52 protein-coding genes, 3 tRNA genes and 1 riboswitch (2 of these 56 cut by a window edge) are annotated in these 56,657 nt (G+C 63.7%); of the genes, 29 read left to right on the top strand and 26 right to left on the bottom strand.

Going from position 1 to position 56,657, the window contains the following annotated elements; genetic code table 11:
* The 3 genes in view from NJH59_RS03200 to NJH59_RS03190 are tightly spaced (at most 55 nt apart) and all read right to left on the bottom strand, a layout consistent with a single transcriptional unit that may run on beyond the window.
* A protein-coding gene (locus tag NJH59_RS03200) for an HD domain-containing protein (protein WP_043860821.1) crosses the window boundary here: on the bottom strand, positions 1-109 show its 5' end (the start). 317 nt of this gene lie to the left of the window's left edge; 109 of the gene's 426 nt are visible here — the first part of the coding sequence; the start codon lies at positions 107-109; its stop codon lies beyond the left edge, outside the window.
* Positions 110-121: 12 nt separating this feature from the next.
* A complete protein-coding gene (locus NJH59_RS03195) occupies positions 122-637 on the bottom strand; it encodes a GNAT family N-acetyltransferase (RefSeq protein ID WP_043860822.1) in 516 nt (171 codons plus the stop codon).
* Positions 638-692: 55 nt separating this feature from the next.
* Complete coding sequence (locus NJH59_RS03190) at positions 693-1,262, bottom strand: SPOR domain-containing protein (protein ID WP_054915273.1); 570 nt, start codon at positions 1,260-1,262, stop codon at positions 693-695.
* A gap of 93 nt (positions 1,263-1,355) precedes the next feature.
* On the opposite strand from NJH59_RS03190, the gene NJH59_RS03185 reads away from it, so the two are divergent.
* Complete coding sequence (locus NJH59_RS03185; RefSeq protein ID WP_043859730.1) at positions 1,356-1,820, top strand: cysteine hydrolase family protein; 465 nt, start codon at positions 1,356-1,358, stop codon at positions 1,818-1,820.
* Between the two features lie 46 nt (positions 1,821-1,866).
* Here the strand turns inward: NJH59_RS03185 and NJH59_RS03180 are convergent, their stop codons facing one another.
* The 4 genes from NJH59_RS03180 to NJH59_RS03165 form a co-directional block, all read right to left on the bottom strand.
* Positions 1,867-4,113 carry an Orn/Lys/Arg decarboxylase N-terminal domain-containing protein gene (locus NJH59_RS03180; protein WP_043859729.1) on the bottom strand — a complete coding sequence of 749 codons (2,247 nt, stop codon included), beginning with the start codon at positions 4,111-4,113 and terminating at the stop codon, positions 1,867-1,869.
* An 86-nt stretch (positions 4,114-4,199) separates the two neighbouring features.
* Positions 4,200-4,952 (bottom strand): DNA polymerase III subunit epsilon, encoded by a 753-nt coding sequence (gene dnaQ, locus NJH59_RS03175; protein WP_229589435.1) that lies wholly within the window; start codon positions 4,950-4,952, stop codon positions 4,200-4,202.
* A gap of 86 nt (positions 4,953-5,038) precedes the next feature.
* Positions 5,039-5,494 (bottom strand): ribonuclease HI, encoded by a 456-nt coding sequence (gene rnhA / locus NJH59_RS03170; protein ID WP_043859728.1) that lies wholly within the window; start codon positions 5,492-5,494, stop codon positions 5,039-5,041.
* Between the two features lie 9 nt (positions 5,495-5,503).
* On the bottom strand, positions 5,504-6,286 hold the full coding sequence (locus NJH59_RS03165) for a class I SAM-dependent methyltransferase (RefSeq protein WP_043859727.1): 783 nt from the start codon (positions 6,284-6,286) through the stop codon (positions 5,504-5,506).
* 80 nt (positions 6,287-6,366) lie between these two features.
* Between NJH59_RS03165 and gloB the strand changes: the two genes are divergently transcribed.
* From gloB to fabI, 8 genes are all read left to right on the top strand, one after another.
* Positions 6,367-7,146, top strand: coding sequence for a hydroxyacylglutathione hydrolase (gene gloB / locus NJH59_RS03160; protein WP_253086373.1), 780 nt, complete (start codon positions 6,367-6,369; stop codon positions 7,144-7,146).
* A 99-nt stretch (positions 7,147-7,245) separates the two neighbouring features.
* On the top strand, positions 7,246-8,667 hold the full coding sequence (locus NJH59_RS03155; protein ID WP_043859725.1) for a LysM peptidoglycan-binding domain-containing protein: 1,422 nt from the start codon (positions 7,246-7,248) through the stop codon (positions 8,665-8,667).
* Between the two features lie 119 nt (positions 8,668-8,786).
* Positions 8,787-10,619, top strand: a complete 1,833-nt coding sequence (locus NJH59_RS03150) for an extracellular solute-binding protein (protein ID WP_054915278.1) — start codon at positions 8,787-8,789, stop codon at positions 10,617-10,619.
* The gene (locus NJH59_RS03145; RefSeq protein ID WP_088515226.1) at positions 10,616-12,478 is read left to right on the top strand and encodes an extracellular solute-binding protein; all 1,863 of its coding nucleotides are present in this window, start codon (positions 10,616-10,618) and stop codon (positions 12,476-12,478) included. Before NJH59_RS03150 ends, NJH59_RS03145 begins: the two co-directional genes overlap by 4 nt.
* Position 12,479: 1 nt before the next feature.
* On the top strand, positions 12,480-13,553 hold the full coding sequence (locus NJH59_RS03140) for a microcin C ABC transporter permease YejB (protein ID WP_253086372.1): 1,074 nt from the start codon (positions 12,480-12,482) through the stop codon (positions 13,551-13,553).
* A gap of 1 nt (position 13,554) precedes the next feature.
* On the top strand, positions 13,555-14,574 hold the full coding sequence (locus NJH59_RS03135) for an ABC transporter permease (RefSeq protein WP_253086371.1): 1,020 nt from the start codon (positions 13,555-13,557) through the stop codon (positions 14,572-14,574).
* A 1-nt stretch (position 14,575) separates the two neighbouring features.
* Positions 14,576-16,186, top strand: coding sequence for an ABC transporter ATP-binding protein (locus tag NJH59_RS03130; protein ID WP_253086370.1), 1,611 nt, complete (start codon positions 14,576-14,578; stop codon positions 16,184-16,186).
* Positions 16,187-16,204: 18 nt separating this feature from the next.
* Entirely contained in the window at positions 16,205-16,999 is a 795-nt protein-coding gene (gene fabI / locus NJH59_RS03125; protein WP_043864489.1) for an enoyl-ACP reductase FabI, read from the top strand.
* A gap of 195 nt (positions 17,000-17,194) precedes the next feature.
* On the opposite strand, the gene NJH59_RS03120 is transcribed toward fabI, so the two are convergent.
* The 7 genes from NJH59_RS03120 to NJH59_RS03090 all read right to left on the bottom strand — a co-directional run bounded on the left by NJH59_RS03120 (position 17,195) and on the right by NJH59_RS03090 (position 26,226).
* A complete protein-coding gene (locus tag NJH59_RS03120) occupies positions 17,195-19,066 on the bottom strand; it encodes a SurA N-terminal domain-containing protein (protein WP_054915281.1) in 1,872 nt (623 codons plus the stop codon).
* Positions 19,067-19,262: 196 nt separating this feature from the next.
* Positions 19,263-19,535, bottom strand: coding sequence for an HU family DNA-binding protein (locus NJH59_RS03115; protein WP_003183171.1), 273 nt, complete (start codon positions 19,533-19,535; stop codon positions 19,263-19,265).
* Between the two features lie 146 nt (positions 19,536-19,681).
* Positions 19,682-22,078, bottom strand: coding sequence for an endopeptidase La (lon, locus tag NJH59_RS03110; RefSeq protein WP_043864491.1), 2,397 nt, complete (start codon positions 22,076-22,078; stop codon positions 19,682-19,684).
* A 152-nt stretch (positions 22,079-22,230) separates the two neighbouring features.
* Positions 22,231-23,514, bottom strand: a complete 1,284-nt coding sequence (gene clpX, locus NJH59_RS03105) for an ATP-dependent Clp protease ATP-binding subunit ClpX (RefSeq protein WP_043864492.1) — start codon at positions 23,512-23,514, stop codon at positions 22,231-22,233.
* 105 nt (positions 23,515-23,619) lie between these two features.
* Positions 23,620-24,255, bottom strand: coding sequence for an ATP-dependent Clp endopeptidase proteolytic subunit ClpP (gene clpP, locus NJH59_RS03100; RefSeq protein WP_043864493.1), 636 nt, complete (start codon positions 24,253-24,255; stop codon positions 23,620-23,622).
* Positions 24,256-24,346: 91 nt separating this feature from the next.
* Positions 24,347-25,657, bottom strand: a complete 1,311-nt coding sequence (gene tig / locus NJH59_RS03095) for a trigger factor (protein WP_253086369.1) — start codon at positions 25,655-25,657, stop codon at positions 24,347-24,349.
* A 263-nt stretch (positions 25,658-25,920) separates the two neighbouring features.
* Complete coding sequence (locus NJH59_RS03090; RefSeq protein ID WP_229589432.1) at positions 25,921-26,226, bottom strand: DUF6388 family protein; 306 nt, start codon at positions 26,224-26,226, stop codon at positions 25,921-25,923.
* Between the two features lie 226 nt (positions 26,227-26,452).
* On the opposite strand from NJH59_RS03090, the gene NJH59_RS03085 reads away from it, so the two are divergent.
* From NJH59_RS03085 to NJH59_RS03075, 3 genes are all read left to right on the top strand, one after another.
* Complete coding sequence (locus NJH59_RS03085; protein WP_100633184.1) at positions 26,453-28,282, top strand: SLC13 family permease; 1,830 nt, start codon at positions 26,453-26,455, stop codon at positions 28,280-28,282.
* A gap of 143 nt (positions 28,283-28,425) precedes the next feature.
* The gene (locus NJH59_RS03080) at positions 28,426-28,944 is read left to right on the top strand and encodes a sigma-70 family RNA polymerase sigma factor (protein ID WP_043864497.1); all 519 of its coding nucleotides are present in this window, start codon (positions 28,426-28,428) and stop codon (positions 28,942-28,944) included.
* Complete coding sequence (locus NJH59_RS03075; RefSeq protein ID WP_058541307.1) at positions 28,941-29,888, top strand: FecR domain-containing protein; 948 nt, start codon at positions 28,941-28,943, stop codon at positions 29,886-29,888. Before NJH59_RS03080 ends, NJH59_RS03075 begins: the two co-directional genes overlap by 4 nt.
* A gap of 13 nt (positions 29,889-29,901) precedes the next feature.
* Here the strand turns inward: NJH59_RS03075 and NJH59_RS03070 are convergent, their stop codons facing one another.
* From NJH59_RS03070 to NJH59_RS03045, 6 genes are read right to left on the bottom strand one after another with little or no spacing between them, the layout of a single operon-like run.
* Entirely contained in the window at positions 29,902-30,666 is a 765-nt protein-coding gene (locus NJH59_RS03070; RefSeq protein WP_043864499.1) for an ATP-binding cassette domain-containing protein, read from the bottom strand.
* Positions 30,667-31,677 carry an iron ABC transporter permease gene (locus NJH59_RS03065; RefSeq protein WP_054915286.1) on the bottom strand — a complete coding sequence of 337 codons (1,011 nt, stop codon included), beginning with the start codon at positions 31,675-31,677 and terminating at the stop codon, positions 30,667-30,669. It abuts the gene before it with no gap.
* The gene (locus tag NJH59_RS03060) at positions 31,674-32,456 is read right to left on the bottom strand and encodes a hemin ABC transporter substrate-binding protein (protein ID WP_168186855.1); all 783 of its coding nucleotides are present in this window, start codon (positions 32,454-32,456) and stop codon (positions 31,674-31,676) included. The genes NJH59_RS03065 and NJH59_RS03060 overlap by 4 nt, the downstream gene beginning before the upstream one ends.
* Before the next feature lie 50 nt (positions 32,457-32,506).
* On the bottom strand, positions 32,507-33,451 hold the full coding sequence (locus NJH59_RS03055) for a ChuX/HutX family heme-like substrate-binding protein (protein ID WP_088515232.1): 945 nt from the start codon (positions 33,449-33,451) through the stop codon (positions 32,507-32,509).
* A 28-nt stretch (positions 33,452-33,479) separates the two neighbouring features.
* Positions 33,480-34,412, bottom strand: coding sequence for a ChaN family lipoprotein (locus tag NJH59_RS03050; RefSeq protein ID WP_253086368.1), 933 nt, complete (start codon positions 34,410-34,412; stop codon positions 33,480-33,482).
* A 17-nt stretch (positions 34,413-34,429) separates the two neighbouring features.
* On the bottom strand, positions 34,430-36,838 hold the full coding sequence (locus tag NJH59_RS03045; RefSeq protein WP_253086367.1) for a TonB-dependent receptor: 2,409 nt from the start codon (positions 36,836-36,838) through the stop codon (positions 34,430-34,432).
* A gap of 554 nt (positions 36,839-37,392) precedes the next feature.
* On the opposite strand from NJH59_RS03045, the gene NJH59_RS03040 reads away from it, so the two are divergent.
* Positions 37,393-37,785 carry a RidA family protein gene (locus NJH59_RS03040; RefSeq protein ID WP_058541313.1) on the top strand — a complete coding sequence of 131 codons (393 nt, stop codon included), beginning with the start codon at positions 37,393-37,395 and terminating at the stop codon, positions 37,783-37,785.
* Positions 37,786-37,884: 99 nt separating this feature from the next.
* Here NJH59_RS03040 and NJH59_RS03035 read toward each other — a convergent pair.
* The 3 genes from NJH59_RS03035 to NJH59_RS03025 all read right to left on the bottom strand — a co-directional run bounded on the left by NJH59_RS03035 (position 37,885) and on the right by NJH59_RS03025 (position 38,216).
* Positions 37,885-37,969 (bottom strand) — tRNA-Leu (locus NJH59_RS03035).
* A gap of 53 nt (positions 37,970-38,022) precedes the next feature.
* Positions 38,023-38,098 (bottom strand) — tRNA-His (locus tag NJH59_RS03030).
* Between the two features lie 41 nt (positions 38,099-38,139).
* A tRNA-Arg gene (locus tag NJH59_RS03025) sits at positions 38,140-38,216 on the bottom strand.
* 285 nt (positions 38,217-38,501) lie between these two features.
* Between NJH59_RS03025 and folD the strand changes: the two genes are divergently transcribed.
* From folD to NJH59_RS02970, 11 genes are all read left to right on the top strand, one after another.
* Complete coding sequence (gene folD / locus NJH59_RS03020; protein ID WP_054915292.1) at positions 38,502-39,356, top strand: bifunctional methylenetetrahydrofolate dehydrogenase/methenyltetrahydrofolate cyclohydrolase FolD; 855 nt, start codon at positions 38,502-38,504, stop codon at positions 39,354-39,356.
* Positions 39,357-39,493: 137 nt separating this feature from the next.
* Positions 39,494-39,697: riboswitch (cobalamin riboswitch) on the top strand.
* Between the two features lie 120 nt (positions 39,698-39,817).
* Positions 39,818-41,752: a TonB-dependent receptor gene (locus NJH59_RS03015; protein ID WP_054915293.1), complete on the top strand. Its 1,935-nt coding sequence runs from the start codon at positions 39,818-39,820 to the stop codon at positions 41,750-41,752.
* Between the two features lie 98 nt (positions 41,753-41,850).
* Positions 41,851-42,192, top strand: coding sequence for a (2Fe-2S) ferredoxin domain-containing protein (locus tag NJH59_RS03010; protein WP_043864507.1), 342 nt, complete (start codon positions 41,851-41,853; stop codon positions 42,190-42,192).
* Positions 42,189-43,115: an ABC transporter substrate-binding protein gene (locus NJH59_RS03005; RefSeq protein ID WP_253086366.1), complete on the top strand. Its 927-nt coding sequence runs from the start codon at positions 42,189-42,191 to the stop codon at positions 43,113-43,115. The genes NJH59_RS03010 and NJH59_RS03005 overlap by 4 nt, the downstream gene beginning before the upstream one ends.
* A 133-nt stretch (positions 43,116-43,248) precedes the next feature.
* On the top strand, positions 43,249-44,166 hold the full coding sequence (gene ctlX, locus NJH59_RS03000; protein WP_054915323.1) for a citrulline utilization hydrolase CtlX: 918 nt from the start codon (positions 43,249-43,251) through the stop codon (positions 44,164-44,166).
* 23 nt (positions 44,167-44,189) lie between these two features.
* The gene (locus tag NJH59_RS02995; protein ID WP_043864509.1) at positions 44,190-45,236 is read left to right on the top strand and encodes an ornithine cyclodeaminase; all 1,047 of its coding nucleotides are present in this window, start codon (positions 44,190-44,192) and stop codon (positions 45,234-45,236) included.
* Between the two features lie 274 nt (positions 45,237-45,510).
* Positions 45,511-46,290, top strand: coding sequence for an ABC transporter substrate-binding protein (locus NJH59_RS02990; protein WP_088515235.1), 780 nt, complete (start codon positions 45,511-45,513; stop codon positions 46,288-46,290).
* Positions 46,291-46,364: 74 nt separating this feature from the next.
* Entirely contained in the window at positions 46,365-47,090 is a 726-nt protein-coding gene (locus NJH59_RS02985) for an ABC transporter permease (RefSeq protein WP_043864511.1), read from the top strand.
* A complete protein-coding gene (locus tag NJH59_RS02980; RefSeq protein WP_043864512.1) occupies positions 47,087-47,800 on the top strand; it encodes an ABC transporter permease in 714 nt (237 codons plus the stop codon). The genes NJH59_RS02985 and NJH59_RS02980 overlap by 4 nt, the downstream gene beginning before the upstream one ends.
* Positions 47,801-47,803: 3 nt before the next feature.
* On the top strand, positions 47,804-48,646 hold the full coding sequence (locus NJH59_RS02975) for an ABC transporter ATP-binding protein (RefSeq protein ID WP_229589384.1): 843 nt from the start codon (positions 47,804-47,806) through the stop codon (positions 48,644-48,646).
* A gap of 12 nt (positions 48,647-48,658) precedes the next feature.
* Positions 48,659-49,153, top strand: coding sequence for an Lrp/AsnC family transcriptional regulator (locus NJH59_RS02970; protein ID WP_043864513.1), 495 nt, complete (start codon positions 48,659-48,661; stop codon positions 49,151-49,153).
* 49 nt (positions 49,154-49,202) lie between these two features.
* On the opposite strand, the gene NJH59_RS02965 is transcribed toward NJH59_RS02970, so the two are convergent.
* The gene (locus NJH59_RS02965) at positions 49,203-50,900 is read right to left on the bottom strand and encodes a bifunctional diguanylate cyclase/phosphodiesterase (protein ID WP_043864514.1); all 1,698 of its coding nucleotides are present in this window, start codon (positions 50,898-50,900) and stop codon (positions 49,203-49,205) included.
* 21 nt (positions 50,901-50,921) lie between these two features.
* Complete coding sequence (locus tag NJH59_RS02960) at positions 50,922-52,487, bottom strand: PAS domain-containing methyl-accepting chemotaxis protein (RefSeq protein ID WP_116055014.1); 1,566 nt, start codon at positions 52,485-52,487, stop codon at positions 50,922-50,924.
* A gap of 186 nt (positions 52,488-52,673) precedes the next feature.
* Here NJH59_RS02960 and NJH59_RS02955 point away from each other — a divergent pair, with 186 nt between their 5' ends.
* The 5 genes from NJH59_RS02955 (at position 52,674) to NJH59_RS02935 (ending at position 56,507) form a co-directional block, all read left to right on the top strand.
* The gene (locus tag NJH59_RS02955; RefSeq protein WP_043864657.1) at positions 52,674-52,988 is read left to right on the top strand and encodes a helix-turn-helix domain-containing protein; all 315 of its coding nucleotides are present in this window, start codon (positions 52,674-52,676) and stop codon (positions 52,986-52,988) included.
* A 251-nt stretch (positions 52,989-53,239) separates the two neighbouring features.
* Positions 53,240-54,553: a C4-dicarboxylate transporter DctA gene (locus tag NJH59_RS02950; protein WP_043864516.1), complete on the top strand. Its 1,314-nt coding sequence runs from the start codon at positions 53,240-53,242 to the stop codon at positions 54,551-54,553.
* 36 nt (positions 54,554-54,589) lie between these two features.
* Positions 54,590-55,294, top strand: coding sequence for a FadR/GntR family transcriptional regulator (locus NJH59_RS02945; protein WP_043864517.1), 705 nt, complete (start codon positions 54,590-54,592; stop codon positions 55,292-55,294).
* A gap of 14 nt (positions 55,295-55,308) precedes the next feature.
* Positions 55,309-55,995, top strand: a complete 687-nt coding sequence (locus NJH59_RS02940) for a GntR family transcriptional regulator (protein WP_043864518.1) — start codon at positions 55,309-55,311, stop codon at positions 55,993-55,995.
* Positions 55,996-56,141: 146 nt separating this feature from the next.
* Positions 56,142-56,507, top strand: coding sequence for a hypothetical protein (locus tag NJH59_RS02935; protein ID WP_063612014.1), 366 nt, complete (start codon positions 56,142-56,144; stop codon positions 56,505-56,507).
* A gap of 18 nt (positions 56,508-56,525) precedes the next feature.
* Here NJH59_RS02935 and NJH59_RS02930 read toward each other — a convergent pair whose 3' ends face one another.
* On the bottom strand, positions 56,526-56,657 hold the 3' end of the coding sequence (locus NJH59_RS02930; protein WP_253086401.1) for a TonB-dependent siderophore receptor. Its footprint extends 2,220 nt past the window's final position; the window shows 132 of its 2,352 coding nt (coding positions 2,221-2,352); its start codon lies beyond the right edge, outside the window; the stop codon is at positions 56,526-56,528.

Genomic DNA, 56,657 nt, shown 5'->3' with positions numbered 1-56,657 from the left:
CCCTCAGCATCACCCGCAACGGGTGCAGGATATACGCAGTGCCGCCCTTGTCCTGCTGCCCTTCATGGGCCCTGGCGGCAACCGCAATGGCTCGCTCCAGTGTGGACATAAGCCCCCTCCTCTAACCCTCGCGCCGTCGCAGGCGCGCCATGCTGCAGGCATCGGTGAACACACCGTCACGTAAAGCATAGTCGCGCAAATGCCCTTCCACCTCGAAGCCGTGGCGCCGGTACAGCGCCAGTGCCGGCTGGTTATCGGCGTAAACAGTGAGTTCGACGCGCTGCAGGCCCATCCAGTTGTCCGCCACCTCGAGCACCGCCGACAACAGCCGTGTGCCCACCCCCTGCCCTTGCCAGGCCGGGGCGACGCCCATGCCGATGCCGCCGCAGTGGCCGCGACGTACACGAATGAACTGCTCGAGCGTACAGCTGCCGATCACCTCGCCTTGATGTAAGGCCACCAGAAACACCATTCGTTCGTTGTCGGTGGCGATGCGTTTGCGCCACAGGTCGGCGCTCTGATACGGCATCTGCAGCACCTGCCGCGCCACCTGTGGGTGGTTGTACAGGGCCGTGAGCCCCTCGACGTGCTGTTCGGTACAACGTTGAAGGGTAATGGCGAAGGGCGAATCACTCATGACGGCTCATCCTTGAAGACAAGCCGTGAGTGTAAGAGGCGCCGCCGCGTGCTGGCTAGCGCTCGGCGCCGTGCTGGATGACCACCGAATCGGTACCCAGGCGCGCCATCACATCGTTCTTGCTGGCCAGGGCCTCCTCTTTGGTCGGGTAAGGGCCCAGGAGTACCACCGGCTTGCCGTCGCGGTACACCACCGAGGATGGAATCTGTTTTTCGATCAGGCGCGCGGTCATGTCGCTGAGGGCGCCCATGTTCGGGCCCTGGATGATCTCGACGTCCCAGCCTTCGGGCGCGGGCTGGTCGGCCAGCGCATCGGCGCGGCGCTGCAGGTCGGCACCACCGCAGATTTCGCGGATGCGCAGGTCGCCGCCGGTTTCGTCGATGATGATCTGGTAGTCGTCGCCCTGCTTGATGGCCACGTAGCTGCGGTAAGGCTGGAACACACCGGCCGCGTCCTTGCCACGGAACTGGCCGCAGATATCGCCCTGCTTGTTGAATCGCACGTTGGCGAACTTGGCCGTCTTCGGGTTATCCAGATGCTCGGCAACCTGCTTGTGTACCCGTTCCGCATCGTTGTCACAGCCGGCCAGGGCCAGCACTGCCATTACCACCGCCACTTTGCGCACGCGTCTATCTCCAGGTTTCAAGCGGCGGATTTTAGCATCTGTGCAAGGCCGGGGGTTACAATCGCCCGGCCTTGAACTTCCATAGGGCATTCCATGCGCCAGGTACTGCTGATTATCGACGTACAACCCTCGTTCAACCCGCCGCAATGGCTGGTAGACGGCATAGCATCACTGATCGGCCGCATGCCGTCGGTGGCGAGCGTGGAGCGCCATGATGAATCGGTGACCCCGTTTCAACGTCAGCTGGGCTGGCAACCGGCGGCGCACGACCAGAGCCTGGTGGCGGCAGATCGTATCTTCATCAAGCATGGCTACGCCCCTACGGCCGAGATGCTGGATTACCTCAGGCAATTGAACCCCGAGCGCGTGCTGGTGTGCGGCATACAGACCGACACCTGCGTGCTGGCGGCGGGGTTCGCGCTGTTTGATGCGGGGCTGCAGCCGACCCTGATCAGCGACCTCACGGTAGGGTCGTCGCTGGATCGCTCGGGGCAGTTGGGGGTGAGCCTGTGGCGGCATCATTTCGGGCACGTGGTGAGTACGCAACAGTTGCGGTGAAGGCTTCGCCGGCAAGGCCGGCGAAGCGGCCAGCACAAACCATCCCTCATTCGCGGATGCAATCCACCGTATACACGTCCCCCACCTCATGCTGCAGCCCGTGCACATCGGCCACAAACCCGGGGAACCCACGGTCGAACGCCCGTGCAAAGCCCAGGTAGTCGATGATCGAGCGCGTCGACTCGGTAAAGCGCTCCCCGGGCATGATCAACGGAATCCCCGGCGGGTACGGCACCAGCATCACCGCCGCCACCCGCCCGATCAGGCGCTCGATCGGCACCGCCTCGACCTCGCCGCGCACCAGCTTGTCATACGCATCCCCCGGCTTCATCACCACCTCGGGCAAACGCGTGTACAAGCGCTTGAGCTGCTTGGCCGTGGCGTTGGCGCGGTAGCATTCGTGCAACTGCTCGCACAGGTCGCGCAGGCCCATGCCGTGGTAGCGCAACGGGTCCAGTTGCGCCACGCACGGCAGGCTCTGCAGCAGCGCGGTATTGGCGTCGTAGTTGCGCTTGAACTCCAGCAGTTCGGTGAGCAAGGTGCTCCACTTGCCCTTGGTGATCCCCATCGAGAACAGCACCAGAAACGAATACAGGCCGGTCTTCTCCACCACCAGCCCGCGCTCCCACAGGAACTTGCTGACCACTGCCGCAGGAATACCATGCTCGCCCAGGCTGCCGCCCGCATCCAGCCCCGGCATCACCAGCGTGACCTTGATCGGGTCGAGCAGCACGTAGTCTTCGCTCACATCGCCAAAGCCGTGCCATTCGGCCTGGGGTTGCAGCAGCCAGTCCTCGGTCGCCACCCGGTGAATGCCACCCACCTGCGGCGGTTGCCAGATACTGAACCACCAGTCGTCGTCGGCCAGGTGCTCGCGCAGGTTGGCCAGCGCACGCCGAAAGCTCAGCGCCTCGTCGAACATTTCCTGCAGCAGCGAGCGCCCAGCCGGGCCTTCCATCATCGCCGACGACACGTCCAGCGAGGCCAGGATGCTGTACTGCGGCGAGGTGGAGATATGCATCATGAACGCCTCGTTGAATCGATCACGGTCGAGCTGGCGTGCACCGCCGTCCTGCACGTGGATCATCGAGGCCTGGCTGAACGCGGCCAGCAGCTTGTGGGTGGAATGGGTGCTGAACACCAACGGGCTGTCGGCACTGCGCGAAGTACCCATGGCGTAACGCCCGGCAAAGAATTCGTGAAACGCCGCGTAGGCGTACCAGGCCTCGTCGAAATGCAGCACCTCGACACTGTTGCCCAGCACCTGCTTGATCATCTCGGCGTTGTAGCACAGCCCGTCATAGGTGGAGTTGGTCACCACCGCCATCTTCACCCGCGGCTCGCGCCCTGCGGCCAGCGGGTTGGCCTCGATCTTGGCCTGGATCGCCTCGCGGCTGAACTCGCTCAGCGGGATGGGGCCGATGATGCCCAGTTCGTTGCGCTCCGGACACAGGTACAGGGGGATTGCGCCGGTCATGATGATTGCGTGCAGCACCGACTTGTGACAGTTGCGATCCACCAGCACCAGGTCGTCACGCCCGACCATCGAGTGCCAGACGATCTTGTTGGCGGTGGAGGTGCCGTTGATCACGAAGAAGGTGTGGTCGGCGCCGAAGTTGCGCGCCGCACGCGCTTCGGCCGCCGCCAGGGGGCCGGTATGGTCGAGCAGCGAACCCAGCTCCGGCACCGACACCGACAGGTCCGAACGCAGGGTGTTCTCGCCGAAGAACTGGTGAAACGCCTGGCCCACCGGGCTCTTGCGATACGCCACGCCACCGCCATGGCCCGGCGTGTGCCACGAGTAGTTCGATTGCGCGGTGTGCTGCACCAGGGCCTTGAAGAACGGCGGCAGCAGGCCGTCCAGGTAGTTGTGCGCCGCCCGCGCCACTTGTCGGGCCAGAAACGGCACGGTGTCTTCGAACAGGTAAAGGATGCCGCGCAACTGGTTCAGTTCGCTCATGGCGTCGGCCGGGGCGTTCTCCAGGGTCACCTGCTCGCCCAGTGCGAAGATCGGCAAGTGCGGTGCGCGCACCCGCGCCAGGCGAATCAGCTCGACCATGTTCTGCAGCAGATGGGTGTTTTCCCCCGCGCCTTCGGCCGCAATCAGCATGCAGGCCAGGCCGTGGTGGGTGGCCGCTACCAGGCGGCCCTCGGCGTAGTCCACCGCCGGCAGAATGGTAAAGCCGTCCTGGGCCAGTTCCTGGGCAATGCCGCGCACGCGATCACCGGCCACGCTGTCGGCCTTGATATCGCGGTGCACGATGAGTATCGGAAACTTGAGGTCCTTGTACATGGGCGCCGGCACCTTCTGAGCGACAGACCGTGAGGCCGTTCATTTCAGGGTAGAAGGTCGGCGCCAGGTACGCGGCGGGATTTGCTTCAGCGGGCCTCGAGCAGTTGCTGCCACAAGGCCGGGCCACCGGTGGATTTTGCCACTGCTTCAAGGCGCGCCATGTGCGCTTGCAGCTCTGCCTCGGTGGCCGGGATGATGCGCCCCGGCTGACGCCCCACCAGCCGACGGATCTCGCTGCCCTGGCTGGACTGGCCTTCGCCCTCGCTGTCGCTGCCGGCCAGTGACAGGCTGGTCTGGCCGCCGGTCATGGCCAGGAACACGTCCGCCAGCAACTCGGAGTCGAGCAACGCGCCGTGCAGTTCGCGGCCGGAGTTGTCTACGCCATAGCGTTTGCACAAGGCATCGAGGCTGTTGCGCTGGCCGGGGTGACGCTCGCGGGCCATCAGCAGGGTGTCGAGCACCTCGCAGTGCTGTGCGATATCGGCGCGATCGTGCTGGCCGAGCATGGCGAATTCGTTGTTGATGAAACCAACGTCGAACGCCGCGTTGTGGATGATCAGCCGCGCGCCCTTGATGTACTCGAAGAACTCGTCGGCGATTTCGGCGAAACGCGGCTTGCCCACCAGGAATTCGTCGGTGATGCCGTGCACCCCGATCGCGCCCTCGTCGCTTTCGCGGTCGGGCTGCAGGTACACGTGGAAATTGCGTCCGGTCATGCGCCGGCCGACCAGCTCGATACAGCCGATCTCGATGATGCGGTGACCATCGGCCACCGGCATACCGGTGGTTTCGGTGTCGAGCACTACCGACCTGTTGTTCTGCATCTCCACGTCGGTCATCTCCTGCCGCGTACTGCCTGAATATTGAAAGCGGCGAATTTTACCTCACCCGGGGCAGGATGTGGCGAATTCGCTAAAGGGAGGGTTCAGCGTTGCTTGCGCAGATCGTCGACGCCGCGGTTGGCCAACTGGTCGGCACGCTCGTTGCCCGCGTGGCCGACATGCCCGCGCACCCACTGCCATTTCACGTTGTGGCGGTTGACCTGTTCGTCGAGCTGCTGCCACAGGTCGGCGTTCTTGACCGGCTCCTTGGCGGCGGTCTTCCAGCCACGCTTCTTCCAGTTGACCATCCACTCGGTGATGCCTTTCATCACGTACTGCGAGTCGGTCACCAGCAGCACATCACACTGGCGCTTGAGCGCCTCGAGGCCCTTGATGGCGGCCATCAGCTCCATGCGGTTGTTGGTGGTTTCGCGCTCGCCGCCCCACAGCTCCTTTTCGACGCCCTTGCAGACCAGCAGCGCGCCCCAGCCGCCCAGGCCAGGATTGCCCTTGCAGGCACCATCGGTGTAGATCTCGACGCTTTCGACGCTTTCGCTCATGTACAGCCTTTATTCATCATTGAAGGTGCGGCCCTCGGGGTGAGGCGTGCGCCGGTTGACCTTGGCCATCGGCAACGGCAGCAGCTTGCCCATCGGCTCGCGGCGCACCTGGCGCAGCGGGCGCAGGCCCACCACCATCTTGCGCGCCACCAGCACGTACACACCGCCACCGGATATCTGCCAGCGCCCGGCAGCACGCTCCCAGCCAGACAACCGTGCCTGCCAGGCCGGCGAGGCAAGCGGCGGACGATAGCACCCGAAGCGGCGTTTCTCCAGCGCGAAGCCCAGCAGGTTGAGCCAGTCGCCCACCCGCGACGGCGAGATGCAGCGCGCCTTGCGCAACGCATCATGGGCAAACACCCGGCGCAGGCCCCAGGTGCTCCAGGGGTTGATCCCGACGATCAGCAGGTGCCCGCCAGGGCGCACGCTGCTGGCCGCCTCGCGCAGCAGGCCGTGGGGCGAGAGGCTGAAGTCCAGCCCGTGCTGCAGCACCACCACGTCGGCGGCGTGCTCGCTCAGGGGCCAGGCCTGTTCTTCGCACACGATCTCGACGCCCGGCAGCGGCGCCCCCAGGCGCACGTTGCGTTGCACCTGCGGGGCATTGGGCGGTGCCTCGGCGCAAGGGCCGTAATGCACCAGGTAGCCACCGAAGAAGCGCCCCAGCTCCTCTTCGAGCAGGCGCTGTTCCCCGGCGAGCAGCTGCTGGCCCAGCGGGCCGGCGAACCACTCGCGCGCCTGGCTGATCAGCTCGAGCCACTGCGGGTCGGCCTGGGCAAAGGCTTGATCGGTCATTGCTGTCTCCCTTGGAAGGTTCTCGACAACGCACATAGCTACTAAGATGCACCCATGTCCACCGTTTGGCGAATCGCACGATGATACAGATACAGGCCCTGCCCGCTTTCAGTGATAACTACATCTGGTTGTTACAAGATGCCGTGAACCAGCGCTGTGCGGTGGTCGACCCGGGCGATGCCGCCCCCGTGCTGGCCTGGCTGCAGGCGCATGCCGACTGGCAACTGACCGACATTCTGATCACCCATCACCACCACGATCATGTGGGCGGCGTTGAGCAGCTCAAGGCGCACACCGGCGCCCGCGTCAGCGGCCCGGCCAACGAACGCATACCCGCCCGCGACCAGGCCCTGAACGACAATGACCGCCTCGAGGTGCTGGGGCTTGAGTTCCAGGTGTTCGCCGTACCCGGCCACACCCTGGGGCACATCGCCTATTACTGTGCCCAGCCGCAGTTGCCGATGCTGTTCTGTGGCGACACGCTGTTCGCCGCCGGCTGCGGGCGCCTGTTCGAGGGCACGCCGGAGCAGATGCACCACTCGCTGGAGTGCCTGGCAGCGCTGCCGGCGGCCACCCAGGTGTATTGCGCCCACGAATACACCCTGAGCAACCTGCGCTTTGCCTGTGCGGTCGAGCCGCAGAACCCGCACGTTATCCAACGCTTCGAAGACGTTACCGCACTGCGCGCGCAAGATCGCATCACTTTGCCCTCCACCATCGCGCTGGAGAAGCTGACCAACCCGTTTTTGCGGGTAGCAGAAACATCCGTTAAACAAAAAATAGACGAACGGGTGGGCCGCATAAACCCTACGCCCAGTGCTATTTTTGCGGGGTTGCGGGCCTGGAAAGACACGTTCTAAACAGGCGCTGTGAAGGTCGGAAAATTCTCAAAGGTTGACCGATGGGGGGTGCCTTTCTAGAATCGCCCGACATTTTTGCCCGGAACTTTCCCCCAGCCAATGTCGTCCCCTAGCCGCAGAACCTTCAATTCCGTTGCCCTGACGCGCCTGGCCCAAGCCAGTGCGCTGGCCCTGGCCGCCACCCTCGTGGGCTGCCAGAGCACGCGCCAGGTCGATGAATCCGATAGCGTTCGCGCGCACAACTTCCAGGCGCGGATCAAGCAGAAACCGATCTTCGTGCATGACAAGAAGCCGGTCGAGCCAGCCGTGGCCCAGGACGTCTGGGAACGCATGCGCCAGGGCTTCCAGTTGCAGGACGGCATTGCGGTGAACCCGCGCATCGAGCAGCAGCGCCTGTGGTTCGCCAGCAACCCTTCGTTCCTGGAAGGCGCCGGCGACCGCGGCAGCCTGTACATCCACTACATCGTCGAGCGTCTTGAAGAGCGCGACATGCCGCTGGAGCTGGCCCTGCTGCCTGCAATCGAAAGTGCCTACAACCCGATGGCCTATTCCCGCGCCCACGCGGTGGGCCTGTGGCAGTTCATCCCGTCGACCGGGCGCTACTTCAACCTGCGCCAGACGCGCTTCTACGATGGCCGTCGCGACATCACCGCCTCGACCAACGCGGCGCTGGACTACCTGACCCGCCTGCACGACATGTTCAACGGCGACTGGCTGCTGGCGCTGGCGGCCTACAACGCCGGTGAAGGCACGGTCAGCCGCGCCATCGAGCGCAACGAGAAGCTCGGCCTGCCAACCGACTACTGGAACCTGCCGCTGCCCAAGGAAACCCGTGACTACGTGCCAAAGCTGCTGGCCCTGTCGCAGGTGGTACTGACACCGCAGGCGTATGGCGTGAACCTCAACCCGATTGCCAACGAACCCTACTTCGAAGCCGTGGCGATCAAGGACCGGCTCGACCTGTCGCGGGTCGCCGCACTGGCCGAGATCGACGAAGACGAACTGTTCCAGCTCAACCCGGCCTTCAAGAAACGCATGACCGTGGACGGCCCGCAGCAGTTGCTGGTACCCACCGCCAAGGCGCAACTGCTGACCACCAGCCTGTCGAACATGAAGCCCGAAGAGCTGCTCAGCCTGCAGCCGAAGAAGGCGGTATTCGAGGCAGCCCTGGCCGAAGCCTCGACGCCGGTGCGCAACAGCCGCTACCGGGTCAAGCGTGGCGACAACCTGGGCAGCATCGCCCGGGCCAACAAGGTCAGCGTCAAGGATCTGCAGCGCTGGAACAAGCTGCGCGGCAACAACCTCAAGGTCGGCCAGACCCTGGTGATGCAAGGTGCGCAGCCTGCCAGCGCGGCCGGCAACCAGAAGAAGCCTACCCAGTACAAGGTGCGCAAAGGCGATTCGCTGTACATGGTGGCCAAGCGTTTCAACGTTGAAATGCAGCACCTCAAGCGTTGGAATCCGCGCAGCGGCCACGCCCTCAAGCCCGGCCAGACCCTCACCGTCTACCTGCCGCACTGAGACCCGGGCCAGGCCTGCCTGGCCGCGGCCCCGGCGATCTCCGGGGCTGCTCTTTTTCCTGCCGATACAAGCTGTTACTGTAGCCGGAATAAAGCCCAAGCCCGGATCGGATCGCCGACTTGATACGTCCCCTCCTGTTGCTGTCATTCAGCCTGGCCTTGAGCTTTCCCGCGGGCGCGACCATCAGCGAAAGTCACGGTTACGCCCAGTTCGGCACGCTCAAGTACCCAGCCAAATTCACCCATTTCGATTGGGTAAATCCGCAAGCGCCCAAAGGCGGCACCTTGCGCGCCATGGCATTCGGCACGTTCGATACCCTCAACCCCTATACCTTCAAGGGCTCAAGCCCGGTCACCACGCCCAACTTCCTGCAGTACGGGGTGAACGAGCTGAACGAGACCCTGATGGTGGGCACCGGCCAGCGCGACCCCTCGGGCGATGAAGCCACCTCCAGCTACGGGCTGATCGCCCGTTCGGTGGAGTACAGCGAAGACCGCAGCTGGGTGGTGTTCAACCTGCGTCCCGAGGCACGCTTTCACGATGGCCGGCCGATCACCGCCGCCGACGTGGCGTTCTCCTACCGCACCCTGCTCAAGGAAGGCCACCCGCTCTACCGCACCAACCTGCAGGAAGTGCAGCGGGTCGACATCCTCAACCCCAAGCGCATCCGCTTCGTGTTCAAGCGTGCCGGCAACCCGCTGCTGATCTTGCGCCTGGGCGAAATGCCGGTGCTGCCCCAGCATTACTGGAAAGGCCGCGACTTCAAGGCCACCACCTTCGAACCGCCACTGGGCAGCGGCCCGTACCGCATCACCCAGGTACAGCCAGGTCGAAGCCTGGTGTTCGAGCGGGTCAAGGACTACTGGGGCAAGGACCTGGCAGTCAACCGCGGCAAGTACAACTTCGACCGCGTCGAGTTCGAGTTCTACCGCGACAGCGATGTGGCCTTCGAGGCCTTCAAGGCGGGTGAGTTCGATGTCTACATCGAGCACCAGGCCAAGAACTGGGCCACCGGCTACAACTTCCCCGCTGTGCGTCGTGGCCAGGTGATCCAGGCGCAGATCGCCCACCAGATCCCGACCCAGACTCAGGGGTTGTTCATGAACAGCCGGCGCGCCGCCTTCAGCGACGACCGCGTGCGCCAGGCGCTGGGCCTGATGCTGGACTTCGAATGGACCAACCGCACCCTGTTCAGCAGCGCCTACAAGCGCGCCAGCAGTTACTACCCCAACAGCGAGTTCAGCGCCACCGGCCTGCCGGTGGGCAAGGAGTGGCTGCTGCTGGCGCCGTACCGCGACCAACTGCCTGCCGCCCTGTTCACCCAGCCCTACAGCGTGGGCAAGACCAACGGGCGCGGTATCGACCGCGATACCCTGCGCCAGGCCCTCAACCTGCTCGGCCAGGCAGGCTGGAAGCTCAGCGGCCAGCGCCTGCTCAACAGCAACGGGCAGCCGCTGAAGCTGGAAATTCTGCTGGTGAACCCGAACCTGGAGCGGATCCTGCAACCTTATGTCGAAAATCTTGCCAGCATCGGTATCGACGCGCGCTTGCGCACGGTAGACCGGGCCCAGTACAAACAACGGCTGGACCAATTTGATTTCGACATGATTCTGATGACCCTGAACCAGACCCTGAGCCCGGGCCTTGAGCAGTGGCTGTATTTTCATTCCAGCCAGGCCGCCACCAAAGGCAGCAAGAATTACGCGGGTGTGAAGAGCCCCGTGGTCGACCACCTGCTAGAGTCCCTGCTCAATGCACAGAGCCGCGACGACCAGGTGGCTGCGGCGCGCGCCCTCGATCGAGTGCTGCTATGGCAGCACTACATGGTTCCCAACTGGTATCTCGACTATCACCGCCTGGCCTACCGCAACCGGTTTGCCTTTGTCGCCACGCCGCCCTACACCCTGGGGCTGAACAGCTGGTGGCTCAAGCCCACGGAGAACGCCCAATGATGCCATTGCCGTGCCTGCGCCTGATCGCAGGCGGCCTGCTGCTGGCCAGCCTGAGCCTTCAGGCCCTGGCCGCCCCGCAACATGCAGTGACCCTCTACGACGAAGCGCCCAAGTACCCGGCCAACTTCAAGCATTTCGACTATGTGAACCCCGACGCGCCCAAGGGCGGCACCTTTCGCGTCAACGGCTCCGGCAGCTTCGACAGCCTCAACCCCTTCATCAACAAGGGCGTGCCGGCCGACAACATCGATCTGGTGTACGACACCCTGGCGCGCAACAGCCTTGATGAGCCATTCACCGAATACGGGCTGCTGGCCAGGCAGATCGAAAAAGCCCCCGACAACAGCTGGGTGCGCTTCTACCTGCGCCCCGAGGCGCGCTTTCAGGATGGCCATCCGGTTCGTGCCGAAGACGTCGTGTTCACCTTCAACACCCTGGTCACCAGCGGCGCACCGCTGTACCGCGCCTACTATGCCGACGTCGACGAAGTGATCGCCGAAGACCCGCTGCGTGTGCTGTTCAAGTTCAAGCACAAGGGCAACCGTGAACTGCCGCTGATCCTCGGCCAGTTGCCGGTGCTGCCCAAGCACTGGTGGGCCAACCGCGACTTCACCAAAGGCAACCTGGAGATCCCCCTGGGCAGCGGGCCGTACAAGGTCGCCGAGGTCAAGGCCGGGCGCTCGGTCCGCTACGTGCGCGACCCCGACTACTGGGGCAAGGACCTGCCGATCAACCGCGGCTTCTACAATTTCGACACCATTCGCGTCGACTACTACCGCGACAACACCGTGGCGCTCGAGGCACTCAAGGCCGGCCAGTTCGACTACTGGCTGGAGGTCAGCGCCAAGAACTGGGCCACCGCCTACAACATCCCGGCAGTTCGCCAGAACCGCCTGATCCGCGAAGAGATCGCCAACGGCAACCCGACCGGCATGCAGGGCTTCGTGTTCAACCTGCGCCGCCCGATCTTCCAGGACGTGCGCGTGCGTGAGGCACTGAGCCTGCTGCTGGACTTCGAGTGGACCAACAAGCAGCTGTTCAACGGCGCCTACACCCGCACCACCAGCTACTTCGAAAATTCCGACATGGCGGCCAGCGGCCTGCCGGATGCGGCCGAACTGAAACTGCTGGAACCGCTGCGCGGGCAGATCCCCGACAAGGTGTTCACCGAAGCGTTCAAGAACCCGGTCACCGATGGCAGCGGCATGATCCGCGAGCAGCAACGCCAGGCCTACAAGCTGCTGCAGGAAGCCGGCTGGCGCATCCAGGATGACAAGATGGTGGATGCCCAGGGCAAGCCGGTGGTGATCGAGTTTCTGCTCGCCCAGACCGAGTTCGAGCGCATCCTGCTGCCCTACAAGCGCAACCTGGCCGACCTGGGCATCGAGCTGAACATTCGCCGGGTGGACGTATCGGAATACATCAACCGCCTGCGCTCGCGCGACTTCGACATGATCGTGGGCGGCTTCCCGCAATCCAACTCGCCGGGCAACGAGCAACGCGAGTTCTGGCAGAGCGCGAGCGCCGACAAGCCCGGCAGCCGCAACTTCATGGGCCTCAAGGACCCGGCCGTGGACACCCTGGTGGACGGCCTGATCAATGCCGACTCGCGCCAGAGCCTGATCGAACACACCCGTGCCCTGGACCGCGTGCTGCAGTGGGGCTACTACGTGGTACCCAACTGGCACATCAAGACCTGGCGCGTGGCGTACTGGAACCATATCGGCCACCCGGCCACGCCGCCCAAGTACGACATCGGCATCAACACCTGGTGGATCAAGCCGGATGTGAAACCGGTGGTGCCGGGGGCCGCAGACGCCGCCCCAGCCGATGCTGCCCCAGCGGGCGAGGCACCTTGACATGCTGGCCTATATCTTTCGCCGCCTGTTGCTGATCATCCCCACCCTGCTGGGTATCCTGATCATCAACTTCGTGATCATCCAGGCCGCGCCCGGCGGCCCGGTGGAACAGATGATCGCCAAGCTCGAGGGCTTCGACGGCGCCACCAGCCGCATCGCCGGTGGCGGCTCGGAAGTATCCGTGGCCGGCTCCAACTACCGTGGCGCCCAGGGCCTGGACCCTGCCCTGGTCAAGGAAATCGAGCGCATGTACGGCTTCGACAAGCCGGCGCCGGAACGCCTGTGGATCATGATCAAGAACTACGCCCGGCTGGATTTCGGCGACAGCTTCTTCCGCGACGCCAAGGTCATCGACCTGATTGCCGAGAAGATGCCGGTGTCGATCTCGCTGGGGCTGTGGAGCACGCTGATCATGTACCTGGTGTCGATCCCCCTGGGCATCGCCAAGGCTACCCGGCACGGCAGCCACTTCGACGTGTGGACCAGCTCGGCCATCATCGTCGGCTATGCGATCCCGGCATTCCTGTTCGCCATCCTGCTGATCGTGCTGTTTGCCGGCGGCAGCTACCTGGACTGGTTCCCCTCGCGCGGGCTCACCTCGAACAACTTCGATGAACTGAGCACCACGGGCAAGATCCTCGATTACTTCTGGCACCTGACCCTGCCGGTGACCGCGCTGGTGATCGGCAACTTCGCCACCATGACCCTGCTGACCAAGAACAGCTTCCTCGACGAGATCAACAAGCAGTATGTGATCACCGCCAAGGCCAAGGGCCTGAGCCCCAACCGGGTGCTCTACGGGCACGTGTTTCGCAACGCGATGCTGCTGGTGATCGCGGGCTTCCCCTCGGCATTCATCGGCATCTTCTTCACCGGCTCGCTGCTGGTGGAGGTGATCTTCTCCCTCGACGGCCTGGGCCTGATGAGCTTCGAGGCGGCCATCAACCGCGACTACCCGGTGGTGTTCGGCACGCTGTTCATCTTCACCCTGCTGGGCCTGGTGGTGAAGCTGATCGGTGACCTGACCTACACCCTTGTCGATCCGCGTATCGACTTCGACAGCCGGGAGCACTGAGATGACCCTATCCCCTCTCAACCGCCGCCGCTTCGAACGCTTCAAGGCCAACCGCCGAGGCTGGTGGTCGCTGTGGCTGTTCCTGATCCTGTTCGGGCTGAGCCTGGGCGCCGAGCTGATCGCCAACGACAAGCCGCTGGCGGTGCGTTACGACGGCGAATGGTACTTCCCCGCCCTCAAGCGCTACCCCGAGACCACCTTCGGCGGCGAGTTCCCGCTGGAGGCCAACTACAAGAGCCCGTACATCCGCGAGTTGCTGGCAGTCAAGGACAGCTGGGTGCTGTGGGCACCGATCCCGTTCAGCTACCAGAGCATCAACTACGACTTGAAGGTGCCCGCCCCGGCCCCGCCCTCGGCGCAGAACCTGCTGGGCACCGACGACCAGGGCCGCGACGTGCTGGCGCGGGTGATCTACGGCTTTCGCATCTCGGTGCTGTTCGCCCTGACGCTGACGGTGTTCAGCTCCATCATCGGGGTGATCGCAGGCGCCCTGCAGGGCTTCTATGGCGGCTGGGTCGACCTGGCCGGGCAGCGCTTTCTGGAGATCTGGTCGGGGTTGCCGGTGCTGTACCTGCTGATCATCCTGGCCAGTTTCGTGCAGCCCAACTTCTGGTGGCTGCTGGGCATCATGCTGCTGTTCTCGTGGATGAGCCTGGTGGACGTGGTGCGCGCCGAGTTCCTGCGCGGGCGCAACCTGGAATACGTGCGCGCGGCGCGGGCGCTGGGCATGCAGAACGGCGCGATCATGTACCGGCACATCCTGCCCAACGCGATGGTCTCGACCATGACCTTTTTGCCGTTCATCCTGACCGGCGCCATCGGCACCCTCACGGCGCTGGACTTTCTCGGCTTCGGCCTGCCACCGGGCGCGCCGTCGCTGGGCGAGCTGGTGGCCCAGGGCAAGTCCAACCTGCAGGCGCCGTGGCTGGGCATGAGCGCCTTCGCGGTACTGGCACTGATGCTCAGCCTGCTGGTGTTCATCGGCGAGTCCGCCCGCGATGCCTTCGACCCGAGGAAATGAGATGAGCAACGACACCTTGATCGAAGTGCGCGACCTGTCGGTGGAGTTCGTCACCGGGGCGCAGCAGCAACGCGTGGTCGAAGGCATCAGCTTCGACATCCGTCGTGGCGAGACATTGGCACTGGTGGGCGAAAGCGGCTCGGGCAAGTCGGTGACCGCGCACTCCATCCTGCGCCTGCTGCCCTACCCGCTGGCCCGCCACCCCAGCGGCAGCATCACCTACGAAGGCCAGGACCTGCTCAAGCTGGAAGAAAAACAGATGCGGCGCATTCGCGGCAACCGCATCGCGATGATCTTCCAGGAGCCGATGACCTCGCTCAACCCGCTGCACAACATCGAGAAACAGATCAACGAGATTCTCATGCTGCACAAGGGCCTGCGCGGCAAGGCGGCCACCGAGCGCACCCTGGAGCTGCTGGAACTGGTGGGCATTCCCGACCCGGTCAAGCGCCTCAAGGCCCTGCCCCACGAGCTGTCGGGCGGTCAACGCCAGCGGGTGATGATCGCCATGGCCCTGGCCAACGAGCCGGAGCTGCTGATCGCCGACGAACCGACCACCGCGCTGGACGTCACCGTGCAGCTGAAAATCCTCGAATTGCTCAAGGACCTGCAGGCGCGCCTGGGCATGGCACTGCTACTGATCAGTCACGATTTGAACCTGGTGAAAAGAATTGCCCACCGCGTATGTGTCATGCAGCGCGGTTGCATCGTCGAACAGGCGTCGTGTGACGAATTGTTCCGTGCCCCGCAGCATCCGTATACGCAAATGCTGCTCGGTGCCGAGCCCAGCGGCAAGCCTGCCGACAACCCGGTGGGCCCGCCGCTGCTCGAGGTCGAGGACCTGCGCGTGTGGTTCCCGATCAAGAAGGGCCTGCTGCGCAAGACCGTGGACCACGTCAAGGCGGTGGACGGCATCAACTTCAGCCTGTCCCAGGGCCAGACCCTGGGCATCGTGGGCGAGAGTGGTTCCGGCAAGTCTACCCTGGGCCTGGCGATCCTGCGGTTGATCGGCAGCCAGGGCGCGATACGCTTTGAAGGCCAGGCGCTGGACGGCCTGACCCAGCAACAGGTGCGGCCGTTGCGCCGCCAGATGCAGGTGGTGTTCCAGGACCCCTTCGGCAGCCTGAGCCCGCGCATGAGCGTGAGCGATATCGTCGGAGAGGGCCTGCGCATTCATCGGATTGGCACGGAGGCAGAGCAGGAACAGGCGATCATGGAGGCGCTCGAGGAAGTAGGACTGGATCCGCAAACCCGGCACCGCTACCCTCACGAGTTCTCCGGTGGCCAGCGACAACGTATTGCCATTGCCCGGGCACTGGTATTGAAACCGGCGCTGATACTGCTGGACGAGCCCACTTCGGCGCTCGACCGGACCGTTCAGCGCCAGGTGGTGGAACTGCTGCGTACGCTGCAGACCAAGTACAACCTGACCTACTTGTTCATCAGCCATGACCTGGCGGTGGTCAAGGCGCTCAGCCACCAGTTGATGGTGGTCAAGCAGGGCAAGGTGGTGGAACAAGGTCCGGCTACGGGTATTTTCAGCGCCCCGCAACATCCCTATACACAGCAGCTGCTGGAAGCCGCCTTTTTGGCCCCCACAGCTGTCGATTAACCTGAAGAGGAACAACACATGGGTTTTCTCGCCGGTAAGCGCGTACTGATCGTCGGTGTCGCAAGCAAACTGTCCATCGCATCCGGCATCGCTGCCGCCATGCATCGCGAGGGTGCAGAACTTGCCTTCACCTACCAGAACGAAAAGCTCAAGGGCCGCGTCGAAGAGTTCGCCGCTGGCTGGGGCTCCAGCCCTGAGCTGTGCTTCCCCTGTGACGTTGCCAGCGATGAAGAAATCGCCAAGGTCTTCGAAGAACTGAGCAAGAAGTGGGACGGCCTGGACTGCATCGTGCACTCCGTAGGCTTCGCACCGGGCGACCAGCTCGACGGCGACTTCACCCAGGCCACCACCCGTGATGGCTTCCGCATTGCCCACGACATCAGCGCCTACAGCTTCGTGGCCCTGGCCAAGGCCGGTCGCGACATGATGAAGGGCCGCAATGGCAGCCTGCTGACCCTGTCGTACCTGGGCGCCGAGCGCACCATGCCCAACTACAACGTGATGGGCATGGCCAAGGCCAGCCTGGAAGCCGGCGTGCGCTACCTGGCGCGCAGCCTGGGCCCGGAAGGCACTCGTGTGAACGCCGTTTCGGCCGGCCCGATCCGTACCCTGGCAGCCTCGGGTATCAAGAACTTCCGCAAGATGCTGGACGCCAACGAAGCGCAGACCCCGCTGCGTCGCAACGTCACCATCGACGAAGTCGGCAACGCCGGCGCGTTCCTCTGCTCGGACCTGGCGTCGGGCGTGAGCGGTGAAATCATGTACGTGGACGGTGGCTTCAACACTACCGCCATGGGCGACCTTACCGAGTAAGGTTGGCAGGATGGGAAAAGGCCGCTGATGCGGCCTTTTCTTTTGTCCGGGATCTGGCCATTCGCCGGCAAGGCCGGCTCCTGAAGAGGTTGTGATCCCTGTAGGAGCCGGCCTTGCCGGCGAACGCCCCCGTACAACCAACACAAAAACAGAAAGGGCCGCATCAGCGGCCCTTTCCGTTTACAGCAGCATCACTCAGTAACGGGTGATGTCCGCCTTCTCTTCCAACTGCTTGCGGTATGCAGCGAAGTCCTGCTGGCCAGCACGCGACGCCAGGAAGCGACGGTAGGCCGCCTTCTCTTCGTCACTTGCCGCAGCACCTTCGTTGACGCCGTTCAGGCGCAGGACCACAAAGCTGCCGTCGTTCAGGGTGACGCTACCGAAGGTCGGCTTGTCCTTGGCTTGCGGCTTGCTCATGCGGAACACCGCCTGCAGCTCGGCCGGGTCGATGGCCTCCTGGTTGCGTGTGACCGCTTCCTGGACTTTCCAGCTCTGACCTTCCTGGCTGGCTGCCAGTTCGACCTTGCCGTCGCGCAGGCCGGCGATCAGCGCCTCGCCCTTGGCCTTGGCCGCCGCACTGGCGTGCTCCCTGGCCAGGTGCTTGCGAATGCTGTCGCTCACCACTTCCAGCGGCAGTTGCTCAGGCTTGCGGTGCTCCTTGACACGGATGACCACGACCGTCTCCGGGTCCAGCTCGATGGCGGTGCTGTTGGCACCCTCTTCCAGCACTTCCGGGCTGAACGCCGCCTGGATCACTGCACGGTTGGCCGTGATGCCATCGCCACCTTCACGACCGAACGGCGCCGAGGTGTTCAGCTTCAGGCCAAGCTCCTGGGCCGGCTGGGCCAGGTCGGAGGCTTCGAACGCCGAGTCCTCCAGCTGCTTGGTCACTTCGACGAAGCGCTGTTCGACCTGCTGGGTCTTGAGCTCGCGGGTCAGCTTGTCTTTCAGGCTGGCGAAGGTCGGCACTTCAGGTGCCTGCACATCCAGCAGCTTGATCAGGTGCCAACCGAAGTCGGTACGCACCGGCGCCGATACCTGGCCCTTGTTCAGCGCATACAGCGCCTCTTCGAAGGCCGGGTCGTAGACGCCCTGGCCGGCATAGCCCAGGTCACCACCCGTGGCGGCAGAGCCCGGGTCCTGGGAGAACTCCTTGGCCAGCTTGGCAAAGTCTTCGCCTTTGTCCAGACGCTGCTTGATCTCTTCGATGCGGGCCTTGGCCTGGGCATCGTCAAGCTTGTCGTTGACTTCGATGAGGATGTGCGCGGCATGGCGCTGCTCGGCCAGGTTGGCGATTTCCTTCTGGTACAGCGCCTGGAGCGCCTCGTCGTCGACCTTGACCTGGTCGAAGAACGCGGCCTTCTTCAGCTCGATGTAGTCGATGACCACCTGATCGGGGCTCATGAACTCCTTGGCGTGCTCGTCGTAGTGCGCCTTGATCTCTTCGTCGGTGACCTTGACCGCGGCCGGGTCGGCCTTGAAGGTCAGCGAAGCGAAATCACGGGTCTGCTTCTCCAGGCGGGCAAATGCCTCGACCTGCGAATCGGTAACAAAACCGCTGCCGGCCAGGCCAGCACGCAGTTGGCCGATCAGCATTTCCTGCGCCAGCATGTCGCGGAACTGCAGGCGACCGTAGCCCAGCTGACGAATCACCTGGTCGAAACGCTCGGGGCTGAACTTGCCGTCAACCTGGAACTCCGGCGTTTGCAGGATGACCTGGTCAAGCGCGGCTTCGGAGAAGCTGAACTTGGCATCCTTGGCGCCCTGGAGCAGCAGCTTGCGCTCGATGAGGCCCTTGAGTGCTGCTTCACGCAGCATTTTTTCATCCAGCAGGGAGGCGTCGAAATCCTTGCCCAGCTGTTGCATCAGTTGCCGACGTTGCATGTCGACAGCCTGGCTCAGCTCATTCTGGCTGATGGTGTCGCCATTGACCTTGGCAGCGTCCTGGCTATGGGTGGTGGCCTGGAAGATGGCATCGAAGCCGGTCAGCGCCATCAAGGCCACGATGACACCGATGATGGTCTTGGCAATCCAACCTTGTGAATTGTCCCTGATATTTTGAAGCATGCGTCCCCCAGAAACGGCCGTACTAAATAAACAACCGCGGAGCGTGGGTAGAGTCCTGATAGAAGAAAGGCGCATCCGAGGATGCGCCTTCTCGTAACTGGCGAAGCACACGGGAATCTGTTTTTGCGATTCCCCGTGCTGCGCTACCAGGCCAGGCGAAACCCGACCCGGTTAGGCGAAGCCTGAAAGAGACGCCTTAGTTGACGGCTTCTTTCAGTGCTTTGCCGGCCTTGAAGCCTGGCTTCTTGGCAGCAGGAATTTCCAGAGTCTTGCCGGTTTGCGGGTTGCGACCGGTACGGGCAGGACGATCGGTTACCGAGAAGGTACCGAAACCGACCAGCACCACGGAATCACCGGCTTTCAGGGCGCCGGTGACGGATTCGATGACTGCGTCCAGCGCACGGCCGGCAGCAGCTTTCGGGATATCAGCAGATGCGGCAATAGCGTCAATCAGTTCCGACTTGTTCACTCTAAGTCCCCTTATCTCTATTTGAGTTTGTTTCTAAGTATGTAATGAAAAGCAAAACGATTGCCGGGTGGCCCACCGACAAGTGGGCGCCGCTTTATAACAAGGGCCCGAATTAACGTCGTGGAGGCCCCCCAGCCAAATACGTACTAATGGGTACTGATTCGTTCCTTGGAATCGCTGTCGCGCTTTTCATCCTTGGCGACAATCTCGGGAGCCACATCTGGCAAGGGCTCCGGGGCGTATTGCAGCGCAATTTGGAGGACTTCGTCAATCCATTTGACAGGTTTAATCTGAAGATCCTGTTTAATATTGTCAGGAATTTCCTTCAGGTCGCGCACATTCTCTTCTGGAATGATCACGGTCTTGATCCCACCGCGGTGTGCTGCCAGCAGTTTTTCCTTCAAACCGCCAATGGCCAGCACCTGGCCACGCAGGGTGATTTCCCCGGTCATGGCCACATCGGCGCGCACCGGAATCCCGGTCAGGGCCGACACCAGTGCAGTGCACATGCCGATGCCAGCGCTCGGGCCGTCCTTGGGGGTAGCCCCTTCCGGCATGTGAATGTGGGTGTCGCGCTTCTCGTGGAAGTCGGCCGGGATCCCCAGGCTGCGTGCACGGCTGCGCACCACGGTCTGCGCGGCAGTGATCGACTCGACCATCACATCGCCCAGCGAACCGGTCTTGATCAGTTGACCCTTGCCCGGAATCACCGCGGCCTCGATGGTCAGCAGCTCGCCGCCCACCTGGGTCCACGCCAGGCCGGTTACCTGCCCTACCTGGTCCTGCTGCTCGGCCAGGCCGTAGCGGAACTTGCGAACGCCCAGGTAATGCTCGAGGTTGTCACCATCGACCTTGACGGCCACCTGCTTGAGCCCGGCATGTTCCTTGACGACCTTGCGGCAGATCTTGGCGATCTGGCGCTCCAGGCCCCGCACACCGGCTTCGCGAGTGTAGTAGCGGATGATGTCGCGGATGGCGGCAGTGTCGATCTCCAGCTCGCCCTTCTTCAGGCCGTTGGCCTTGATCTGCTTGGGCGAGAGGTACTTGACCGCAATGTTGATCTTCTCGTCTTCGGTGTACCCCGGCAGACGAATCACTTCCATCCGGTCGAGCAGCGCCGGCGGGATGTTCATCGAGTTGGAGGTGCACAGGAACATCACGTCCGACAGGTCGTAATCGACCTCCAGATAGTGATCGTTGAAGTTGTGGTTCTGCTCGGGGTCGAGCACTTCGAGCAGTGCCGAGGCCGGGTCGCCACGCATGTCGCTGCCCATCTTGTCGATTTCATCGAGCAGGAACAGCGGGTTGCGCACACCCACCTTGGTCATCTTCTGGATCAGGCGACCGGGCATCGAACCGATGTAGGTACGACGGTGGCCGCGAATCTCTGCCTCGTCACGCACGCCACCCAGGGCCATGCGCACGAACTTGCGATTGGTGGCGCTGGCAATGGACTCGGCCAGGGAGGTCTTGCCCACACCCGGCGGGCCGACCAAGCACAGTACCGGGCCGCGGATCTTCTTCACGCGCTTTTGCACGGCGAGGTATTCGAGGATGCGTTCCTTGACCTCGTCCAGGCCGTAGTGGTCGGCATCCAGGATCTCTTCGGCCTTGGCCAGGTCAAGGCGCACCTTGCTCTGCGCCTTCCACGGCACCTGCACCAGCCAGTCGAGGTACGAGCGCACCACGGTGGCTTCAGCCGACATCGGCGACATCTGCTTGAGCTTGTTCAGCTCGGCCTGGGCCTTGGCGTAGGCATCCTTGGGCAGGCCGGCAGCGTCGAGGCGCTTTTTCAGCTCTTCGACTTCGTTGTGGCCTTCGTCGCTGTCGCCGAGCTCTTTCTGAATGGCCTTCATCTGCTCATTCAGGTAGTACTCGCGCTGACTGCGCTCCATCTGCTTCTTGACCCGACCACGGATGCGCTTCTCGACCTGCAACAGGTCGATTTCGGCATCCAGCAAGGCCAGGACGTGCTCGACCCGGGCGCCCAGGTCGATGATTTCGAGAATTTCCTGCTTCTGCTCGATCTTCAGGGCCATGTGGGCGGCCATGGTGTCGACCAGGCGCCCCGGCTCGTCGATGCTGTTGAGCGACGAGAGGACTTCAGCGGGGACCTTCTTGCCCAACTGCACATACTGTTCGAATTGCGACAGCAGGCTGCGCACGAAGACTTCGGACTCGCGATCGGCGGCCTCGACTTCGTCGATCAGCGCCACATCGGCGCGAATATGCCCGTCGACTTCGACAAAGCGCTCAACCGCACCGCGCTGCTCGCCCTCGACCAGCACCTTGACGGTGCCATCGGGCAGTTTGAGCAGTTGCAGTACGGTTGCGATGGTGCCGACACGGTACAGGGCATCTTCACCTGGATCGTCATCAGCTGGATTCTTCTGGGCCAGCAGGAGGATCTGCTTCTCGCCCGTCATCGCGGCCTCGAGGGCCTCGATGGACTTTTCACGCCCCACGAACAGCGGGATGACCATGTGCGGGTAAACGACGACATCGCGCAATGGCAAAAGAGGCAAGTCGAGGGTTGTCTTCATGATTTCGCCTCTACAGCGGCCTTATGGCCGTAATCCGATGGAAATTTGAGCATGGAGTTAATGTGGGGGCAGGCCCGCAAAAAAACAAGCTCTGCGACAGGAAAAGCAAAGGGGCCCGTAGGCCCCTTGCTGGTTTGCTGCCGTCACCCGACTCAGGCGTCGGGTGCAGCCTTGGCTTGCGGCTCGCTGTTCTCGTAGATCAACAGCGGCTTGGACGAGCCATCGATGACGCTCTCGTCGATCACCACCTTGCTGACATCCTTCTGCGAAGGAATCTCGTACATGGTGTCGAGCAGGATGCCTTCGAGAATCGAACGCAGGCCACGGGCACCGGTCTTGCGCTCCAGTGCCTTGCGGGCCACCGACTTGAGCGCATCGCTGCGGAACTCCAGGTCGACGCCTTCCATCTCGAACAGCTTGCCGTATTGCTTGGTCAAGGCGTTCTTCGGCTCGGTGAGGATCTGCATCAGTGCAGCCTCGTCGAGCTCGTCGAGGGTTGCCAGCACCGGCAGGCGGCCGACGAACTCGGGAATCAGGCCAAACTTGACCAGATCGTCCGGCTCGACTTCACGCAGCGACTCGCCAACCTTCTTGCCTTCTTCCTTGCTGCGAACTTCCGCACCAAAGCCGATGCCACCGCGGGTGGAACGGTTCTGGATGACCTTTTCGAGGCCCGAGAACGCACCGCCGCAAATGAACAGGATGTTGCGCGTATCGACCTGCAGGAACTCCTGCTGCGGGTGCTTGCGGCCACCTTGCGGTGGTACCGAGGCAACCGTGCCCTCGATCAGCTTGAGCAATGCCTGCTGCACGCCTTCGCCCGAAACGTCACGGGTGATGGACGGGTTGTCCGACTTGCGCGAGATCTTGTCGATTTCGTCGATGTAGACAATGCCCATCTGGGCCTTTTCCACGTCGTAGTCGCACTTCTGCAGCAGTTTCTGAATGATGTTCTCGACATCTTCACCGACATAACCCGCTTCGGTCAGCGTGGTGGCATCGGCAATGGTGAACGGCACATTCAACAGACGCGCGAGGGTTTCGGCGAGCAGGGTCTTACCCGAGCCCGTCGGTCCGATCAGCAGGATGTTGCTCTTGCCGAGCTCGACATCGTCGTTCTTCTTGTCACGTTGGTTCAGGCGCTTGTAGTGGTTGTACACCGCTACGGCCAAGACTTTTTTCGCGCGCTCCTGACCAATGACGTACTGGTCCAGGATGCCGCTGATTTCTTTCGGCGAAGGCAATTTATGCGCGCTGCTCTCGGCCTGGGCTTCCTGCACCTCCTCACGGATGATGTCGTTGCACAGGTCGACGCACTCGTCGCAGATAAAGACCGAGGGGCCGGCAATCAACTTGCGTACTTCATGCTGGCTTTTGCCGCAGAAGGAGCAATAGAGCAATTTGCCGTTGTCCTCGCCGTTACGGGTGTCAGTCATTCGATCGATCCAATCCGGTAGGCTTGCAACACAAGATGAAGGCAATTGCGGGCTTTTTCAAGTCCACAGGTGGCGGGAGGGCCCGCCCACCCGCTTGGCTGCCTATCAAACAGGCCGCTTGTGGAGCACCGAGTCGATCAGGCCGTATTCGGCAGCACGCTCGGCGCTCATGAAGTTGTCGCGGTTGGTGTCACGCTCGATGGTTTCGAGGTCCTGCCCGGTGTGATGGGCCAGCAGCTCGTTCAGACGCGAACGGATCTGCAGGATTTCCTTGGCGTGGATCTCGATATCCGAGGCCTGGCCCTGGAAGCCACCCAGCGGCTGGTGAATCATCACCCGCGAGTTCGGCAGGCAGAAACGCTTGCCATGGGCACCGGCAGCCAGCAGGAACGCGCCCATGGAGCACGCCTGACCGATGCAGGTGGTGGAAACGTCGGGCTTGATGAACTGCATGGTGTCGTAGATCGACATGCCTGCTGTCACCGAACCACCCGGCGAGTTGATGTAGAGATGGATGTCCTTGTCCGGGTTTTCCGCTTCAAGGAACAGCAATTGCGCTGCGATCAGGTTGGCCATGTAGTCCTCTACCGGGCCGACCAGAAAGATCACCCGCTCCTTCAACAGGCGCGAGTAGATGTCATAGGCGCGTTCGCCACGAGCGGATTGCTCGATAACCATCGGGACCAGGCCGCCTGCGGCCTGGATGTCAGAGCTCTGCTGATAATAAGAATTGCGGGACATGTCCTGCACTCACTCCCAAATAGTCATGTCTTGAATACGCACAAGCCAGCTCGAAGGCTGGCTTGTGGTGTTTTCCTACAAGAGAAGGAAATCAGTCAGCGGCAGGTGCCTGCACCGGCTTGACAGCTTCTTCGTAAGAGACCGATTTGTCGGTCACAGTCGCTTTCTGCAGAACAGTATCCACAACTTGTTCTTCCAGCACAACCGAACGGACTTCGTTCAGCTGCTGGTCGTTCTTGTAGTACCAGGCCACGACTTGCTCAGGCTCCTGGTAGGCCGAGGCCATTTCCTGGATCATTTCGCGAACGCGGTCTTCGTCTGGCTTGAGGTCGAACTGCTTGACCACTTCGGCGACGATCAGGCCCAGCACGACGCGGCGCTTGGCTTGCTCTTCGAACAGCTCGGCCGGCAGTTGCTCAGGCTTGATGTTGCCACCGAACTGCTGAACGGCCTGCACGCGCAGACGGTTCACTTCGTTTTCCAGCAGGGCCTTTGGCACTTCGATCGGGTTGGCAGCCAGCAGGCCGTCCATTACCTGGTTCTTGACCTTGGTCTTGATGGCCTGGCGCAGTTCACGCTCCATGTTCTTGCGAACTTCGGTGCGGAAGCCTTCGATGCCGGTTTCCTTGATGCCGAACTGGGCGAAGAACTCTTCGGTCAGCTCAGGCAGTTTTGGCTCGGAAACGCTGTTGACGGTAACGGTGAACTCGGCGGCTTTGCCAGCCAGGTCCAGGTTCTGATAGTCCTCGGGGAAGGTCAGGCTCAGAACGCGCTCTTCACCGGCCTTGGCGCCGACCAGACCTTCTTCGAAGCCTGGGATCATGCGGCCGGAACCCAGCACCAGCTGGGTGCCCTGGGCCGAACCACCGGCGAACACTTCACCGTCGACCTTGCCGACGAAATCGATGTTCAGCTGGTCTTCGTTCTGGGCAGCACGGTCGGTCGCTTCAAAGCGAACGTTCTGCTTGCGCAGCACTTCCAGCATGTTGTCCAGGTCGGCGTCAGCCACTTCGGCGCTCAGGCGCTCGACGTTGATCGACTCGAAACCGGCAACGGTGAACTCAGGGAACACTTCGAAGACGGCAACGTATTCCAGGTCCTTGCCCGCTTCGAGCGACTTCGGCTCGATCGACGGCGAACCGGCCGGGTTCAGCTTCTGCTCGACCACGGCTTCGTAGAAGGAGGACTGGATCACATCGCCTACTGCTTCCTGGCGAGCGTCAGCACCGAAACGGCGCTTGATTTCGCTCATTGGAACTTTGCCTGGACGGAAGCCAGCGATCTTGGCCTTTTGGGCGGTCTGCTGCAGACGCTTGTTGACCTGGCTCTCGATACGCTCAGCCGGCACGGTGACGCTCATGCGGCGCTCGAGAGCGGAAGTATTTTCAACAGAAACTTGCATGGATATTCCTCGTTGCACAGACGTTAGCCGGCGATACCGACTCCAGAATCAAGGGCAAGCATTCTAGTGACTCAAACACCAGAAGTCACCCCGTTCAAATCAAGGAGAACAGGCCGCGGCACATTTGAATTTCGCACAACTGCCCCGAAGCCTCTTGCCTGGGCGCCGGAACCCGCCGTTGAAGGCGTTGCGGCCTGACCGGCGGGCATCCCGATGCCCAGAGGAGGCTATGGAACAGAAACTTTTCAACACACTACCGCGCCTCAGGGCGCAGCATCTTCAATTTCGTTGAACTCGCAGTATTCCTGCCAGCTCAGGCCCAATGTCTCGGCCACTTCGCGGTGCACTTCAAGACGCATCTCGCGCAGTTGTTCGGGCGACTCGGCAATCAACTCCAGGGTCAATTCCCAGGATTGAAGGCCACGCTCCTGCGCCTGGTCATCGAACGCCCACTGGATCTGCTGCTGTTGCTCGTGGGCATTGAGCCCGGCTATCTCTTCGAGCAACTGCGGGTTTGCCTGGGCAAATCGCTCTAGCGCGACCGCCTGGCGTGATTCTTTTGCAATCATGGTGCATTCCTTCCTGCGGCCGATAACCCGGCCACTGCTTCAACCGCCTGAAATCTATCAGCTTTGGCTTATTTGTCACTAGCCAGGGTGACATCGGCGACAGGTGAACAGCAGAATGCCGCGCACCTTAACATCTGGCCCTGTGCCACCCAAGCGCTGCAGCAAATCAACAAACGGCCGCCCGGTTTCTGCCAGACTCACCGGCGTCTTCTTTTCGGATACCTGCATGAATCACGAATTGTTCTGGGTCCTTGGCCTGCTGTTCAGCGCCGTCGCGCTGTTTGTCATCAATCGCCCGCGCATGGACGTGGTGGCGCTGCTGGTGATCGTCGCCCTGCCCCTGCTCGGCATCCTGAGCGTGCAGGAAGCCCTGGCCGGCTTCAGCGACCCCAACGTGGTGCTGATTGCCGCGCTGTTCGTGATCGGCGAAGGGCTGGTGCGCACCGGCATCGCCTACCGCATCGGCGAGTGGATGGCCGAACGCGCCGGCAACAGCGAAACTCGCCTGATCGTGCTGCTGATGGTGTCGGTGGCAGGCCTGGGCTCGGTGATGAGTTCGACCGGCGTGGTGGCGATCTTCATCCCGGTAGTACTGAGCATCGCCGCACGCATGAAGGTGTCGCCCAGCCGCCTGATGATGCCACTGGCCTTCGCCGGGCTGATCAGCGGCATGCTCAGCCTGGTGGCCACGCCTCCCAACGTGGTGGTGCACAGCGAGCTGGTACGCCACGGGGAAACCGGTTTCAGCTTTTTCAGCTTCACCCCTTTCGGCCTGGTGATCCTGGTGCTGGGGGTGGGCTACATGCTGCTGACGCGCAACTGGCTGGGCAGCGCGACGCGCAAGGACGGCAGCACCGAAACCCGCCGCACCCTGCTCGACCTGATCATCGACTACAAGCTGGCCGGGCGTGAACGACGCCTGCGGGTCAGGCCCCATTCGCCGCTGATTGGCCACAGCCTGAGCGAGCTGAAGCTGCGCACCGAGCACGGTGCCAACGTGGTCGGCATCGAGCGCCAGCACAAGTTCAGCACCCGCGTGATCAGCCCCGACTCCAGTACCCTGGTGCACGAAGGCGACGTGCTGCTGCTTGACCTGTTCTCGCCCAAGGACGACCTGCGCAGCCTGTGCCAGACCATGCGCCTGGAGCCTCTGCACTTCAAGGCCGCCTACTTCATCGACCAGTCGCGCGAAGTGGGCATGGCCGAAGTGGCGCTGCCACCGGGCTCGCAGTTGATCGGCAAGAACCTGCTGGAGCTGACGTTCCGCAGCCGCTGGGGGCTGAACGTGGTGGGCCTGCGTCGCGACCAGGCGGCCATCGACGAGCAACTGGTGGAAGAAAAGCTCAAGCTGGGCGACACCCTGCTGGTGATCGGCACCTGGAAGGCGATTCGCCAGCTGCAAACGCAACCGCGGGACTTTCTGGTGCTGAGCCTGCCGGCGGAAGTGGACAACGTGGCCCCGGCTCTGAATCAGGCGCCTTATGCGCTGATCAGCCTGGCGGTGATGGTGGGCCTGATGATCAGCGGCCTGGTGCCCAACGTGATCGCCGCGCTGATCGGCTGCCTGCTGATGGGCGCCAGCCGCTGCATCGACATGGAGAGCGCCTACCGGGCGATCCACTGGCAGAGCCTGATACTGATCGTGGGCATGCTGCCCTTTGCCCTGGCGTTGCAGAAAACCGGAGGCATCGCCCTGGCAGTGGACGGCCTGGTGGGCGTGCTGGGCGGTGCCGGGCCCTACGTGATCCTCGCCACGCTGTTTGCGATCACGGCGCTGATCGGGCTGTTCATTTCCAACACCGCAACAGCGGTACTGATGGCGCCGGTTGCGATCACCACCGCACAGCAACTGGGCGCATCGCCCTACCCGTTCGCCATGATCGTGGCGCTGGCCGCATCCGCCGCGTTCATGACGCCGGTGTCGTCGCCGGTGAACACCCTGGTGCTGGGGCCGGGGCAGTATCGCTTCGCCGACTTTGTGAAGGTGGGGGTACCGTTCACGATCCTGGTGATGATTGTGAGCGTGGTGATGGTGCCGTGGATTTTTGCTCTGTAGACGGCGGTGCTGCCTTCGCCGGCCATGCCGGCTCCTGCAGGAGCCGGTTTGGCGGCCACAACCCACTAACAATAACAATTATCATTTGAGAAATAATCTCGTTATACTCCGCAGCCTCATCAGCCCTGCACCGATCGCACTCGATGGAATCCAGCCCACACGCCCCTGCCAGCGCCCATGCGTACCTGCAGACGCTGTACACCGATCACCATCGCTGGCTACGCCAATGGCTGCGCAACCGAATGGGTTGCCCGGAGTCGGCGGCTGACCTGGCCCAGGACACGTTCCTGAGCATCCTGGCCTCCAAGGACCTGTTCAGCATCCGCGAGCCGCGCTCGTTCCTGTCCACCGTGGCGCGGCGCCTGATGGCGAACGTACACCGGCGCCGACTGGTGGAGCAGGCCTATCTCGAAGCCCTGGCCAACCTGCCCGAAGCCGTGGAGCCCTCGCCCGAGGTGCGCACCCTGGCCCTTGAAGCCCTGACCCTGCTGGACAGGCTGCTCGACGAACTGCCGGCCAAGGTCCGCGAAGCGTTTCTGCTGTCGCACCTGCAGGGTCTGAAAATCGCCGAGATCGCCGAGCGCCTGCAAGTCAGCACTCGCTCGGTGAAGCTGTACCTGGTGCGCGCCAACCAGCACTGTTTTTTTGCGCAACTGCCATGAGCACACCGCAACCGGCCTTCAAGCCCCGCACCACCCGTGAGGCTGCCCACTGGCTGACCCTGTGGATGGACGGCGACCTGCCGCCCGAGCAGGCCCAGGCCTTTGCACGCTGGCGCGCCGCCGACCCGGACAACGAACGCGCCTGGCTGCATATAGAAAGCCTGCGCGGTCGCCTGGCCGGGCTGGAGCCCACCGCCGGCTACCGCAGCCTCAGTCACGGCGGCAGCAGTCGCCGGCGGGTGGTCAAGGCATTGCTGCTGCTTGCCCTGGCCGGCGGCACCGGCGGCCTGGCCTACCGCGAGCCCTGGCGCAGCGGTGCGGGCCTGGCCTACCACAATGGCGCCAGCGCCCCTCGACACATCACCCTGGCCGATGGCAGCCAACTGACCCTGGACGCCGACAGCACGGTGGAGGTGGACTTCACCCCCACCCAGCGCACCCTGCACCTGCGCAGTGGGCGGCTGCTGATCAGTACCGGGCATGATGACGCGCAGCGCCCCTTCAGCGTGAAGACCGCCCAGGGCAGCGTCCTCGCGCTGGGCACCCGGTTCGTGGTGCAGGTGCAGCCCGAGCGCACCGATGTGCAACTGTTCGAAGGCGCGCTGAAACTCAGCCCGCTGCACACCACGCCACAGCGGCTCAGTGCCGGTGAGCGCACACGCTTTACTGCCATGCGCATCGACGACAGCACCCGGGTGGGCCGCGAGCCTTCATGGGGCGTAGGTGCACTGGAGGCCGACGACATGCGCCTGGGGCACTTCATTGCCGAACTGTCGCGCTATCGCCCCGGCCTGTTGCGCTGCACCAGTGAAGTGGCCGACCTGCGCATCTCGGGGGTCTACCCGCTGGCCGACAGCGATGCGGTACTCGACGCGCTGACCCAGTCGCTGCCGGTCAGCATCAACCGGCGCTCACGCTACTGGGTCACGGTCAGCGCCCGCTGAGGGAACTGGCCACTCAGCACGCCAGCTCGATGCCCACCGCGTGGCCGGGCCCCGCCGTTACACTGACCTGAGCCCCGAACACCGTCTCGATGGTATGTGCATTCAGTACCTGCGCGGGGGTCCCGCTGGCGCACAACCGGCCCTTTTCCATCAGCCACAGCCGGTCGCAGTAGCGCGCCGCTAGGTTGAGGTCATGCAGCACGCACACCACCGCGATATGTGGCAGACGGGCCAGCCGGCGCAACAGGCGCATCAGATTCTGCTGCTGGCCGATATCCAGCGCGCTGGTGGGCTCGTCGAGCAGCAGCAGGCGCGGCGCCTGGCCCTCGGTGGGGCCCGCAGGGCTGATGGCCAACTGGTTCAGCGCGCGGGCGATGGTCACCCGCTGCAACTCGCCGCCCGACAGCGACAGCACACCGCGGTCGAGCAGATGAGTGATGTCCATGGCCTCGACGATGCCGGCGCACGGCAACCCCGCATGCCCCTGGCCCAGCTGGATGAATTCGCCGACCTGCCAGTCGAACGCACTGTCCATGTGCTGGGTGACCAGGGCGCGGTTGCGCGCCAGCTGGCGCGGCGAATAGGCGCTCAACGGCTGATCGAGCAGCCGCACTTCGCCGCAGTCGGGCGTGATATAGCCGGAGATCAGCGACAACAATGTGCTTTTGCCTGCGCCGTTGGGGCCGATCAGCCCCAGTAGCTGGCCGCCCTGTATGGCCTCGGTGACCGGGCTGAGGGCAAATGGCCGATGCAGGCCGACAGCGAGAAGATCGAGCATTCAGAACTCCCGGACCTTGCGGCCCAGCAACAACCAGAGAAAGTACGGCCCGCCGATCACGCTGGTGACCAGGCCGACCGGAATCTCGGCAGGGCTGACCAGGCTGCGCGCCAGGGTGTCGGCAAGCAGCAGCAGAATCGCCCCGCACAGCATCGAGGCCGGAATCAGCAGACGGTGGCCCGGCCCGAAGTACAGGCGCAGGCAGTGCGGCACCAGCAGGCCGATGAAGCCGATGATGCCGGTGAGTGCGACGCACAGGCCCACGCCCAGCGAGGAGGCCAGCACAATGCGATTTTTCAGGCGCTCGGCATTGAGCCCCGCCGCATGGGCAGACACCTCACCCAACTGGAACAGGTCCAGGTCGGCGGCGCTGCGCACCAGCACCAGCAAGGTCAACGGCAACACCACCAGCGCTACGCTCAGGGTCGACCACTCGGCACTGCCCAGGCTGCCCATGCCCCACAGGCTCAATTGGCGCAACTGTTCTTCGCTGGCCATAAAGGTCAGCATGCCGCCCACCGCGCCGGTCAGGGTATTGATCACCAGGCCGGCCAACAGCAGGGTGATAGTCGATTCACGACCCTTGTAGCCGCGCCCGATGCGGAAGATCACCAGCGTTACCAGCAACGCCCCGACAAACCCGGCCAGAAACTGCCCATACAGCTCCAGGCCGGCAAAACGCCCATTGAACAGCACGATCCAGATCGACACCGCCAACCCCGCACCGCTGGCCTGGCCCAGCAGCGTGGGGTCGGCCAGCGGGTTGCGAAACAGCCCCTGCATGGCGGTGCCGCCTGCTGCCAGGGTCGAGCCCACCAGCACCGCCAGCAGCAGCCGCGGCAGGCGTACCTCGCTCCACACTTGCCATTCCAGCGGCGCGGGCAGATGGCCCAGCAGGATGCGCGGCGACAGGCCGATGCTGCCCACCAGCGAGCACAGCGCCAGCAAGGCGCACAGGCCGGCCAGCATCAGCAACAGCGTGGGCAATGAGCGGGTGTGCGAGCGCGTCATGGGAACAGCGCCCCGGCATCACGGCGCAGTTGCAGCATGGCTGCCACGGTGCGTGGGCCCAGGTTGAGCAGCGCCTGATCGTCCACCTGCACCAGGCGCCGGTGCTGACCGGCCGGGGTCAGCGCCAGGCCGCCGAGCTTCCACAGGTTGTCCTCGCCGCCCAGGGCCTGCAACCCGGCGCGGCTGATGATCACGAAATCCGGTGCAAGCGACACCATCGCTTCGGCCGCCACCTGCTTGTAGGCACTGAACGGCGCGCAGTTCTCGATGCCCGCCTGCTCCAGTGCGGCATGGGCTTCGGTGCCGCGCCCCATGATCAGCGGGATCATGCCCGCTCGATTGAAGATGAACAGCGCCCTGGGGCCCTTGAGCGGCGCCAGTGCAGCCAGCTCGGCGGCCAGACGTTGCTGCTCTGCAACCAGCGGCTGGCTCAGGGTTTCACGGTCGAAGGCCTTGGCCACCTGTTCTATCTTGCGTGGGATATCGGCGATGCGCTTGCCCCTGGGCACTTCGATGACCTCGACGCCCACGGTATCCAGCTGGCGCAGCACCACGGCCGGACGCGCCGCATCGCTGAGCACCACCCGCCGCGGATGCAGGCTCAGGATGCCTTCGGACGACAACTGGCGCAGATAGCCCACCGACGGCAAGCGAGCCACTTCGGGTGGGTAGTGACTGGAATCGTCACGCCCCACCAACCGCGAAGTGGCCTGCAACTGCGCGGCAATCTCGGCCAGGTCGTTGCCGATGACCAATGTGTCGGCCTGATCGGCATGCACGGGCGCTGTACCTATTAAAAGAAGCAGGCACACACTCAGCAGCCGAGCGCTCATTGCCCCGCCTCCAACCGATCGAGCAACTCGCGCCAGGCTGGCTGTTCGGGCTGCCCGGCAGGGCGACGCCCGAACAGTTGCACGATCAGGCGCTGCTCGGCATCGAAGATCTCCAGGCTGTTGACCCCGCCTACGGCATTGGGTTTGTACACGCGCCAGGCTTCGGCTTCGACGGTGTCACGTATGCCGAAACGGGTTGGTGCGGCGTCACCGTCACCCGGCATGTCGAACACCAGGCTGTCGCCCTGCCGCGTGGCGCTGTCGAGCTTGCCGGTGTAGATCTGCGTGGAGCCGGGGCTATAGATGAAGACCATCAGTTCCAGCCCGCTGTCGGCCAGTTGCCCGAGCAGCGCCGCAGTGCCCGCGCTGCCGATACGCCGGGCAAACTGCGGGGCCACGCCCTGGTTGCCCTGATAGCGGGTCAGGCCATGACGCTTGAGCAGCGCGAAGTGGTCATGCACATCCCCCATCGCCGCCCAGTCGTCGACCAGCCCGGCGACCTGTACATCTTGTTTGACCAGCGCCTCGCGCGGTGTGAAGTGCGGCTGCTCCAGGCTGCCCTGGGCATACAGCTCGGCCCACGCCTGCAGGTTCGAGCCGGGTAGCGACGCCAGGCGCAACAGCGGCGCGGCATGCCGGTCGAACACCCGCAGCTCGAAATCACCAGCGGCCTGGCCACGGGTGAGGCACAGCCAGTGCCAGGCGCGCAGGTTCAGGCGCAGGTCCAGGCCATCTTCGCCAAGCACCAGACCGACCTGGGCAACATCGTCCGACCGTGGGAAGCGCCCCACCTGGTCGAGGAATGCATGACTGGCCTGGGTCATGACCCTCAGCGGGCCAAGGTGATACAGACGGGCCGCCACTTCGGCGGCAGGCAGGGCGAGGCTGAGGCAGTCTTGCCCAAGGCGTTGGCGGAGATCGCTGGCAGTAATAGCAGGCATGTGGGGATTCCTTGTGAGCAGAAAAGGTTCAGTGAAGGGCTGGCTGCAAGGGTGCGTCGCAGCTGGCAGCCGCCGGGGCAAGCGCAACACCGTCGCCGTCCTGGCTGGGCAGCAGCCACACGAAGTCGGCATCCTGCACGGCTGGGGCCTGGCCCTCCTCCCCCAGCACCAGCACCTTCAAACCGGGATCGCGCGCGCCATGCCTGAGGTACTGGGGCGCGCCCTGGGACTTGAGGGTGTGCAGCACACCGGCGAACAACAGGCGCGGGGCCGGCGCGGCGTCGAGCACCTGGGCCATGCGCCGGTCGCGACCGTGCTGAATGGCGAGCATGGCGTTCAGTCGCGGCAGGTCGATCTCGCCACAGTGCATCTGCACGATGCGCTGACGTTGCACCTCGGCGATTGCCGCTTGCGGAAACAGGCTGGCCGCATCCGCAGGCGCGTCGGCTGCCACCTGCTTGCGTTCGCGGGGAGACAGGTTGCCGGCCAGCACTGGGGCCGGGGCCTGCATCAGTGCCTGCATCAACGGGCCGTATTGCTCCCAGCTCCAGCGCTCATCCCACTGCATGATCTTGCGCAGACGCGCCAGCCGCACGCGGTTGCCTGCGCCCAGCCACGCCTGCACATCGCCAACCGGGCGCTGCTGATCGCTATCGAGCATCTCGAGCACCACGGCGCCTTGCTTGCGCCGCTCGGCCAGGCCGGTGGCCAGCCACTGCTCGATCAGGTGATGAGCCACGTTGTCGTGGGTCTCCCCCACCATCACCGTGGGGGCTTGCGCCAGTACGTCGAGCAATTGCCCGGCATCGATCTGCTGGCCGCTGCGCACATCAACGATCGCGCCCCAGCCGGGGATGTTGGCTTCGACACGGGCATAGGCGGTCTGGGCCGGCGGCGCATTGACCGTGGCGCAGCCGACGAGCAGGGCAAGGCACGCCCCAAGCAGGCAGTTCGTGTACATGAGAGGGTCCTGTGGGGTCAGTATTCGAACGTGACGCCGAACGAGGTGGTACGCCCACGCCCGGTACCGCGGTCCAGTGAGGCGGACATGATCGAGTCCACCGAGGCGTTGTAGCTGTAGGTCTTGTTCTCCACGTTCTCGACGTTGAAGAACAGGCTGACGTTCTGCTGCACCTGCCAGCTGCCGTAAAGGTCCCAGATCACGCCGGTAGACTGTGTCTTCCTGGTTTCGTACCAGTCCCAGCTTTCTTCGGCAGGGCCGGAGTACTCGCCGCGGGCGCCGAGCACCACGCGCTCGTCGAACCAGCGCGTGCCCAGGTCGAGGGTCCAGTAGCGGTCGGGCTGGCTGTTGATGTCTTCGAGTTCGATGCCCGAGGTGGTCGGCGCCTTGGTGGTGGCGCGGGTCCAGGAGAGGTTGGCGTAGACGAAGCCTGCGTCGTAGCGGCCCTCGATCTCGTAGCCGCTCATGCGCACCTGCTCGGGCCAGTTGACCCAGTTGGCCTTGGCCGAGTATTCGCCGTCGTCATCGACGATGTCGAACGACTGCGGGGTGATATAGCCGTCGATCTTGCTGATGAAGCGGTTGACCTTGAGCTGGGCGTAGTCGTTGCTGCTGAACAGCCCGGCGCGACTGAGATTGAAGCCGAACTCGTAGTTGGTGGAGCGCTCCTGGCGCAGGTAGGGGTTGGCCCCCACGCCGTCGGCATCGCTGGCGTCGGCGGTCATCGGTACCTTCTCGAAGAACATCTCCTGCACCCGCGGTGCACGCGAGGTGCGCGACCAGCTGGTGTAGAGCTGCATCCAGTCATAGGGCTTTACGGCAAAGCCGATACGCGGGTTGAAGCTGTGCTCGCGGCGGGTGATGTCCACATCGCCCCCGCCGATACCCGCGCACTCGCGCAAAATCGAGCACTTGGGCACGTGGCCGCTGACCTTGTAGCCGTCGTAGTGCATGCCCAGGGTCATGGCATAAATGTCGTAGTCCAGCTCCAGGGTACTGAACAGGCTTTCGGTCTGCTGCTTGCCTTCGGGGTTGGCCCCGCGTTTTTCCGGCGTGTCGGCAACGAAGTCGTCGGTGTAGTAGCGCATGCCGTTGCTCCAGCTCGCTTCCACCGGGCCGAGGTTGAAACGGCTGAGGTTGGTGAAGTCGAAACCGTGGGCATCGTCGTGGGTCTTGCGGCCGATGAAGGTGGATTCCTCCACCGGCGGGTAATCGAGCTGGGTCTTGTTCTGGTAGGCGTTGACCGTCAGGTTCACCCATTCGTTGTAGGGCGTGTAGGCGTACTTGGCGCGGTAGGTTTCGTTGCGCAGTTCCCATGGGTAGTTGTGGTAGAACTCGTTGCGGTACTGCACGCCGCTGAGGTCCAGGCGGTGCAGGTCGTTGGGCTGCAGGCGCACCTTGAGCAGGCCCGAGCGCGGGCTCTGCTTGGTGGTGTCGTAGTGGTTTTCCTGGCCGGAGCTGGTCTTGTATTCGCCGGTTTGCGAACTGCTGGCGGCGGCGACGATGCCGTACACGCCCTCGCTATCCTCGGGACGGGTTCGTGCGCCAGCGGCGAGCATGCGCGTGTTGCCGTAACCGTTGTTGCCGGTGCGGTAGGTGCTGCGCACACCCACGCGGTGGTCGGGCTTGACGATGTCGTCGATATCGAAGGTGCGGAAGTTGGCGGTGCCCCCCAGGGTATTGGCCCCTTCGGCGCCGTCCACCGCGCCGCGCTGCACATCGACACCGGCCAGCAGGTTGGGGTCGACGAAGGCCATCGGCCCGCCCGAACCGTGACCGGCGTTGTTGCGGAAGGTCTGGGTCACGCCGTCGATCATGGTGTTGACCCGCCCCAGGCCCGACAGCCCGCGGATGTTCACCGAAACCCCGGGCTGGCTGCGTGAATGCAGGGTGTAGGTACCGGGCATGGAACGCACCAGGCTGTTGAGGTCCTGGCGTTCGGCGTGCACTTCGCGGCTGCTGCGGATCACGCCCGGGCGCTCGCCCAGTGCGTTGACCAGCGTGGGGCCCACCTCCAGCGCGCTGCGGCTCTGTTCATCGGCGCGCAGCACGAAGCTCTTGTCCTTGAGCTGCACGATGCGCAGCCCGGTACCCATCAGCAGCAGGTCGAAGGCTTCCTTGCGGTTGTACTCGCCATCCAGGCCCTGGGTCTGGCGCTTGTCGGTCAGCTCCGGGGAAAAGGTCAGCATCACGCCGGTGGCGCCCGCCAACTGATTGAGTGCGGGCGCCAGCGGGCCTGCCGCAATCTGGTAATGCTTGCGTACAGCTGCGTGCTGAGCGGTGGGCGCCTCCATGGGCGCCGCCATTGCAACGCTGGCACCACTGACGGCAAGCGCCAGCACAGTAAGCGCGCCCTGCGCCGCCTTGAAAACACGGTGCCTGTCGGGCTGCTGGCCTGGATTTACGGTCGGCGCGATGCGTTTCACGTGAAGCTCCCTGGAACGTTGCAATGGTCTTGCAATAGAGGTCACGTGAGGCAGGCAAAAAGGGAAATGAAAATCAGTATTATTTTTAAAATCATTCATCAGCATGCGCGCGGATAAATGTTGGAACAGTTCTGCCCGTGGTGTTCACGCGCCTACGGCGCAAAGGACGCTATGCTTGCAGGGCCTTCCGTTGACGAACGGTGCCACAGCACCCGCACACGGAACGGCCGACTCGAGTGGCAGGGAGGCCGTGATAAAGGAACCGCACATGGAAAAATACCGATTGGCCGCTGCGCAGCTCGACGAGAGCCTCAGCAGAATTCGCGAACAACGCGATCACCTCCTCGCACTGGGGGAGGCGGAGCAAGCCGCTCCACTCACCAGAATCCTCAACATCGTTCGACTGGAGCTTGAGCTGTCACCGGTAGGTGGGCCCAAGGCGACCAGGCATTGACGCGAGGGCAATGAAACGCGAAAGCCACCTTGATAGGTGGCTTTTCTGTTCTATAGAGTGGCGCGTCGCTTGATAGCCCTACTCCCCTGGACCCTGCCCCATGACTGATCGCCAGATTATCGTCCCCGACGAGATGAAATTGCTTTGCGAGCGTGCTGGTTATGCCCCCGCGGTAAAGGTGGGCAGAACCCTGTACTGCGCCGGGCAGGTGGGTCGAACGCCGGAGCTGGAGGTGATTGAAGACCCGGAGCAGCAGTTTCTGGCGGCCTGGGAAAACCTTCGCCTCGTGCTCGCGGCGGGCGGTTGCGGGTTTGACGACGTGGTCGAAATGACGACCTATCACATCGACATGCAACGCCATATGCCGCTGTTCAGGAGCGTGAAGGACAAGGTCTTTCCAAGGGGCACCTGTGCATGGACCTGCATAGGCGTCAGCGAACTCGCCCGACCAGGGTTGCTGGTGGAGATCAAGTGCATTGCGGTGCAGCGGTAGGTGCGGGTAAGGAGTAGAAGCCCAGAAACGAAAAAAGCCGCTCAAGGCGGCTTGTTCCGGGCTTCAACGCACTTCAGCGAAGGGCGGTGAAAGCATCTATGGTGCGGACGAAGAGACTCGAACTCTTACAGCTTGCGCCGCTGGAACCTAAATCCAGTGTGTCTACCAATTTCACCACGTCCGCGTGAAGCTTTTAAAGCAAAGGCGCCGGATTTTCATCGGGCGCCTTTTAGAATATGGGGTGGACGATGGGGATCGAACCCACGACAACAGGAGTCACAATCCTGTGCTCTACCAACTGAGCTACGCCCACCATATTGCTTTACTGCTTTTACTTGTGCCAGCTGCCTGTATTGGCGCACCCGGCAGGACTCGAACCTGCGACCATCCGCTTAGAAGGCGGATGCTCTATCCAGCTGAGCTACGGGCGCATATTTAATCTGCTTTCTGTTAGGATTACAAATTAACTTTTAGTCATACCGAACAAGCTATCAAAACCACTTATTCTGCCTGACCTTGCTAACCAGTGCTAGGCTCTGCCCGACAAGTGCGATGAATGTTATAGACGAGCGGCAAAGTCGTCAACACCTTTTTGAAAAAAATTCATTTTATTTAAGGGGTTAGGGGAATTGCCAGACCAAGCGCCTTTGCCCTGCGCCCCGGTCATGCGAGAATGCGCGCTCTTTTTATTCCCTCTCGATGGTTAATCACGCGTCATGACTGCACAACTTATCGACGGCAAGGCGATCGCCGCCAGCCTGCGCCAGCAGATCGCCCAACGTGTCGCGCAACGTCGCGAGCAAGGCCTGCGCACCCCCGGCCTGGCAGTGATCCTGGTAGGCAGCGACCCCGCCTCCCAAGTCTATGTTTCGCACAAGCGTAAAGACTGTGAAGAGGTCGGCTTCAACTCCCAGGCCTATGACCTGCCCAGCGACACCACCCAGCAGGCGCTGACCGACCTGATCGACCGCCTCAATGAAGACGCCGACATCGACGGCATCCTGCTGCAGCTGCCACTGCCGGCGCACCTGGATGCCTCGCTGCTGCTCGAGCGCATTCGCCCCGACAAGGACGTGGACGGTTTCCACCCTTATAACGTAGGTCGTCTGGCCCAGCGCATCCCGCTGCTGCGCCCGTGCACCCCCAAAGGCATCATGACCCTGCTGCACAGCACCGGTCAGGACCTGTACGGCATGAATGCGGTGGTAGTGGGCGCCTCGAACATCGTCGGCCGCCCCATGGCCATGGAGCTGCTGCTGGCCGGCTGCACCGTGACCGTGACCCACCGCTTCACCAAGGACCTGGCCGGCCACGTCGGCCGCGCCGACCTGGTGGTGGTGGCTGCCGGCAAGCCGGGGCTGGTCAAGGGTGAATGGATCAAGGAAGGCGCCATCGTCATCGACGTGGGCATCAACCGCCAGGAAGACGGCAAGCTGGTGGGCGACGTGGTCTACGAGACCGCCCTGCCCCGCGCCGGCTGGATCACTCCGGTGCCAGGCGGCGTCGGGCCGATGACCCGGGCGTGCCTGCTGGAGAACACCTTGTATGCGGCCGAAGAGCTGCACGGTTGACCCCGCTGGATTTAAGTTCCAGCGGCGCTAGCCACTAAAGGAACGGCACCTGAGAAGGTGCCGTTTTTTTTGGCCTGAAACAAACGCACGCTCGTCAGCAAAGGCCGTCAGGTTGACGAACGGTCATGACAATGGTCAGATGCGGCCCAGTTTCAGGTGCCTGCTGCCGCCGTGCAGCAGGTGAAACGGGAAGCCGGTGCGTCTTGCATGACTAGTCCGGCGCTGCCCCCGCAACGGTAAGCGAGTGAAGCATCCAACAGGCCACTGTGCGCAACGCATGGGAAGGCGGATGACTTCGAGCCTCGCAAGCCCGGAGACCGGCCTGCAAACCCACGACTGTTGAAAGGATGCGTTCAGTCATTTTGGCAAACCTGCGGTGGGCGGGCACGAGCCGGTATTCTGGCGCGCGTTCGCCGGAACCCTCCTGTGCGCTTCCCGAAAAATCCTTTTTCGAGAAGTAGATGAAGACACGTCGTTTTACCCTGATCGGTTGCCTGATCGGCAGCCCGGCCCTGGCGGCCAGCGAACCCCTGACCCTCGACCAGCAGATCGTTTCCGCACCCTCGGTGGAGTCCACCACGGTGGCCGAGATGGCGCGCTATGGCAGCAAGGTGGAGGTCGTGGACCGCGAGCAGATCGAGCGCGCCGGCCCCAGCGCGGACATCACCCGCGTGCTGCAGATGTTCGTGCCCGGCCTGTATGTGGCGCCCAAGCAGGGGCCGTTCGACTATGGCACCTATTCGCTGCTGGGCGGGCGCAACGACGACACGCTGATCATGCTCGACGGGGTGCGCCTGAACAACCGCCTCTACGGCGGCATCTATATAGACACCCTGCCCGCCGCCGCCATCGAGCGCATCGAGGTACTCAAGGGCGGCCAGAGCCTGCTGTTCGGCACCCAGGCCGTGGCCGGGGTCATCAACATCGTCACCCGTTCGGCCCATAGCCGCGACCCCTCGGGCCAGGTCAACCTGGGCGTCGACAGCTTCATGGGGCGCAACGGCGATGCCCGTATCGAGCGCATCTTCAGCAACGGCCTGGGCGACCTGGGGCTGCTGGCCTACGTCAGCCACAACGTGTCCGAGGGCTACCAGCCCTACCACAGCAGCCAGATCACCTCGACGGTCAGCGACAAGAAGCGCAGCTACGAGGTCAACACCTTCGGCGCCAAGGCCGCACAAAGCCTGGGCGATGACAGCCGCCTGGAGCTGTTCTACCAGTACAGCGCCGCCAACCTGGACTTCCTGCGCCCGGACGCCAACCGCCGTACCACCAACGACCGCGTGCAGCAGATCGCCACGGCCACCTTCGAGCAGCGCCTGAACCCCGACTTCAGCTACTTCGTCAAAGGCCACATGAACGATTGGGATACGCGCTACACCCGCATCTACAACAACACCGACGGCAGCACCCGTACCCTCAACCACGACGACTACTGGGGCTTCAGCGACTGGGGCATGCAGGCAGAAGGCAAGGCCGTGCTCCCCGGCGAGCACACCCTGGTGTTCGGTACCGACAACCAGTGGTTCAAGGGCAAGGACGACGTGCTCAAGATCGATAACAACCAGGCCGAGGCCCATGCGCTGTATGTGCAGCTGCGCCCTGTCATCGACGCCCTGCCTGACTGGCACCCCAGCATCGGCGTGCGCCGCGAGCACCTGAGCGGTGGTGACAGTGCCACGGTGGGCATGCTCACCTCGCTCTACGACCTGACCGACCAGCTCAAGCTGCGCGGCCAGTTCGGCACCGCCTACAAGCTGCCCAACGCCGAGCAACTGTACGTCAACGAACCGGGCGACGAGATGGGCAACCCCAACCTCAAGCCGGAGAAGAGCCGCAATGCCGAACTGGGCCTGGACTACACCGGCCTGATCCAGGGCCAGCCTTACAGCCTGAGCGGTACGCTGTTCACCCGGCGCATCGAGGACCTGATCACCATCGTGGATGCACAATGGGTCAACGGCGATGGCGAGATCCAGGTGCGCGGCGTCGAGGTCAACGGGCAGTTCCAGCTCAGTGACCGCTGGCAGCTGGCGGCAGACATGACGCGCAACCTGAGCGAGTCGCGCAACGGCGCCACCCTCAACAACATTCCCGGGTTCTTTGCACGCAGCCGGCTGGGGTACGAGTCGGGTGACCGGATGTGGGGCGCAGGCGCGGCGGTGCGCTACATCGGCACGGTGAAAAGCCCGCGGGATGTGGACTACGGGCATTACACCGTGGTGGACGCCGATGCCTACCGCTACCTGGACGGCGCCCGCCAGCATCGCCTGAGCCTGCTGCTGGAAAACCTGCTGGACCGCGACTACACCACCAGCATGGACAGCGGCGCGCGCAAGGTGCAGAACCTGGGAAGGCCGTTCACCAGCGAAGTGCGTTACACCTACAGCTTCTAGAAGCAGCGCGGGTCAAGCCCGCTCCCACAGGCTCATCCGTCACCTGTGGGAGCGGGCTTGACCCGCGAAAGCCGCACCACGGACTCAAGGACAAGCCCATGCCCATCCCCAGCAAACCCGAGTGGTCGCACATTCCCGCCCACGCCCGCCACGTGATGCTGTGCACCGGCCCGCGCTGCACCCAGCGCGGCGCGCAGCAGGTGTGGAAAGTGGTGCGCAACGAACTGCTCGCCGCCCAGCGCATGGAAACCGCCGACGGCGTGCTGCTGACCCGTACCCACTGCCAGTTCCCGTGCAACCTGGGCCCGGTCGCCACCGTCTACCCCGAGCGCTGCTGGTACCGCATCGCCAGCGCCGACGATGCCCGCCGCCTGGTGCGCGAGCACCTGGTCGCAGGTACCCCGGTCAGCGCACTGCTGCTCAATGGTGATACCCCATGACGCGCCTGCTCTGCCTGCTGTTGTGCCTGCTCGGCACCACGGCCCACGCCCAGACCTACCGTAACTGCGGCCAGGACTGGACCCTGCCGCACGCCCCGCCGCAGCGCATCCTGGCGCTCAACCAGCATGCCGCCGACCTGCTGCTGGCCCTGCAGGTCGGCCCGTCGCTGGTTGCGGTGAGCTACGTCGATGACGACCCCGAGGCGCTGGCCTCCCGGCGCTACCGCGGCGTGCCACTGCTATCGCGGCTGTATCCCTCGCCGGAGGTGTTCTATGCCCAGCGCTACGACCTGGTGGTCGGCGGTTTCGCCAGCGCCTTTCGCGATGGCGTGGGCGCACGCACCCACCTGACCCGCAATGGCATCGGCAGCTACCTGCTGGAGAACGCCTGCGACCCGCGCCCGGCCTCCGGCTTCGCGGCCATCGAAGACGACCTGCGCAGCCTGGGCAAGCTGCTGCAGCGCGAACCCCAGGCCGCTCGGCTGATCGCGCAGCAACGAGCAGACCTGGACCGCGCCCGCCAGCTCGCCGCGCAGCATGCCCCACTTTCGGTGTTCTACCTGGACAGCGAGCACCAGGGCCTCGACAGCGAGGGCAGCCGCGGCTTCATCACCCAACTGATCCAGGTCGCCGGTGGGCGCAACCTGTTCGCCGACGTCGACCTGCACCGCGTGACCGTCGACCCCGAAACCCTGCTGCAACGCGACCCGGACGTGATCATCCTGGCCGACGCCGTCTGGTCGCCGGCCCGGCGCAAGCGCGAGTACCTGCACAACCACCCGGCCCTTTCGAAGTTGCGTGCGGTGCGCGAGGGCCGGCTGATCGACCTGCCCTTCACGCACCTGGTGGCAGGCGAACACAGCGCCCGTGCTGCCGTCGCGCTGGCCAACCAGTTGCGTGACATGGCCGAGCACCTGCCCTGAACCGGCACAGCCGATTACGCTGCAATACCCCGCTTTTCAGCTTTCCCCGCTGAGCGCCCCGCGCGCTTCAGCCGGGATTGCAGCGCCACTGCATCGACAATAGACGCACTGCCAACCCCGGATGCGTGCCTCGATGCAAACCACCAATACAGTCTTGATGATCCGCCCCGCGCGGTTCGCCTTCAACCCGGACACCGCACTCAACAACCGCTTCCAGCAGCCTGCACTGGACCCCGACCAGGCACAGCATAAAGCGCTGGAAGAGTTCGACGGCTATGTGGACACCCTGCGCCAGCATGGCGTCGAGGTGCTGGTGGTGCAGGACACGCCGGCCCCGCACACGCCTGACTCGATCTTCCCCAACAACTGGTGGAGCAGCCACGCCGACGGCAGCCTGGTGCTCTACCCGATGGAGGGCCACAACCGCCGCCTGGAACGCGACAAGGGCGTGCTGCAGGTGCTCGCCGACCGTTTCAGTATTCACAACACCATCGACCTGAGCCCGCTGGAGCAACAGAGCATGTTCCTGGAAGGCACCGGCAGCATGGTGCTCGACCGCGAACACCGCATCAGCTACGCCTGCCACTCCGGGCGCACCCACACCGAAGCACTGCGCCAGTTCGCCGACAGGCTCGACTACCGCCTGTGCCTGTTTCACGCCGTCGACCGGCACCGGGCGCCCATCTATCACTGCAACGTGATGATGAGCGTGGGCCGCGGGCTGTCGGTGGTGTGCCTCAAGGCACTGCCCGATGCCGACGAGCGCCGTACCCTGGAACACAGCCTGCGTGCCACCGGCAAGGACATCCTGGCCCTGGACTTCGACCAGCTCGAAGGCTTCGCCGGCAACATGCTCGAAGTGCACGACAAGCAAGGCCAGCCGCTGCTGGTGATGTCGCGCAGTGCCTGGCGCTCGCTGCACCCCCAGCAGCGCCGCCAGGTCGAGCGGCACACCCACCCGGTGGTGGTGAACATCGACAACATCGAACGCATCGGCGGCGGCAGCGCGCGCTGCATGCTCGCCGAAGTGCACCTGCCGGTGCGCAATTGACCGACCACAAGAAGGAGCTCCCCATGACCCGTTACATCGACGTCAACGACCTCAGCCAACTGGTCGCCCGCAAGGGCCTCACTACCTGCCTGGAAGAAATGGCCGAGTACATCCGCCAGGACTACCTGCGCTGGCACGACTTCGAAAAGTGCGCGCGCCTGGCCAACCACTCGCCAGACGGGGTGATCGAGCTGATGCCGGCCTCCGACGCCAACCTCTACGCCTTCAAGTACGTCAACGGCCACCCGAAGAACACCCAGCGCGGCATGCTCACCGTGATGGCGTTCGGTGCGCTGGGCGATGTCGACACCGGCGCGCCATTGCTGCTCAGCGAAATGACCCTGACCACCGCGATCCGCACCGCCGCCACCTCGGCCCTGGCCGCACGCTACCTGGCGCGCCCCGACAGCCGCAGCATGGCGCTGATCGGCAACGGTTCGCAGAGCGAGTTCCAGGCCATCGCCTTCCACGCGCTGGTGGGCATCGAGGAAATCCGCCTGTACGACCTGGACCCACAAGCCACGGCCAAACTGGCCGCGAACCTTCGCGCCTTCCCGGCGATCAAGGTGGTACTGGCCAGCTCCGTGGCCGATGCGGTACGCGGCGCCGACATCGTCACCACGGTCACCGCCGACAAGGCCTACGCCACCATCCTGACCGCCGACATGATCGAGCCGGGCATGCACCTGAACGCGGTGGGTGGCGACTGTCCGGGCAAGACCGAGCTGCACCGCGACATCGTCGACGCCGCACGGGTGATCGTCGAGTACGAACCGCAGAGCCGCATCGAGGGCGAGATCCAGCAGATGCCAGCCGACTCGCCGATCACCGAGTTCTGGCAAGTGGTCAACGGCCAGGTGCTCGGCCGCGAGAACGACACCCAGGTCACCCTGTTCGACTCGGTGGGCTTTGCCATCGAAGACTACTCGGCCCTGCGCTATGTGCTGGATGTGGCCAAGGCCCTGGATATCGGCCATGAAATCGACCTGGTGCCGGCCCTGGAAAACCCCAAGGACCTGTTTGCACGGCTGCTGCCCAAGGTTCAGGCGGTGCACAAGAAACGCGCCTAGACCGGGCCTGCACGTCAATCCAGGCGGCCGTGCACCTTGCACGGCCGTACACAGCAAGCTGCCCCGAAGCCAAAACAGGAGGTCATGCAGCCGATTCGGCTGACACCGAATCGCCAACAGCAGAATCCGGCAGCCAGCGCCGGCCCAAACGACACAAAAAAAATGCTGCCTTCACGCATTCTGACGCCAGACCGAAGAGTCACACACAGACCAAGGCTCAGGCCAACGAAGCGTTCACTGCCCTACATCAACTACAAGACACAGGGATACCTTTATGACCTCGCTGCGAAAGCTGCTCAGCGTGCTGCTCCTGCCCATGTGCGCGAGCACAGTCCAGGCCCAGGAATGGAAAGAAATCCGTTTCGGCGTGTTCCCCGAATACCCGCCCTTCGAATCCGTCGCCGCCGATGGCAGCCTGCAAGGTCTCGACATCGAGCTGGGCAATGCCATCTGTGAAAAGCTGCAGGTCAAGTGCACCTGGGTGCACAACGAATTCGACGGCATGATCCCGGCCCTGCGTGCACGCAAGTTCGACGCAATCATGTCGTCCATGGCGGTGACGCCGGCCCGTCAGAAGCAGATCGAGTTTTCCGATCGCCTGTTCCTCAGCCCCACCTCGGTGATCGTGCGCAAGGGCGCCGACTTCGGCGACACCCCCGAATCGCTCGAGGGCAAGACCGTTGGCGTGTTGCAAGGCTCGCTGCAAGAGGCCTACGCCCGCGCCAAGCTGGCGCCGCTGGGCGCCCGGGTCAAAGCCTACCAGGCCCAGAACCAGAACTATGCCGACCTCATGAACGGGCGCCTGGACGCCACCCTCACCGACAAGCTCGAAGCGCAGCTGAACTTCCTCAACACCCCCGAAGGCGCCGACTTCAAGAGCGGCCCGGCAATCAAGGACCCCACCCTGCCCCTGGACATCGCCATGGGCCTGCGCAAGAACGACGCCGAGCTCAAGGCGCTGATCGACAAGGGCATCGCCGCGGTGCTGGCCGATGGCACCTTCGCCAGGATCCAGCAGAAGTACGTCGGCGACCTCGATATCTACAACGAGTAATCGCCTGCAGAGCCCGGGCCTGCACGGCCCGGTGCGCTGTCGCACCCGCCTTTGGTCCTACCGAGAGTTTTCCCGTGAACGACTTCCTCACCTCCACCGGCTTGCAGGCGCTGAGCCTGCAGGGCTTCGGCCCGCTGTTGCTGCAAGGAACCTGGATGACCCTGCAACTGGCCTTTCTGTCACTGGGCCTGAGCCTGCTGCTGGGCCTGATCGGCGCCAGCGCCAAGCTGTCCTCGCTGCGCCTGCTGCGCATTCCCGCCACCCTCTACACCACGCTGATTCGCAGCGTGCCCGACCTGGTGCTGATCCTGCTGATCTTCTACACCCTGCAGCTGTGGCTCAACGACCTGACCGAGCTGCTTGGCTGGGATTACGTCGAGATCAACCCGTTCATGGCCGGCGTGATCACCCTGGGCTTCATCTATGGCGCCTACTTCACCGAGAACTTTCGCGCAGCGATCCTCAGCGTGCCCCATGGCCAGCTGGAAGCGGCTACCGCCTACGGGCTGAGCCGCGTGCAGCGCTTCCAGCTGGTGCTGTTCCCGCAACTGATGCGCTTCGCCCTGCCGGGGCTGGGCAACAACTGGCTGGTGCTGCTCAAGTCCACCGCGCTGGTGTCGATCATCGGCCTCTCCGACCTGGTAAAGGCTGCGCAGAACGCCGGCAAGACCACCAATGAGCCGTTGTACTTTCTGCTGTTCGCGGGGCTGGTCTACCTGCTTATCACCACCCTTTCCAATCGCCTGTTCAAGGTGCTGGAACGGCGCTACAACACCGGCATCAAGGGGTTGGCATCATGATCGAACTGCTTCAGGAATACGGCCGGGCCTACCTGTACAGCGATGGCGCGGGCATGTCGGGGCTGGCGATGACGCTGTGGCTGTTCATCGTGACCATGGTGCTGGGTCTGGTGCTGTCGTTGCCACTGGCGCTGGCGCGGGTGTCGCGCAAGCGCTGGCTGCGCTGGCCGGTAGAGCTGTACACCTTCGTGTTTCGCGGCACCCCGCTGTATATCCAGTTGTTGATCTGCTACACCGGGCTGTACGGGCTGGAGGTGGTGCGTGACAACGCGCTGCTCGACCAGTTCTTGCGCAATGCGCTCAACTGCACGCTGCTGGCCTTTGTGCTCAACACCTGCGCCTACACCGTGGAGATCTTCGCCGGGGCCATTCGCAACATTCCCCATGGCGAGATCGAGGCCGCCCAGGCCTACGGCCTGCATGGCTGGCGCCTGAACCTGTTCGTGGTGCTGCCGGCAGCCCTGCGCCGCGCGCTGCCGGTGTACAGCAACGAGCTGATCCTGATGCTGCATGCCACCTCGCTGGCGTTCACCGCCACCGTCGCCGACGTCCTCAAAGTGGCCCGCGACGCCAACGCCGCGACCTTTCTGACGTTCCAGGCCTTCGGCATCGCGGCCATTCTGTACATGCTGCTGTCCTTCGCGCTGGTCGGGCTGTTTCGCCTGGCCGAACGCCGCTGGATGCGTTTCCTTGTTCCTGCCCGAGGCTGACCCATGACCCTTTGCGCACACCCCCTGCCGGCCCATGGCCAGGCCCTGTACGAAACCCCCACCGCCCCGCGCGTCAGCAGCGCCGCCATCAAACTGAGCGTGGATGCCCTGCACAAGAGCTATGGCGATCACCAGGTACTCAAGGGCGTCTCGCTGCAGGCGCGCAAGGGCGACGTGATCAGCCTGATCGGCGCCAGCGGCTCGGGCAAGAGCACCATGCTGCGGTGCATCAACTTTCTCGAACAGCCGGACTCGGGCGTGATCACCCTCGACGACCAGAGCATCGAGATGCACCAGGGCCGCGCCGGCACCCGCGCGCCGAACCCGGCCCAGTTGCAGAACCTGCGCACGCGCCTGGCCATGGTGTTCCAGCACTTCAACCTGTGGAGCCACATGACCGTGCTGGAGAACATCTGCCTGGCGCCGCGCCGCGTGCTTGGGGTGAGCCCGCGCGAGGCCGAGGCCCGCGCCCGCGCCTACCTGGACAAGGTCGGCTTGCCAGGGCGCGCGGCCGATCAATACCCGGCATTCCTGTCTGGCGGGCAACAGCAGCGCGTGGCCATTGCCCGGGCGCTGGCGATGGAACCGGAGATCATCCTGTTCGACGAACCGACCTCGGCACTGGACCCGGAACTGGTTGGCGAAGTGCTCAAGGTGATACAGACGCTGGCCGAGGAAGGCCGTACCATGCTGATGGTCACCCACGAGATGGGCTTTGCCCGCCAGGTGTCGAGCCAGGTACTGTTCCTGCACCAAGGCCGGGTCGAGGAACAGGGCGGCCCGCAGATGCTCGACCAGCCGCAGAGCGAACGCCTGCAGCAATTTCTTTCCAACCGTTTGAAGTGAACCGACGCCACCATGGACACCAAGGCCAACCGCTTGCATGACACGCCGCCTCTGGATCGGATCGACGAGGCGATCATCGACGTACTGCGCCACAACGGGCGCATCACCTACGAAAAGCTGTCTTCGCTGGTGCACCTGACGCCCAGGCCTTGCCTGGAGCGGGTGCGCAAACTGGAGCGACGCGGGGTGATACGTGGTTATGGCGCGATCATCGATGTGCAGCGGGTGTCGCCAGGGTTGTCGCTGCTGGTGCTGGTGGCGTTGTCCAACCAGAGCGGGCGCTCGGCCCAGCGGGCCTTCGAGGCCTGCATGAAGGCCTGCCCGCAGGTATTCGAGTGCCAGCTCATCAGCGGGCATTTCGACTACAGCCTGCGCATGCGCTGCCGGGACATGGAGCATTACCGGGTGCTGAGCGAAACCTGGATGAACAACGACGAGCTGCACATCGACAAGCTGGTGGCGCACCCGGAACTGGCGGTGGTGAAGAACACGGCGCCGCAGTTGTAGCGCCGGCCCTGCAGCAGCCGGCCTTGCCGGCCAAGGGCCCGATGCGGCATTACGCCTGGCGCAACACCACCCACTCATGCGGCTGCACATACTCGCGCACCCATCCCACCACCTCCGCCGCCGGCATCGGCCGGGCGATGCCGTAGCCCTGCGCCACATCGCAGCCAAGCCCCATCAGCACCTCGCCATGCTCCACCGTCTCCACCCCCTCGGCGATCACCTGGCGCCCGAAGGCCCGTGCCAGGCCGATCACCGCGCGGGTCAGGGCCAGGTCATCCTGGTCATGCAGGATGTCGCGCACGAACGACTTGTCGATCTTGATCGCCTGGGTGGGCAGGCGCTTGAGATAGCTCAGCGACGAATAGCCGGTGCCAAAGTCATCCAGTGAAAACTGCACCCCCAACTGCTGACACGCCTCCAGGCATTCGCTGACCCGCTTGATGTTCTCGATTGCCACCGACTCGACGATCTCAAGGTCGAGCATGCGCGGCGCAACCCCGTCATGACGCGCAAGCAACAGGCGCAGGCGCTCGACGAAGTCAGACCGTTGAAAGTGGCGCGCCGCGATGTTCACGCTCACCGACCAGCGATACCCGGCGTCCTGCCAATGCTGCATCTGCGCCATCGCGCGGTCGATCACCCACTCGCCGATGTCCACGATCAGGTCGGTCTGCTCGATCAACGGCAGGAACTCCGCTGGCGGCACCAGCCCCTTGACCGGGTGCTGCCAGCGCAGCAAGGCCTCGAAGCCCAGCACCTCGCCACTGCGCATGTTCACCTTGGGCTGGTAGAACAGGCGCAGCTCGCCATTCTTCATGGCGCGGCGGACCCGCTCAACCGTCTGGTGCGTGGCCTTCACTTCCTGGTCCAGCGATACGTCGAACAGGTGGAAGCGGTTGCGTCCGCTCTGCTTGGCCACGTACATCGCCTGGTCGGCATGGCGCAGCAGGGTGTCGGCATCATCGTTGTCGGCCGGGTACAGGGTCACGCCGATACTGGCGCTGACACTGATCTGCTGGCCACGAATCGAATACGGCGCCGCCACCGCCGACAGCACCCGCCCCAGCACCGTGCGCAACTGCGCCTGGCCCTCGACATGGCGCAGAATCAGCACGAACTCGTCACCAGACAACCGCGCAACCGCATCGCCGCCACGCAGTATGCCCTTGAGCCGCGCCGCCACCTCGACCAGCAGCAGGTCGCCGCAGGCATGCCCATAGCCGTCGTTGACCGCCTTGAAGCCGTCCAGATCGAGCATGCACACCGCCAGCGGGAACTGCTCGGTGCGCGAGAATTCCAGGGCCTGGTTCAGCAGGTCCGAAAGGAATGCGCGGTTGGGCAGCCCGGTGAGCACGTCATGCCCCACGCGCCATTGCAGGGTGTGCACCAGCTGGCGTTTCTCGCTGACGTCGAAGCGGATCGACACATATTTGCGGACCTTGCCGGTGGCCGGGTCCAGCAGTGGCACCATGGTGCTGTCGACCCAGTACAGCGAGCCGTTCTTGGCGCGGTTGCAGATCTCGCCCTTCCAGACCTTGCCGGCTACCAGCGATGCCCACATGCTCTCGAAGAAGTCACTGCCGTGCAGGCCGGAATTGAGGATGCGGTGGTTGGCCCCCAGCAGCTCTTCACGGCTGTAGCCGGAGATGCTGCAGAACTGCTGGTTGACGTAGGTGATGCGTCCGGCGAGGTCGGTTTCGGAAAAGATCGCGGCCGCGTCGACGGCCGCGCGGTAGTTGTCATCCATGCTCGTTCACTCGCCTGGCGGCTATCGGTTGAAGCGTTCAACCAAGGCACGCAGGCCGCTGGAAATATGCTCAAGCTCGCCACCACGGGTGGCGGCGGCATTGGCGTTGTCGGCAGTCTTCTGCACCGTGCCGGCTACCCGATTGATCTGCTGCGACACGTCCTCCGCCACGTAGGACTGCTCCTGCGAGGCGGCCGCCATCTGCTGGGTCATATCGGTGATGCGTGCCACCGCCTCGCGAATGCCTTGCAGTGCGCGCTGCGCCTCGACCACCTGCGCCACGCCCTGCTCGGCCTCCTGGATGCCCAGGTTGGCGATGCTCACCGCGTCATCGGCGCCGCTGCGCAGGGTCTCGATGATGCCCTGGATCTGCTGGGTCGACTGGCGGGTCTTGCCCGCCAGGGCGCGCACCTCATCGGCCACCACGGCAAATCCGCGGCCCTGCTCGCCAGCACGCGCCGCCTCGATGGCAGCGTTGAGCGCCAGCAGGTTGGTCTGGTCGGCAATCGCCTGGATCACGCTGGCAGCCAGCATGATGTCCTGGGTCTGCCCGGCCAGGTGGCCGACCGCCTGGTTGATCTGGGTGACGGTGCTGGCCAGCAGCTGGATCGCCTCGCGCGAGGTACCGGCCACCTGGCTGCCCTGTTCGGCCAGCTGGTTGGCGGTGCCGGCCTCGCTGGCGGTCTGCTGTACATGCACCGCCACTTCGGCGATGGATGCCGCCATCTCGGTCATCGCCGCCGCGGTCATGTCGGTTTCGGCGCGCTGGTCGAGCAGCGCCAGCTCGGTGGCATTGGACAGCCGGCTGGAATCGCTGGCGGCCACGGCCATCTGGTTGGCCAGGTCGCTCAGGCGCGTCAGCGCGGTTTTCAGGCGCGCCTCTTCACTGATCAACACCATCTGCAGTTGCGCGGTCGGCCCCAGCGCTTCGCTGTAGGCCAGCGCACTGATCGGGTCGGAGAACGTGTTGGGGGTGCTGCGCACGATCTGGCGCACTTCATGGCGCAGGCGATTGTGCCCCCACAGGCCCACCGCCACGAACAGCGCCAGGGTGATGCCCTGCCCGCCCCAGCCCGGCAACAGCCGGTTGGCGCCTATGGCCAAAGCGGCTGCCAGCAACGGCAGCGCAAGCACGCGGCCCTGCAGGGCCAGGCGACGCCCGAAGGGCACGGGGGGCTTGCCTTCACGCAGACGGGCATACAGCGCTTCGGCGCGCTGCACCTGATCGCGAGTGGGCTTGACCCGTACCGATTCGTAGCCGACCAGGCGGCCGTCCTCGAGCACCGGTGTGACGTAGGCGCTGACCCAGTAGAAGTTGCCGTTCTTGCAGCGATTCTTGACGATGCCCATCCAGCTCTGGCCGGCCTTGAGGTACTGCCACATCAGGGCAAATACGGCAGGCGGCATGTCCGGGTGGCGCACCAGGTTGTGCGTGCTGCCGATCAGTTCCGCCTGGCTGAAGCCACTCATGGCGGCGAATTCGGCATTGCAATAGGTGATGTTACTGTCGGTATCGGTGGCGGAAATCAGCCGCTGATGGTCCGGAAAGGTCTGTTCGACAGCCGTGACCGGCAGATTGAGACGCACGTTAAAACTCCCTGAAGCGCACGCTAAAGCCTTGTCCAGCGGCCCTGAAACCTGCAGCGTAAATGTCGGTCCAAGTGAACGATTCTACGAAATACATCACATTTTGCAAGGAAAGGTGATGAAACGTGGCGTTGTGCAATGCCAATATTTATCGTTAAGTTCTTGATTCTAAATGGGAATCGAGCGATGGAATTATCTAGTTTGGGTCCAGCCATCAGACGCTATCGCAAGGTAGCCGGGCTTACTCAGGCTGAACTTGGCGAAAAAACCGGTTTTGACCCCAAAACCATAAGCCGCTTTGAAACCGGCACCTACACCCCCAGTGTCGAAGCGCTGTTCACCTTTGCCGACGTGCTGGGCGTCAAGCTCAATGCCTTTTTCGCCGATCTGGAAGATGCGGACGAGCAACGTGCCTACTTGTTCGGTGTTATTCACAAAGCTCCACCCAAGGACCTGGGAAAGCTGATTGCAGCGGTAGACCTGGCCCTTTCCAAGCCTTGATCACTGCCCTCGCAAAAGCGTGACAGGCGCCTGCCACTGTTGCTTGAAGCGCTTTTGTCGTCGATAAGTACTGTAACTGGTCAGACCGGTAAAACCGATCTGATGCGCTGGATTCGCGAAATACTTGCAAACCCGCAAAAACCCCGCCTACACTGCGCCTGCACTGGACATACCGGTAAGACCACAATAATTAAGTCTGTCGCTCGGCGCTTGTTGCCAGAAGCACGGACACCGACCAGAGATCCCTCCCCATGCTCAAATGGTGCTCGCGTTCGATCTTCCTCCAAGTGGTGCTCGGCCTGATGCTCGGCATCGCCTGCGGCCTGAGCTTTCCTGAAGTTTCCCTGCAACTCAAACCCCTCGGTGACGGCTTCATCAAGCTGATCAAGATGCTCATCGGGCTGATTGTGTTCTGCGTGGTGGTCAGCGGCATTTCCGGTGCCGGCGACCTCAAGAAGGTTGGCCGCATCGGCCTCAAGTCGGTGATCTACTTCGAAGTGCTGACCACCATTGCGCTGGTGCTGGGGCTGGTACTGGCATTCACCTCAGGCATCGGTACCGGTGCCAACATCCACCTCGACCAGTTGTCGACCGCCGATGCCGGTGCGCTGGCCGAGCGTGGCCAGCATATCCAGGGCACGGCAGCGTTCCTCATGGGCCTGATACCCAATTCGGTGCTCGGCGCCTTCGCCGACAACAACATCCTCCAGGTGCTGCTGTTCTCGGTGCTGTTCGGCAGCGCCCTGAACCTGGTGGGCGAGGCCGCGTCGGGCATCACCCGGCTGATAAACGAACTGAGCCATGTGATCTTTCGCATCATGGGCATGATCGTGCGCCTGGCGCCGATCGGCGTGTTCGGCGCCATCGCCTTCACCACCAGCCAGTACGGCCTGGACTCGCTGCAACACCTGGGCGGCCTGGTGGCGCTGTTCTACGTGACCTGTGCAGGCTTCGTGCTGGTGATCCTGGGGACAGTGATGCGCGTCTCGGGCCTGAAGCTGTTCCCGTTCCTCAAGTACATGCGCGAAGAACTGGGCATCGTGCTGGGTACTGCGTCGTCCGATGCGGTCCTGCCGCAGATCATGCGCAAGCTCGAACACCTGGGCATCGGCAGCTCCACCGTCGGCCTGGTGATCCCCACGGGCTACTCCTTCAACCTGGACGGTTTCTCCATCTACCTCACCCTGGCCATCGTGTTCATCGCCAACGCCACCGGCACACCGCTGGCCATGACCGACCTGCTGACCATCCTGCTGGTGTCGCTGATCACCTCCAAGGGCGCCCACGGCATTCCGGGGTCGGCGCTGGTGATTCTGGCCGCCACCCTCACGGCAGTACCGGCCATCCCGGTGGTGGGCCTGGTGCTGGTGCTGGCGGTGGACTGGTTCATGGGCATCGGCCGCGCGCTGACCAACCTGATCGGCAACTGCGTGGCCACCGTGGCCATCGCCCGCTGGGAAAAGGACATTGATCTGGAACGCGCCAACAACGTACTCAACGGCAAGCAGGGCTTCAGCTTTCAGACGCGCAAGCTGCCGACCCCTGCCCATCAACAGGAATTCTAGGCAACGACGTATGCATGTGTTTTCAGGGAGCAAACAGTGATTACCTCATCGACGGTAGTGAATGCGGTAGTGGAGAAACTGCGCCAGGCACTGGCCCGTGGCCAGTGGCGCTCGGGCGAGATGCTCCCGGGTCAGCGAGAACTGGCCGAGCAACTGGGCATCAGCCGGCCAAGCCTGCGCGAGGCGGTCACGGTGCTGGAGACCCTCGGCCTGGTGCGTTCCATGCCAGGCAAGGGAGTGCTGGTGCTCGACCCCGGTACCCAGGAGCTGGTACAGGCCCCCGCGGCCGTGGCCGGAGCCAGCCTGGAGGACGTGCTGCAGCTGCGTTACACGCTGGAGCCGTTCATTGTCGGGCTAGTGGCGCAGTCGGTCAGCAGCAAGGAAATCGGCCAGTTGCGCCTGACCCTGATGGACATGCGCGAGGCCCTGGAGGCCTGCGACAGCGAAGCCGGGGTGCGCGCCTACCTGGCATTTCACGAAGAGCTGTTCGCACTGACCGCCAACCCGATTTTCCAGAGTGTGGTGCAGCAGACCAGCAATGCCCTCAAGCAGAGCGCCCAGGTGCTGCACAACTCGCCCGAGCACCTGGCCGCGCGCCTGGAAGAGAACGAGGCGGTGGTGCGCGCCATCCGCAACAAGGACAGCGCCCAGGCCAGTGCGCAGATGCGCCGGCACATTCTGCAGGAAGGCCTGCGCATGGGCATCGAATTGACCATTCCGGATGAACACCCGGGCAACTGACCAGGAGAGCGACCATGAACGCCTGCCCTGCTACCCCGTCCGCGATCGCCCTGCCCGCGCTGCTGGCGGCCGGCGAGCAGCGCCTGAGCGCTGACGAGATCTACCCGCGCCTGTTCGATGCGATCCTCGAACAGCGCCTGGCGCCAGGTACCGCGCTGACCGAGCAGGCGCTGGGCCAGGCCTTCGGCGTGAGCCGCACGGTGATCCGCCGCGTGCTGGGGCGCCTGTCCGACCAGCAGGTGGTGGTCCAACGCCCGGCGCACACCGCCCGGCTGGCCGCACCCGACCCGCAGCAGGCGCGCCAGGTGCTCAGTGCCCGGCGCCTGGCTGAAACCACGCTGATCGGGCTGGCGGCGCGGCGCACCAGTGCCCCACGCATCCGCCAGTTGCGCGAGCTGATTGCCCGCGAGCGCAAGCACCACGAGCAGGGCCATCGGTGCACGGCGATTCGTCTGGGGGGCGAGTTTCACCTGAAGCTGGCGGAGATGGCCGACAATGCCCCGTTGACGCGGTTTCTCAACGGGCTGGTGCCCATGACGTCGCTGATCATTGCCCAGTACGAGACCCAGCCTTGCGAACACTGCGCCTGGCAGGAACATGCAGCCCTGGTGGACGCACTGGAGGACGGCGACAGCGAGGCGGCGCTGCAGTTGATGCACCAGCACCTGGACCGCATCGAGGCCAAGCTGAGCCTGGATTGAGAATGGCGGTGCGCCTTTCGCCGGCAAGGCCGGCTCCTGCAGGAGGTGTTGTGCAGGAGCCGACCTTGCCGGCGAAGGGTCTTGCTGCGCTTGACCTGCCAGCGACAAACCGCGCAGCATCGGGCATTCCCACAAGAGCCCGCCCCGTGACCCCAGAACAACGCCACAACGTCCGCGCCCTGCTCTCCGAGTCGTTCGTCGACAGCTGGGTGGACTACGCCTGGATCGCCCGCGAACTCGAACCCTTCGACCTGGCCGAGCTCAAGCGCATCTTCTACGAGGAAGTCGCGCCGGTCTGCTACTACAACATCGTGGCGCCGGTACCACCGGTATGGACCGGTTTCGAGCCGGTATCGCTCAACGAAGAAATCGAAGAGCTGCTGGAGGCGCGCCGACGCAACCCGTTGCGCCGGCACTGGGACCGCCTGTGGGCCGCCACCTGGATCCGCCTGTGGAGCCAGGAATGCTGGGACGCGATCCACCAGGCCTGCCTCGCCCAACGGCAGGCCTGACACCTCGGCACGCTGGCCTCAGAAGTCCCAGCGCGTGGTCACCATCACGTTGCGCGGGTCGCCATAAGAGGCCGAGTTGTAGAAGCCGATATTGGTGAAGTAGGCCTTGTCGAACACGTTGTTGACGTTCAGCGTGGCCGACAGCTGCTC

This window comes from Pseudomonas sp. VE 267-6A (assembly GCF_024126555.1).
GTDB lineage: Bacteria > Pseudomonadota > Gammaproteobacteria > Pseudomonadales > Pseudomonadaceae > Aquipseudomonas > Aquipseudomonas palmensis.
This window is presented reverse-complemented; position numbering and strand designations above follow the sequence as displayed.

What these genes read in the sequence shown, in the direction of transcription:
- NJH59_RS03140 (WP_253086372.1), top strand. Translation starts at nt 12,480, where the DNA reads ATGCTGGCCTATATCTTTCGCCGCCTGTTGCTGATCATCCCCACCCTG.
- dnaQ (WP_229589435.1), bottom strand. Translation starts at nt 4,952, where the DNA reads ATGACCGACGTGGAGATGCAGAACAACAGGTCGGTAGTGCTCGACACC.
- NJH59_RS03120 (WP_054915281.1), bottom strand. Translation starts at nt 19,066, where the DNA reads ATGCTTCAAAATATCAGGGACAATTCACAAGGTTGGATTGCCAAGACC.
- NJH59_RS02975 (WP_229589384.1), top strand. Translation starts at nt 47,804, where the DNA reads ATGACCCTTTGCGCACACCCCCTGCCGGCCCATGGCCAGGCCCTGTAC.
- NJH59_RS03005 (WP_253086366.1), top strand. Translation starts at nt 42,189, where the DNA reads ATGACGCGCCTGCTCTGCCTGCTGTTGTGCCTGCTCGGCACCACGGCC.
- NJH59_RS02995 (WP_043864509.1), top strand. Translation starts at nt 44,190, where the DNA reads ATGACCCGTTACATCGACGTCAACGACCTCAGCCAACTGGTCGCCCGC.
- fabI (WP_043864489.1), top strand. Translation starts at nt 16,205, where the DNA reads ATGGGTTTTCTCGCCGGTAAGCGCGTACTGATCGTCGGTGTCGCAAGC.
- rnhA (WP_043859728.1), bottom strand. Translation starts at nt 5,494, where the DNA reads ATGAGCGAAAGCGTCGAAAGCGTCGAGATCTACACCGATGGTGCCTGC.
- NJH59_RS03040 (WP_058541313.1), top strand. Translation starts at nt 37,393, where the DNA reads ATGACTGATCGCCAGATTATCGTCCCCGACGAGATGAAATTGCTTTGC.
- clpP (WP_043864493.1), bottom strand. Translation starts at nt 24,255, where the DNA reads ATGTCCCGCAATTCTTATTATCAGCAGAGCTCTGACATCCAGGCCGCA.
- NJH59_RS03055 (WP_088515232.1), bottom strand. Translation starts at nt 33,451, where the DNA reads ATGCCTGCTATTACTGCCAGCGATCTCCGCCAACGCCTTGGGCAAGAC.
- NJH59_RS02980 (WP_043864512.1), top strand. Translation starts at nt 47,087, where the DNA reads ATGATCGAACTGCTTCAGGAATACGGCCGGGCCTACCTGTACAGCGAT.
- NJH59_RS02940 (WP_043864518.1), top strand. Translation starts at nt 55,309, where the DNA reads ATGAACGCCTGCCCTGCTACCCCGTCCGCGATCGCCCTGCCCGCGCTG.
- NJH59_RS03185 (WP_043859730.1), top strand. Translation starts at nt 1,356, where the DNA reads ATGCGCCAGGTACTGCTGATTATCGACGTACAACCCTCGTTCAACCCG.
- NJH59_RS02970 (WP_043864513.1), top strand. Translation starts at nt 48,659, where the DNA reads ATGGACACCAAGGCCAACCGCTTGCATGACACGCCGCCTCTGGATCGG.
- NJH59_RS03085 (WP_100633184.1), top strand. Translation starts at nt 26,453, where the DNA reads ATGAATCACGAATTGTTCTGGGTCCTTGGCCTGCTGTTCAGCGCCGTC.
- NJH59_RS02955 (WP_043864657.1), top strand. Translation starts at nt 52,674, where the DNA reads ATGGAATTATCTAGTTTGGGTCCAGCCATCAGACGCTATCGCAAGGTA.
- ctlX (WP_054915323.1), top strand. Translation starts at nt 43,249, where the DNA reads ATGCAAACCACCAATACAGTCTTGATGATCCGCCCCGCGCGGTTCGCC.
- NJH59_RS02950 (WP_043864516.1), top strand. Translation starts at nt 53,240, where the DNA reads ATGCTCAAATGGTGCTCGCGTTCGATCTTCCTCCAAGTGGTGCTCGGC.
- NJH59_RS03130 (WP_253086370.1), top strand. Translation starts at nt 14,576, where the DNA reads ATGAGCAACGACACCTTGATCGAAGTGCGCGACCTGTCGGTGGAGTTC.
- lon (WP_043864491.1), bottom strand. Translation starts at nt 22,078, where the DNA reads ATGAAGACAACCCTCGACTTGCCTCTTTTGCCATTGCGCGATGTCGTC.
- NJH59_RS03080 (WP_043864497.1), top strand. Translation starts at nt 28,426, where the DNA reads ATGGAATCCAGCCCACACGCCCCTGCCAGCGCCCATGCGTACCTGCAG.
- NJH59_RS03180 (WP_043859729.1), bottom strand. Translation starts at nt 4,113, where the DNA reads ATGTACAAGGACCTCAAGTTTCCGATACTCATCGTGCACCGCGATATC.
- NJH59_RS03155 (WP_043859725.1), top strand. Translation starts at nt 7,246, where the DNA reads ATGTCGTCCCCTAGCCGCAGAACCTTCAATTCCGTTGCCCTGACGCGC.
- NJH59_RS03090 (WP_229589432.1), bottom strand. Translation starts at nt 26,226, where the DNA reads ATGATTGCAAAAGAATCACGCCAGGCGGTCGCGCTAGAGCGATTTGCC.
- NJH59_RS02990 (WP_088515235.1), top strand. Translation starts at nt 45,511, where the DNA reads ATGACCTCGCTGCGAAAGCTGCTCAGCGTGCTGCTCCTGCCCATGTGC.
- NJH59_RS03145 (WP_088515226.1), top strand. Translation starts at nt 10,616, where the DNA reads ATGATGCCATTGCCGTGCCTGCGCCTGATCGCAGGCGGCCTGCTGCTG.
- NJH59_RS03165 (WP_043859727.1), bottom strand. Translation starts at nt 6,286, where the DNA reads ATGACCGATCAAGCCTTTGCCCAGGCCGACCCGCAGTGGCTCGAGCTG.
- NJH59_RS03195 (WP_043860822.1), bottom strand. Translation starts at nt 637, where the DNA reads ATGAGTGATTCGCCCTTCGCCATTACCCTTCAACGTTGTACCGAACAG.
- NJH59_RS03135 (WP_253086371.1), top strand. Translation starts at nt 13,555, where the DNA reads ATGACCCTATCCCCTCTCAACCGCCGCCGCTTCGAACGCTTCAAGGCC.
- NJH59_RS03065 (WP_054915286.1), bottom strand. Translation starts at nt 31,677, where the DNA reads ATGACGCGCTCGCACACCCGCTCATTGCCCACGCTGTTGCTGATGCTG.
- tig (WP_253086369.1), bottom strand. Translation starts at nt 25,657, where the DNA reads ATGCAAGTTTCTGTTGAAAATACTTCCGCTCTCGAGCGCCGCATGAGC.
- NJH59_RS03050 (WP_253086368.1), bottom strand. Translation starts at nt 34,412, where the DNA reads ATGTACACGAACTGCCTGCTTGGGGCGTGCCTTGCCCTGCTCGTCGGC.
- gloB (WP_253086373.1), top strand. Translation starts at nt 6,367, where the DNA reads ATGATACAGATACAGGCCCTGCCCGCTTTCAGTGATAACTACATCTGG.
- NJH59_RS03070 (WP_043864499.1), bottom strand. Translation starts at nt 30,666, where the DNA reads ATGCTCGATCTTCTCGCTGTCGGCCTGCATCGGCCATTTGCCCTCAGC.
- NJH59_RS03075 (WP_058541307.1), top strand. Translation starts at nt 28,941, where the DNA reads ATGAGCACACCGCAACCGGCCTTCAAGCCCCGCACCACCCGTGAGGCT.
- NJH59_RS02965 (WP_043864514.1), bottom strand. Translation starts at nt 50,900, where the DNA reads ATGGATGACAACTACCGCGCGGCCGTCGACGCGGCCGCGATCTTTTCC.
- NJH59_RS03010 (WP_043864507.1), top strand. Translation starts at nt 41,851, where the DNA reads ATGCCCATCCCCAGCAAACCCGAGTGGTCGCACATTCCCGCCCACGCC.
- folD (WP_054915292.1), top strand. Translation starts at nt 38,502, where the DNA reads ATGACTGCACAACTTATCGACGGCAAGGCGATCGCCGCCAGCCTGCGC.
- clpX (WP_043864492.1), bottom strand. Translation starts at nt 23,514, where the DNA reads ATGACTGACACCCGTAACGGCGAGGACAACGGCAAATTGCTCTATTGC.
- NJH59_RS03015 (WP_054915293.1), top strand. Translation starts at nt 39,818, where the DNA reads ATGAAGACACGTCGTTTTACCCTGATCGGTTGCCTGATCGGCAGCCCG.